The sequence below is a fragment of the Ruminococcus gauvreauii genome (assembly GCF_025151995.1).
Classification (GTDB): domain Bacteria; phylum Bacillota; class Clostridia; order Lachnospirales; family Lachnospiraceae; genus Ruminococcus_G; species Ruminococcus_G gauvreauii.
This window is the reverse complement of the sequence record NZ_CP102290.1, coordinates 2536944-2594614: the sequence shown is the minus strand read 5'-3', so window position 1 is coordinate 2594614 and position 57671 is coordinate 2536944. Positions and strand designations below refer to the sequence as shown.

The 57671-nt window shown below is 48.0% G+C and carries 50 protein-coding genes, 7 tRNA genes and 3 rRNA genes (2 of these 60 cut by a window edge); 14 read left to right on the top strand and 46 right to left on the bottom strand.

From position 1 onward, the window contains the following. The 4 genes from NQ502_RS12485 to NQ502_RS12470 form a co-directional block, all read right to left on the bottom strand. Positions 1-1387, bottom strand: partial view of an ABC transporter permease gene (locus tag NQ502_RS12485; RefSeq protein ID WP_028529253.1) — the 5' portion only. Its footprint begins 1124 nt before the window's first position; only the first 1387 of its 2511 coding nucleotides appear in the window; it begins with the start codon at positions 1385-1387; the stop codon falls past the left edge of the window. After that, a complete protein-coding gene (locus NQ502_RS12480) occupies positions 1384-2064 on the bottom strand; it encodes an ABC transporter ATP-binding protein (RefSeq protein ID WP_028529252.1) in 681 nt (226 codons plus the stop codon). Before NQ502_RS12480 ends, NQ502_RS12485 begins: the two co-directional genes overlap by 4 nt. 167 nt (positions 2065-2231) lie before the next feature. Further along, entirely contained in the window at positions 2232-3152 is a 921-nt protein-coding gene (locus tag NQ502_RS12475) for a sensor histidine kinase (protein ID WP_028529251.1), read from the bottom strand. Then, positions 3149-3835, bottom strand: coding sequence for a response regulator transcription factor (locus NQ502_RS12470; protein ID WP_407691142.1), 687 nt, complete (start codon positions 3833-3835; stop codon positions 3149-3151). Before NQ502_RS12470 ends, NQ502_RS12475 begins: the two co-directional genes overlap by 4 nt. Positions 3836-4034: 199 nt before the next feature. Here NQ502_RS12470 and NQ502_RS12465 point away from each other — a divergent pair, with 199 nt between their 5' ends. Next, positions 4035-5054 carry an ArsR family transcriptional regulator gene (locus NQ502_RS12465; protein ID WP_028529249.1) on the top strand — a complete coding sequence of 340 codons (1020 nt, stop codon included), beginning with the start codon at positions 4035-4037 and terminating at the stop codon, positions 5052-5054. A 40-nt stretch (positions 5055-5094) separates the two neighbouring features. On the opposite strand, the gene NQ502_RS12460 is transcribed toward NQ502_RS12465, so the two are convergent. Genes NQ502_RS12460 through NQ502_RS12450 form a run of 3 tightly spaced genes read right to left on the bottom strand, consistent with a single transcriptional unit; the run spans position 5095 to position 6141 of the window. Further along, positions 5095-5358: a hypothetical protein gene (locus NQ502_RS12460; protein ID WP_028529248.1), complete on the bottom strand. Its 264-nt coding sequence runs from the start codon at positions 5356-5358 to the stop codon at positions 5095-5097. 11 nt (positions 5359-5369) lie between these two features. Continuing rightward, on the bottom strand, positions 5370-5756 hold the full coding sequence (locus NQ502_RS12455) for an SHOCT-like domain-containing protein (protein WP_028529247.1): 387 nt from the start codon (positions 5754-5756) through the stop codon (positions 5370-5372). Positions 5757-5781: 25 nt separating this feature from the next. Then, positions 5782-6141, bottom strand: a complete 360-nt coding sequence (locus NQ502_RS12450; RefSeq protein ID WP_028529246.1) for a DUF2089 domain-containing protein — start codon at positions 6139-6141, stop codon at positions 5782-5784. A gap of 298 nt (positions 6142-6439) precedes the next feature. Between NQ502_RS12450 and NQ502_RS12445 the strand changes: the two genes are divergently transcribed. Continuing rightward, positions 6440-7687 (top strand): MFS transporter, encoded by a 1248-nt coding sequence (locus NQ502_RS12445; protein WP_028529245.1) that lies wholly within the window; start codon positions 6440-6442, stop codon positions 7685-7687. Between the two features lie 27 nt (positions 7688-7714). Here the strand turns inward: NQ502_RS12445 and NQ502_RS12440 are convergent, their stop codons facing one another. From NQ502_RS12440 to NQ502_RS12425, 4 genes are all read right to left on the bottom strand, one after another. Further along, a complete protein-coding gene (locus NQ502_RS12440; protein WP_028529244.1) occupies positions 7715-7966 on the bottom strand; it encodes a hypothetical protein in 252 nt (83 codons plus the stop codon). A 101-nt stretch (positions 7967-8067) separates the two neighbouring features. Next, positions 8068-8508 (bottom strand): hypothetical protein, encoded by a 441-nt coding sequence (locus tag NQ502_RS12435; protein WP_028529243.1) that lies wholly within the window; start codon positions 8506-8508, stop codon positions 8068-8070. A 9-nt stretch (positions 8509-8517) separates the two neighbouring features. After that, positions 8518-10638 carry an FtsX-like permease family protein gene (locus NQ502_RS12430; protein WP_028529242.1) on the bottom strand — a complete coding sequence of 707 codons (2121 nt, stop codon included), beginning with the start codon at positions 10636-10638 and terminating at the stop codon, positions 8518-8520. Further along, positions 10625-11368: an ABC transporter ATP-binding protein gene (locus NQ502_RS12425; RefSeq protein ID WP_028529241.1), complete on the bottom strand. Its 744-nt coding sequence runs from the start codon at positions 11366-11368 to the stop codon at positions 10625-10627. Before NQ502_RS12425 ends, NQ502_RS12430 begins: the two co-directional genes overlap by 14 nt. A gap of 158 nt (positions 11369-11526) precedes the next feature. Between NQ502_RS12425 and NQ502_RS12420 the strand changes: the two genes are divergently transcribed. Together NQ502_RS12420 and NQ502_RS12415 are read left to right on the top strand one after the other, a co-directional pair. Further along, complete coding sequence (locus NQ502_RS12420; RefSeq protein ID WP_028529240.1) at positions 11527-12255, top strand: LytR/AlgR family response regulator transcription factor; 729 nt, start codon at positions 11527-11529, stop codon at positions 12253-12255. Beyond that, entirely contained in the window at positions 12240-13580 is a 1341-nt protein-coding gene (locus tag NQ502_RS12415) for a sensor histidine kinase (RefSeq protein ID WP_049898246.1), read from the top strand. The genes NQ502_RS12420 and NQ502_RS12415 overlap by 16 nt, the downstream gene beginning before the upstream one ends. Here NQ502_RS12415 and NQ502_RS12410 read toward each other — a convergent pair. Continuing rightward, entirely contained in the window at positions 13514-14026 is a 513-nt protein-coding gene (locus NQ502_RS12410) for a flavodoxin domain-containing protein (RefSeq protein ID WP_028529239.1), read from the bottom strand. The genes NQ502_RS12415 and NQ502_RS12410 overlap by 67 nt on opposite strands. Positions 14027-14044: 18 nt before the next feature. After that, on the bottom strand, positions 14045-14524 hold the full coding sequence (locus NQ502_RS12405) for a MarR family winged helix-turn-helix transcriptional regulator (protein WP_028529238.1): 480 nt from the start codon (positions 14522-14524) through the stop codon (positions 14045-14047). 366 nt (positions 14525-14890) lie between these two features. On the opposite strand from NQ502_RS12405, the gene NQ502_RS12400 reads away from it, so the two are divergent. Beyond that, positions 14891-16333 carry a GntR family transcriptional regulator gene (locus tag NQ502_RS12400; RefSeq protein WP_028529237.1) on the top strand — a complete coding sequence of 481 codons (1443 nt, stop codon included), beginning with the start codon at positions 14891-14893 and terminating at the stop codon, positions 16331-16333. A 4-nt stretch (positions 16334-16337) separates the two neighbouring features. Here the strand turns inward: NQ502_RS12400 and NQ502_RS12395 are convergent, their stop codons facing one another. The 4 genes from NQ502_RS12395 to NQ502_RS12380 form a co-directional block, all read right to left on the bottom strand. Then, positions 16338-18434: an EAL domain-containing protein gene (locus NQ502_RS12395; protein WP_028529236.1), complete on the bottom strand. Its 2097-nt coding sequence runs from the start codon at positions 18432-18434 to the stop codon at positions 16338-16340. 152 nt (positions 18435-18586) lie between these two features. Further along, positions 18587-19339, bottom strand: a complete 753-nt coding sequence (locus NQ502_RS12390; protein ID WP_028529235.1) for an InlB B-repeat-containing protein — start codon at positions 19337-19339, stop codon at positions 18587-18589. Then, the gene (locus NQ502_RS12385) at positions 19309-20673 is read right to left on the bottom strand and encodes an MATE family efflux transporter (protein ID WP_028529234.1); all 1365 of its coding nucleotides are present in this window, start codon (positions 20671-20673) and stop codon (positions 19309-19311) included. The genes NQ502_RS12390 and NQ502_RS12385 overlap by 31 nt, the downstream gene beginning before the upstream one ends. 109 nt (positions 20674-20782) lie before the next feature. Next, positions 20783-21349, bottom strand: coding sequence for a TetR/AcrR family transcriptional regulator (locus tag NQ502_RS12380; protein WP_028529233.1), 567 nt, complete (start codon positions 21347-21349; stop codon positions 20783-20785). A 132-nt stretch (positions 21350-21481) separates the two neighbouring features. On the opposite strand from NQ502_RS12380, the gene NQ502_RS12375 reads away from it, so the two are divergent. Then, positions 21482-22618, top strand: coding sequence for an SDR family oxidoreductase (locus NQ502_RS12375; RefSeq protein WP_049898244.1), 1137 nt, complete (start codon positions 21482-21484; stop codon positions 22616-22618). Between the two features lie 46 nt (positions 22619-22664). On the opposite strand, the gene NQ502_RS12370 is transcribed toward NQ502_RS12375, so the two are convergent. Beyond that, positions 22665-23378, bottom strand: coding sequence for an alpha/beta fold hydrolase (locus tag NQ502_RS12370; RefSeq protein WP_028529232.1), 714 nt, complete (start codon positions 23376-23378; stop codon positions 22665-22667). A gap of 195 nt (positions 23379-23573) precedes the next feature. Here NQ502_RS12370 and NQ502_RS12365 point away from each other — a divergent pair, with 195 nt between their 5' ends. After that, complete coding sequence (locus NQ502_RS12365; protein WP_028529231.1) at positions 23574-24092, top strand: L-2-amino-thiazoline-4-carboxylic acid hydrolase; 519 nt, start codon at positions 23574-23576, stop codon at positions 24090-24092. A 15-nt stretch (positions 24093-24107) separates the two neighbouring features. Next, on the top strand, positions 24108-25535 hold the full coding sequence (gene glnA / locus NQ502_RS12360; protein WP_028529230.1) for a type I glutamate--ammonia ligase: 1428 nt from the start codon (positions 24108-24110) through the stop codon (positions 25533-25535). A gap of 151 nt (positions 25536-25686) precedes the next feature. Here glnA and NQ502_RS12355 read toward each other — a convergent pair whose 3' ends face one another. Together NQ502_RS12355 and NQ502_RS12350 are read right to left on the bottom strand one after the other, a co-directional pair. Beyond that, a complete protein-coding gene (locus tag NQ502_RS12355) occupies positions 25687-26055 on the bottom strand; it encodes an ACT domain-containing protein (protein ID WP_028529229.1) in 369 nt (122 codons plus the stop codon). Positions 26056-26134: 79 nt separating this feature from the next. Continuing rightward, positions 26135-26458: a winged helix-turn-helix transcriptional regulator gene (locus tag NQ502_RS12350; RefSeq protein WP_028529228.1), complete on the bottom strand. Its 324-nt coding sequence runs from the start codon at positions 26456-26458 to the stop codon at positions 26135-26137. Between the two features lie 132 nt (positions 26459-26590). On the opposite strand from NQ502_RS12350, the gene NQ502_RS12345 reads away from it, so the two are divergent. Next, positions 26591-27109: a nitroreductase family protein gene (locus tag NQ502_RS12345; RefSeq protein WP_028529227.1), complete on the top strand. Its 519-nt coding sequence runs from the start codon at positions 26591-26593 to the stop codon at positions 27107-27109. A 132-nt stretch (positions 27110-27241) separates the two neighbouring features. Here the strand turns inward: NQ502_RS12345 and NQ502_RS12340 are convergent. The 17 genes from NQ502_RS12340 to tsaE all read right to left on the bottom strand — a co-directional run bounded on the left by NQ502_RS12340 (position 27242) and on the right by tsaE (position 38590). After that, positions 27242-27313: transfer RNA gene (locus NQ502_RS12340), tRNA-Cys, on the bottom strand. 52 nt (positions 27314-27365) lie between these two features. After that, positions 27366-27437: transfer RNA gene (locus NQ502_RS12335), tRNA-Glu, on the bottom strand. 8 nt (positions 27438-27445) lie between these two features. Beyond that, positions 27446-27517 (bottom strand) — tRNA-Asn (locus NQ502_RS12330). Between the two features lie 300 nt (positions 27518-27817). Beyond that, positions 27818-30709, bottom strand: a 23S ribosomal RNA gene (locus NQ502_RS12325). A 336-nt stretch (positions 30710-31045) separates the two neighbouring features. Then, positions 31046-31118: transfer RNA gene (locus tag NQ502_RS12320), tRNA-Ala, on the bottom strand. 247 nt (positions 31119-31365) lie between these two features. Next, positions 31366-31439, bottom strand: a tRNA-Ile gene (locus NQ502_RS12315). Between the two features lie 8 nt (positions 31440-31447). Then, positions 31448-31565, bottom strand: a 5S ribosomal RNA gene (gene rrf / locus NQ502_RS12310). A gap of 63 nt (positions 31566-31628) precedes the next feature. Then, positions 31629-33162, bottom strand: a 16S ribosomal RNA gene (locus tag NQ502_RS12305). Together the 16S, 23S and 5S rRNA genes with 7 tRNA genes alongside form the textbook arrangement of a ribosomal RNA operon. A 251-nt stretch (positions 33163-33413) precedes the next feature. Beyond that, positions 33414-33503, bottom strand: a tRNA-Ser gene (locus NQ502_RS12300). Between the two features lie 138 nt (positions 33504-33641). After that, a tRNA-Ser gene (locus NQ502_RS12295) sits at positions 33642-33727 on the bottom strand. A gap of 214 nt (positions 33728-33941) precedes the next feature. Then, on the bottom strand, positions 33942-34643 hold the full coding sequence (ispD, locus tag NQ502_RS12290; protein ID WP_148511993.1) for a 2-C-methyl-D-erythritol 4-phosphate cytidylyltransferase: 702 nt from the start codon (positions 34641-34643) through the stop codon (positions 33942-33944). Beyond that, a complete protein-coding gene (gene tsaD, locus NQ502_RS12285) occupies positions 34643-35674 on the bottom strand; it encodes a tRNA (adenosine(37)-N6)-threonylcarbamoyltransferase complex transferase subunit TsaD (protein WP_028530278.1) in 1032 nt (343 codons plus the stop codon). The genes ispD and tsaD overlap by 1 nt, the downstream gene beginning before the upstream one ends. 5 nt (positions 35675-35679) lie before the next feature. Next, on the bottom strand, positions 35680-36591 hold the full coding sequence (locus NQ502_RS12280; RefSeq protein ID WP_028530279.1) for a ribonuclease Z: 912 nt from the start codon (positions 36589-36591) through the stop codon (positions 35680-35682). Positions 36592-36643: 52 nt separating this feature from the next. Next, positions 36644-36892: a hypothetical protein gene (locus NQ502_RS12275; RefSeq protein ID WP_028530280.1), complete on the bottom strand. Its 249-nt coding sequence runs from the start codon at positions 36890-36892 to the stop codon at positions 36644-36646. A gap of 113 nt (positions 36893-37005) precedes the next feature. Then, positions 37006-37440 carry a ribosomal protein S18-alanine N-acetyltransferase gene (gene rimI, locus NQ502_RS12270; protein ID WP_044983643.1) on the bottom strand — a complete coding sequence of 145 codons (435 nt, stop codon included), beginning with the start codon at positions 37438-37440 and terminating at the stop codon, positions 37006-37008. Continuing rightward, positions 37437-38156, bottom strand: a complete 720-nt coding sequence (gene tsaB / locus NQ502_RS12265; protein ID WP_028530282.1) for a tRNA (adenosine(37)-N6)-threonylcarbamoyltransferase complex dimerization subunit type 1 TsaB — start codon at positions 38154-38156, stop codon at positions 37437-37439. Before tsaB ends, rimI begins: the two co-directional genes overlap by 4 nt. Next, positions 38153-38590 carry a tRNA (adenosine(37)-N6)-threonylcarbamoyltransferase complex ATPase subunit type 1 TsaE gene (tsaE, locus tag NQ502_RS12260; RefSeq protein WP_028530283.1) on the bottom strand — a complete coding sequence of 146 codons (438 nt, stop codon included), beginning with the start codon at positions 38588-38590 and terminating at the stop codon, positions 38153-38155. Before tsaE ends, tsaB begins: the two co-directional genes overlap by 4 nt. Before the next feature lie 193 nt (positions 38591-38783). Here tsaE and NQ502_RS12255 point away from each other — a divergent pair, with 193 nt between their 5' ends. Further along, positions 38784-39302, top strand: a complete 519-nt coding sequence (locus NQ502_RS12255; RefSeq protein WP_028530284.1) for a peptidylprolyl isomerase — start codon at positions 38784-38786, stop codon at positions 39300-39302. Here the strand turns inward: NQ502_RS12255 and NQ502_RS12250 are convergent. Then, a complete protein-coding gene (locus tag NQ502_RS12250; RefSeq protein ID WP_028530285.1) occupies positions 39299-39973 on the bottom strand; it encodes a YigZ family protein in 675 nt (224 codons plus the stop codon). The genes NQ502_RS12255 and NQ502_RS12250 overlap by 4 nt on opposite strands. A 137-nt stretch (positions 39974-40110) precedes the next feature. Here NQ502_RS12250 and NQ502_RS12245 point away from each other — a divergent pair, with 137 nt between their 5' ends. Beyond that, entirely contained in the window at positions 40111-42813 is a 2703-nt protein-coding gene (locus NQ502_RS12245) for a transglycosylase domain-containing protein (protein WP_044983644.1), read from the top strand. 235 nt (positions 42814-43048) lie between these two features. Here NQ502_RS12245 and NQ502_RS12240 read toward each other — a convergent pair whose 3' ends face one another. From NQ502_RS12240 to ftsH, 4 genes are all read right to left on the bottom strand, one after another. After that, entirely contained in the window at positions 43049-43984 is a 936-nt protein-coding gene (locus tag NQ502_RS12240) for an ROK family glucokinase (protein ID WP_028530286.1), read from the bottom strand. Beyond that, a complete protein-coding gene (gene hprK, locus NQ502_RS12235; RefSeq protein ID WP_028530287.1) occupies positions 43984-44919 on the bottom strand; it encodes an HPr(Ser) kinase/phosphatase in 936 nt (311 codons plus the stop codon). Before hprK ends, NQ502_RS12240 begins: the two co-directional genes overlap by 1 nt. Before the next feature lie 277 nt (positions 44920-45196). Then, complete coding sequence (gene uvrC / locus NQ502_RS12230) at positions 45197-47056, bottom strand: excinuclease ABC subunit UvrC (RefSeq protein ID WP_028529528.1); 1860 nt, start codon at positions 47054-47056, stop codon at positions 45197-45199. Between the two features lie 5 nt (positions 47057-47061). Next, positions 47062-49032, bottom strand: a complete 1971-nt coding sequence (gene ftsH, locus NQ502_RS12225; protein ID WP_083963430.1) for an ATP-dependent zinc metalloprotease FtsH — start codon at positions 49030-49032, stop codon at positions 47062-47064. A gap of 196 nt (positions 49033-49228) precedes the next feature. On the opposite strand from ftsH, the gene NQ502_RS12220 reads away from it, so the two are divergent. Together NQ502_RS12220 and NQ502_RS12215 are read left to right on the top strand one after the other, a co-directional pair. Then, entirely contained in the window at positions 49229-50707 is a 1479-nt protein-coding gene (locus NQ502_RS12220) for a DUF1846 domain-containing protein (RefSeq protein ID WP_028529529.1), read from the top strand. A 92-nt stretch (positions 50708-50799) separates the two neighbouring features. After that, on the top strand, positions 50800-52410 hold the full coding sequence (locus tag NQ502_RS12215; protein WP_028529530.1) for a CTP synthase: 1611 nt from the start codon (positions 50800-50802) through the stop codon (positions 52408-52410). Between the two features lie 94 nt (positions 52411-52504). Here the strand turns inward: NQ502_RS12215 and NQ502_RS12210 are convergent, their stop codons facing one another. Then, a complete protein-coding gene (locus NQ502_RS12210) occupies positions 52505-52894 on the bottom strand; it encodes a 4Fe-4S binding protein (protein WP_028529531.1) in 390 nt (129 codons plus the stop codon). Positions 52895-53027: 133 nt separating this feature from the next. After that, positions 53028-54044 (bottom strand): UDP-glucose 4-epimerase GalE, encoded by a 1017-nt coding sequence (galE, locus tag NQ502_RS12205; RefSeq protein ID WP_028529532.1) that lies wholly within the window; start codon positions 54042-54044, stop codon positions 53028-53030. 154 nt (positions 54045-54198) lie between these two features. Between galE and NQ502_RS12200 the strand changes: the two genes are divergently transcribed. Beyond that, positions 54199-55131, top strand: coding sequence for a LysR family transcriptional regulator (locus NQ502_RS12200; RefSeq protein WP_028529533.1), 933 nt, complete (start codon positions 54199-54201; stop codon positions 55129-55131). An 8-nt stretch (positions 55132-55139) separates the two neighbouring features. Here the strand turns inward: NQ502_RS12200 and NQ502_RS12195 are convergent, their stop codons facing one another. Further along, positions 55140-55991 (bottom strand): leucine-rich repeat domain-containing protein, encoded by an 852-nt coding sequence (locus NQ502_RS12195; RefSeq protein ID WP_028529534.1) that lies wholly within the window; start codon positions 55989-55991, stop codon positions 55140-55142. Positions 55992-56010: 19 nt separating this feature from the next. Continuing rightward, a protein-coding gene (locus tag NQ502_RS12190) for a transglutaminase-like domain-containing protein (protein ID WP_028529535.1) crosses the window boundary here: on the bottom strand, positions 56011-57671 show its 3' portion. It continues 763 nt past the right edge of the window; 1661 of the gene's 2424 nt are visible here — the last part of the coding sequence; its start codon lies beyond the right edge, outside the window; its stop codon occupies positions 56011-56013.

The window sequence follows — 57671 nt, the reverse complement described above, 5'->3', positions numbered from 1 at the left end:
AACAGATTTTATCCAGGATGAATCTGGCATCATTTCCCCTGATGTATACATTTACGACCAGAAATACGGATACTGCTATGGTCAGTGACAGAAAGATGACAGCCGCCTGTTTTTTATCCCGGAACATATTCTGATATGCCATGAACGCAAGACCGCCGCCTTCTCTTTCCTTGGCTTTGCTGCTCCTTATATCTCCCGTGTACCGGAGGGCTTCAATCGGAGAACAATTTCCGGTCATCTCTGCCGGTTTTCTGCTGCTCATCAGATTGGTCAAAAACGCAAATACTCCCGCCGCCGCAAATACCCACGGCTGTGCCTGCATGACCTCATCCGTGCTCAATGTCGTATTCAGCAGATGCAGAATCCTGGGAATCACAGCCCTGGAAAGCAGTGCTGCCGACGCAAGCCCGGGCGGTGCCCCGATCAGGAAATTCCAGAATGCCTGACGGTAGATGATCCCTTTTAATTGAGCAGAAGTCATTCCGATCGTCTTCAGCTGCCCGTAATACCGGATATTCTTCGAAATCGAAATGTACATCGTATTATAGATAAACAGATATCCGCTGATAAAAATCATAGCAAGCATCACTGTCAATCCGATCACTGCTTTACAGAAACTATCTATCGTATCATAGTCTGCCTTTATGATCTGATTATATCCCAGGTCAATACTGTTTTGCATCTTTACGATATCATCCTCCGAATACAATGCGTGATCCAGCGAAATTTTCAGGGATCCCTGAGTAAAGTCAGTCTGCTTCACACCAGTCTGTTCAAAAAAGGATCGTGATATAAATCCGCTGTCTTTGCCGGTATAATCTGCAAACCAGCCGGAAAGTATAAAATCTTTCTCCAGGATCTCTTCATCGCCGCCCTCTGCCAGCGTGAAGTAATCCAGCGGCAGAACCATGCCTTTCCGGGGATGCTCGATGCCCATCGCTTTCAGTGCGCTCCCTGAGAGCATGATCTCATTCTCTTTTTCAGGGTAGCTGCCCTCATAGCGCTCCAGCGCAGGAATCGTCTGTTTCTCCCAGCATGTCTCATCCAGCCAGTATAATCTTGTCTTATCCAGCATTCTGTCCAGGTACTGCTCCAGCACGGCACATTTAACAGCCACTCCCGCATATCTGACTTCATCCATGGAACGGATCTTCACGACCTGATCCCCCCTCGGCTCCGTCAGTTCAATATCGTAGTCCATCCCGCTCATCCTCACCTGTCTGAGCGAAACCGTGTTCCAGTAGCTGACGCCGATCGCCAGTACGACCGCTATCAGAAATGTTGTCAGGAAAATGGCAAATGCCGCAAGCAGATTCTGTTTTCTGTTTGCTCTGTAGGTCGTACGCGCCACATCTGCGACAACTTCCTTATTTCGTACTCTGATCATGACAGGTTTTCACCTCCGCAGATTTTTCCGTCCTCAAGGCGGATGATCCGCTCCGCCATCTGGGCAATTTCATCATTATGCGTGATCATCACAATGGTCTGCCCCAGGCGTTCGCTCGTTGTCCTGATAAGTCCCAGAACGTCCTGGCTGGTACGGCTGTCCAGATTTCCGGTTGGCTCATCTGCAAGGATAATTGCCGGCTTGGACGCGAGAGCCCGTGCCAGCGCTACCCTCTGCTGCTGCCCGCCCGACAGCTGACCTGGCATCGCATATTTTTTTTCCGCAAGTCCCAGAAGTTCGATAATCCTGCCGATGTAACCTGGGTCCGGTCTGATTCCGTCCAGTTTGACCGGCAGTACAACATTCTCATATACGTTCATAAGCGGCAGCAGATTGTAGCTCTGGAATACAAATCCTATCTTTCGCCTGCGGAATATGGTCAGCTCATCCTTCGTCATTTCCGAAATATCTTTCCCATCCACAATGACTCTGCCGGACGTGGGTATATCCAGACCTCCAAGCATATGCAAAAGTGTTGATTTTCCACTGCCGGACTTTCCGACGACAGCCAGAAACTCGCCTTTTTCCACGGCAAGGTCAATTCCGTCCAGTGCACGGACGACACTCTCTCCCATCTCATAATATTTCTTCAGCTGCCGCGTTACCAAAATATCCATGATGCACCTCCTGTTTCTTTTATATTGTATCTCTTTGTGACGGCCCATCTTCCCTCCGTCCTGAACAGTTGCATCATAACAAAGAATTCTTTCTCAAACCTTTCTCAAAGGTGACATGTTTGACACAATTGAAAAATGCAGCCACTATACGGTCATGGCTGCATCCTTTACACTTTTGTCCGCGCTAAATACAATTCCACTGTCGTCCCTGACCCCGGCCGGGACTTAATCCTCGCATACCCGCCCTGCTTTGACAGCACAGCGCGCACCAGATAAAGTCCGATTCCAAAACCAGGCTCACCTTTGACGGAATCGGAACGGTAAAAGCGTTCAAATACCCTGCCCTGCTCCTCCTCCCTGATCCCGATACCCTCATCCTGGACCCTAATGCAGACAAAAGACTCGTACAGTACAGTTGTAATCCGGATAACAGAATGCTCCGGAGAATATTTCACTGCATTTTCCAGAACATTCCCAAGTGCTTCCGTGGTCCACTTTTTATCTGCACAGCAGACCGTCTCCTTCTTTTCGACCCGCATATCAATGTTCTTTTTCATGGCAGCCAGTTCTGTCATCTGACATGCCGTATCTATGACCTCCTCAACATCTATCATCTGCGGGCAGACGGAGATCATTGCCTGTTCTGTATAGGACGATTTCACAAGCTCTTTCATGAAAAAGTCCAGCTTCTCTGTCTGCCGGTCGATCTTGTCAGCGAGCGCGGCAGCGTCCTTTCCCAGACTCTGTTCTCTCAAAAGGCCTGTATAGAGCATGATATTCGTAAGCGGCGTCCTCACCTGATGTGAGATATCCGAAATCAGGGCTTTGATGACATCGCGTTCCTCTTTTGCACTGTCCCGCTGCATTACGGAGATCTGAACCACACGGCTCAGCCTTTCCCGGACCGCAGCATCCAGCGATTCATCATAAGATGTGCCAGGCAGCACCCCTCCCACAGCCCCATCCAGCGCCTGAAGCAGATTGTCGAGCGTGCTCTCCGTTTGCCTGCGGTAATGTTTTATGACAGCAGCACACAGCAGCGCGCTCAGTCCGAGCGTGATCAATACCGTCAAAATATAGCCATTCATAGACATTTCTCCCACATATAACCTTTTCCATAGACCGTTTTGATGAAGGCTGGTTTTGACGATATGTCTTCCAGCTTATTCCTCAGCCTCCGAATGCCTACCGACAGAGCATTGTCTTCGACATATTCTGTCCCTTCCGGCCATACCCACTCAAGCAGCTGCTCCCTGGTCAGTATTTTCCCTTCATTGAAAACCAGCAGATATAAAATTCTCTGTTCCGTCTTGCTAAGTTCTATCAGGCGTCCGTTTTTATAGAATTCCATGGTATCAAAGCAGAAGCGGAAAACACCGTCTCTGTACTCCGACTTCTGATCTTCCACATTCCGTCTGAGCAAAGCTCTGATTCTGGCACGAAGTACCATCAGACTGAATGGTTTTGTGATATAGTCGTCCGCCCCGCATTCAAGTCCTGTCACGATATCCAGCTCCATGTCTTTTGCAGTCAGAAGTGCAATCGGCGTCCTGCTGCTTCTTCGGATTTCCCGGCAGAACTCCAGGCCGCTGCCGTCCGGCAGGTTGATGTCCAGGATCAGCAGGTCAAACGTTCTGTTTTTCAGCATTTCCCTGGCATCCGCGATCGTCAGGCAATGGACAAATTCCACTTCCGTGCTGTTCAGGGACAGTATCATTCCCTCCGCCAGGTCCTCATCATCTTCCAGTATCATAACAAACTGTTTCATCATTTCAAACTCCCCGTTCCACAATCGTTTATTCTATTATCTGCAGTTATCCGATCCCCGCCTGCCGTCATTCTGCTCAGATTTTACCACGTTCATAATCTTTACGCAACGCACACCCTGCCAAAAGCCCCCATATCTCTTGCACAAATCCCCCCGATACTCTACAATAGAAACATCTTATCCAAGGAGTGTACAAACGGACATGACGATAAACAGGAGTTTAAATCAATATTTTGAAATCATCGGTTTACTGTACAGCAGTATGCATCCGGAATCCCTGGCAAAGGAGTTCTGGGATAAAGCGGCGGCTGAACATGGGATCAACGGTGACGAGCTTTATCAGAAGGTCGGCACCATATATAAAAAATATCTCACCGCATTTAAGAAAAACATGGTCAGAAAAAATCTGGATGACTTTGATTTTTTCTTTTTGGATGAATTTGATGATTTTATACTGCTTCTTCAGGCTGTCTGTGCAGAGCACACAGAATGGTTTGAGGGTGACCCGGGCGTTCCTGCAGAAAATGCTGTTATCTTAGCCTTTGCAAACAGGCTTACCGCCGACGATGCGGATTCATTTGTGTCACCTCCTGCTGCAAATGAGTGGATCGGGCTGCTTCAGACCACCGGTTTTTGCCCTGGAGTCTGCTGGAAGCTTATGCTGATCATGCAGTCGCCAAAGGAAAAACTTAAAAATCTTGCCGCCATTATTAACAGCAATATACCCGCCTACGAGAAGGCTGTAACTGCGATCCAAAAACCCCTGAACAGGCTTCTGGAGGACTTCCCGACAGGTGAATATTTAGGTTCTGCCCTGAAAGAGGATGCTGTGCTGACACCTGTCATGGTCTTCCCGACAGGGGAACTGATCGATACCAACCAGATCAGCAGCAATGTCTATATCGGCCTGTTTGTCAACGATGTGTTTAAAATGATGAAAAAACCGCAAAATTTTCGCGGAAATCTCCTCCCTGCCCTGAAGGCAATGAGTGACGGCAGCAAATTTGATATCCTGCTCTCTCTGATGTCTTCTCCAAAATACAATCTGGAGCTGGCAGAAGAGCTGAATCTGACCGCGGCGACGGTTTCCCACCATATGAATGTGTTGTTGACCTATCAGCTGGTGAGTGTTGAGAAACGAGACGGAAGGGTGTATTACACACTCTCGAAAGATACCATCAGAAACCTTATATCGGAACTGTACTCCGCCTTTTCGCTGTAGAAAACCTTAATCAGGCAAAAAAGGGAGCCTCTCGCTCCCTTCAAAGTTTTATTGACACAAATGTTCCATCCGACGCCTCCACATGAACAATCTCCAGCCCTTTATTTTCTCTCAGAATGTCCAGGCATTCTCCCATTATCATACCAATATTGTCTTTTGTGATCAGGCAGCAGTACGGATCCGGTGTATGAACCCTGATATCCTCGAACACTCTTTCAGGAATCATCTTCACGACAAATCCGATCATACTGACCGGCACAGGCATTGAGAAGTGAAAATCCTTTGTCCTGATTTTTACTTTCATATACTCACCCTCTATTTGTCAACAAATATCCTTACCGTCGTTCCGTCTGCAGCCTCCACATTGACAAAATCACCTTCAATCTCATCCTCAAGACACTCTGAGATCGCGTCCATCATGCTGGCAAGGTCGAAACCCTCCAGATCTTTTTCCGGTATCGGAAGTTTTCCGGTCACTTTCAGTATTTTCTTGATCGCTCCTACCGGAAACTGTATATTTACTTTATCACCTGATACACTGTCTACGATAACACGAAACATTTTTTTATCGTAGCTGCTCTTTACAATCGCCGTCTGCTGTACCGGCAGCTCTGTGCTCATGGCTGCCATCAGCTCTGACGCCTGTTCTGCTGTAATTGTTCCTTCTTCAACCATTTTTAAAATTCTCATTTTTTCATCCATATTGAACCTCCATCTTTTCTGAACGCTATTTTAACTGTGCAATCGCCTGTTCCGCTGTTATCTCTCCATTTTCGAGTGCCTTTAAAATCTCTTCCTTTTTGGCCGCCTGTTCATCAGGTTCCGTTTCATAGCCAAGCTTTTTGATCACTGCATCCAGTTTGGAACGAACGGTGGGATACGATATCCCCAGTTCCTTCTCCACCTCTTTGATGTTTCCCCTGCATCGGATAAAAGTCTCCGTAAAATACAGTTCCTCATCTGACAGGTAATCAAACTTACCGAGCCGAAAATTATTTTCTATCACTGTGTCGCAGGCGTCACACTTAAGCCTTACGACTGTCAGCTCCTGATCACATACCGGGCAACGGCTAATGACCTTATTCATACTGTCACTTCCTTTCTGTTTGATAATAATATAACCCCATCCTTCATAAAAGTCAATATCAAAATTAATATCTTTAATCGTTATATTCATTTTATTAATTTTAACATTGATTATCTGATTTATCCACTAAAAAATCACTGCATATTGACAAATGCATGCATCATTTAATAAGCTTCAAATACATTTGACTTATATCTAATTCTATGTTATATATTTTATATACATCTAATATAAGCAGCCTTTACGGCTGGCAATATCTGATTTACGTCATACTAATCAGACCAATATGGGAGGTAATATGGAAAAAAAGCTGTTTACCAAAAATTTTACGTTACTGATCGCCGGACAGACAAGCTCTCTGTTCGGCAATTGCATTCTGGATTTTGCAATGTCAATGTATGTTCTGGAAGTGACAGGTTCGGCTGCTGTTTTTGCCGGCTTTCTGGCCGCTGCCATGCTGCCCGCCATTATCCTGTCCCCTCTTGGCGGTGTACTTGCCGACCGTGCAGACAAACGCAGTATCATGGTCGCACTGGATTTTATGTCGGGTGTCGTCACACTGCTCACTGCACTCATGATTGGCCGCAGCAACAACCTTACGACAATATGTGCAGCCCTTATTATCCTGTCCGTCTTAGGCGCCTTCGAAGGACCCACAGTACAGGCATGTATCCCTCAGATGCAGACGGGCGGCAACATCATTCGCGCAAATGCTGTCGTCAACCAGATTTCCGCCGTCTCAGCCCTGGCTGCTCCCTTCATCGGCAGCATGCTTTACACTGCTTTTGGATTAAAACCGGTCATGTATGCAGGAGTTTTCTGTTTCTTTGTAACATCCATATTCGAATGTTTCATCCGGCTGGATTACATACCGCAGCAGACGGGCGGACACGTTTTACAGATTATAAAACATGATCTGAAAACCAGCACTTATTTTATATGCCGAATAAAGCCTTCGATTCTTAAAACGCTGCTTCTGGTAACCGTTACAGCATTTTTTGTTCAGGGAGTTGCTTTGGTCGGACTGCCGTTTATCATTCGGACTGTTCTCGGACTGAATGCAGGTTATTACGGCGCAGCCGAAAGCATCCTGGGGCTTGCAGGTCTTGCCGGCAGTGTGATCGCGGGAATCATTGCAACAAAATTCAGGTCCGAAAACCTGAACCTCCCCATATTATTAATTGGTTTGTTCCTGATTCCGTCAGGATTGATCTTTTATCTCCCTGCGGGCGTCTATCCGAGATACGTAACACTGACCGCCTGTTTTGCTTTGATTCAAATCGCGGCCTGCATCTTCTCAATTTTCTGTCTTTCCGCAATTCAGCAGTTAACACCTGAACATATGGTCGGTAAGGTCATGGCTTATACCGCTACAATCTCAATGTGTGCACAGCCGCTGAGTCAGATCGTCTATGGAATGTTGTTTGACAGATTTTCAGATGCCGTTTACCTTGTGTTGGTGCCTGCTGGTATGATGCTGTGCGTAATCGGCCTGGCGGCAAAACATTTTTTCATGAGAACAGAAGAACAGTTGAAACAAAACTGAACGCAAAAAGGAGGGAATTTCCCTCCTTTACCCGCCCATCAGAGTCCGCAGCGGATCGATGATCTTATTCAGTGTTTGGATCGTCTCGTTTAAACTGTCAACATCAATCCCCTCCACTGTTTCCATCACACCCTCAAGCTGTACCTGCGTTTCCTCCAGCTTTCCGGCAAGCTGCCGTATTTTTATTCCGCCTGCCGCAACCACACACCAAAAGCTGATCAGGGTCGCCACCGCGACAATATATATGCGTCTCAGCAGTGTTCTGTTTTCTTCTATCACCGATACGCCCCCATTCTATACTGTTTTTTAACCATATGTGTAAAGTCCACGGTTTAGACTTGATGCCGCGTTTGGTTCTGCGATTCATGGAGCTTTACGTATCATTGTTCTAAAATCACAAGAGGGATATAGCAGAAGATCCTGTCCGGATCCTGCTTCAGCACCAGAAACTCCGGTGAATATCTCAGGACTACGACATCCGGTTTTTCGCGGAACCGCATATATTTTATTTCTGTAAAACAATCAAACTTATTCACCTTCAGACTCCGAAGCTGTTTTATAAAAATCCGAATCATCCCTCTCTCACTGACAGGATCTTCCCGGATATATCCGTAAGTAAACTGTGGAAGGTGCCGGTTGCTGTTCAGCACTCTTATCAGGTAATCCCCATATCCGTCCGGAAACATATCCTTATAAGCAATCATCATCCGTTCAGCATTTCTGTTTGCTGTCAGAATCTGCCGAACCACTTCCGCAGGGACGATGATAAATTCCTCACCGCATTCAAAATAGACGCTGCATATCTGTTTTTTCCTGTCCATATTGATTCATCAGCTTAACTTAAGCAGTGTACCTGTTTTTTTAACAGAAACTCTGTATATTACGTACTGGTACAGTGCCGCCGTCAGCCCCAGTCCCGCAAGGATAAACATCAGGTTTATGTCCCCGGCAGAAAATTGTTTGTCATTCGTATAGAGCGTCATGGCCTCATAGATCAACAGCAATATGACGCCGACTGCCGTGGGAAGCACAAATACTTTCTGAACCTGATCTTTCATCAGATTTATTCTGTAATCCCTGTCAGCTCCCAGCCGTTTAATATCCTCGAATACCTGCGCATTGGTGATCCCCATGCTCTGGCTTCTCGTATAGCCTATAATTCCCACCGCTGCAAAGCAGATCAGGAATACATAACCAAACAGAAGCATCCTGTTCGCCAGCGCCATGATCGTCTGCTGTTTGATAAGAGGACTCATAAGCGGATCATACTGCCAGTCTGTTTCCTTCAGAGGATTATCGGGATCCACCACGGCATCGCCCATCATGTCTGTATAATCACTTCCGCGTCTCTTTTCCTCCATGGAATTATAGTATGCCATGACATTCATATCGCCGGACATACCGTCCACGAAGGATCTGTAAAATTCCCTGGAGAAATCCGCTGTTTTTTTCACCTCTCCGCTCGTTTTAAACAGCACCTGCGTCTCCAGCTTTTCCCTGGGCAGCCCGCGTTTTAGCCGGGCAAAATCTCCGTCATTTAATACAAAACGGCTTCCCTGATCCATCCCGTTGTTCGAACCGATGATCAGCGCGTGGTACGTAACGTTTCCCATATACTTCATGGGTAAAAACTGTTCCTCATTTTGGACATACAGCTTATCCATATCTCCAAAATGATACCAGATATTTTCATATGCCCCTCTCCCCTCGATCTGATAGTATCCGCCCTCCGGAATATCGAGCTTTATACCCGTCATCTTCTCGTACTCCGATGAACTGGTACAGTCATACTCTGCATATTCGTCATAATAAATTTCCAGCAGCTTTTTGTCGTCACCCATATCTCGGTGGGTACCGCTGCCTGTGACCCGGATAAATTCTCCCTCCCGGTAATTCTCCACGGATACCCCGTAGCCTTCTGCCAGCTGTATTACTTCAGATTCCGTCATCTCATCCGCATCATTTAAATAGCGGTAAGAAAAGTCATCCTCCAGTTCACTCCCTGTTCCCAGATTGGATGGGATATAAGATATCGCATATAGCGCCCCAAAAATGAGCAGTGTAATGACCAGCATATTTTTTACGACAGATGCCCCCTGAAATTTTATCATTCCGTAGCTGATCAGATTATCATAATACTTCTGTGGTTTTTTTCCTTTCTGGTGACTGGATACTGCATATACCAGCATCCGGTAAATTCCAAGTACAATGAGCAGATAAAACGCATTGGTCCATCCCCCCAGCCATGTTCCGAAAACATATACTGCAATCTGTTCCAAAAACACCGCCCCAAAGAGTCCGGCTGCAGTCAGGATGACTCCGCTCGTAAAGTATTTTTTGGATACGGACTTTTTCATTGGCTCCTGTTTCCGCTGCTCGTTGATAACCTCAATGACATTCGTTCGCCTCATCGCCCGCCGTGCCAGAAACTGGATCAGCAGAAACAAAAGAACCGTATACAGAGCAGAGAGCGCCAGGCCGGACAGCGTAAATCCAAATTCGGCATCTCGAACCTGTGCGGTCAGAAGTTCCATCCCTTTACCGACGATGAAGGCGATCACAGCACCCAGGGCAATACCCGCAGCTGCACACATTCCGATCATCTTTCCCAGCTCCAGCGATAACGCTTCTGCCAGCACCTTTCGCCGTGCTCCCAGTGCGATAAAGATTCCGATCTCCCGGCTCTTATAGCGAAGAAACAGTCTGGCGGCATACGCCGAAAAGATGAAGCATCCCACAACAGCGATACCACAGATAAGATATGCCTGCTTGCCGCTGTCTCCCCCTGCAGGCAGAGAATTCTGGATCAGCGGAGAACATATCATCATCATAAGCGACGAAATCAGCAGTATGGAAAAAGTCATACAGAACTGAAACTGCCGGTAATCCCCTTTATTTTTCTTTCTGAGCCTGCTCCATAATGTCCCAAGCGTCATCTCACTCACCTCCATTCAGGTCTCTTAATACGCCAAGCAGCTCCTCCATAAACGACCGCCTGTCACCTTTATTCAGCATTTCCCTGTAGATGCTTCCGTCCTTCATCACGATCACGCGGTCACAGTAGCTGGCAGAAAAACTGTCATGCGTCACCATGAATGTGGTTGCGTTCAGCTTTTTCTGTGCATCCAGAAACGCCCGGATGACCGCCTCACTGGAACGGCTGTCCAGATTGCCGGTAGGTTCATCTGCCAGTATCAGAAGTGGGTCATTCATCAATGCCCTGGCAACTGCTGTTCTCTGCTTTTGTCCGCCCGATATTTCAGCCGGGTATTTTCCTGCTATATCTCGGATTCCAAACATCCCGAGGAGTTTATCCGCCTTTTTCTCCATTTTTTCATACGGTTCTTTTCTGATGGATTTTGGTACGCATACATTTTCAAAGACCGTCAGGCCGTCCAGCAGCATAAAGTCCTGGAATACAAACCCCAGTTTGTCATTTCTGACCTTTGCGATTTCGTTTTCATTCAGTTTTGACAGCTCGGCATCCCCAAGCCTGATCGTCCCCCCGTCAAAAGGAATAAAACACGAGATACAGTTTAAAAGCGTGGTCTTCCCCGAACCGGAAGGCCCCATCACTGCAACAAATTCTCCTTCCTCTACTTCAAATGATACGTCCTTCAATACTTCATACTTTTCTTTCCCCGTCTGATAGCTCTTATACAGGTGTTCTACTTTTAACATCTTGGTCTCCTCCCGGTTTGTCTCTTTCTGACCTTTATTTTAAGAAAAAATACAACTTTTATCGAGGGCGCTGCATGTTAAATTTGACACCTTTTATGTAAAGTTCCGCAACTTATGGTATACTGTTTGTAATTCTAAGTAATACCGGAGGTCACGATATGTTGAAATTAGCAATCTGTGATGATGAAAAAGTATTTCGAAATGATCTGAAAAGAATTGTTAGTACAGAACTGGATCTGTGTGGTATTGATTATCGCATCACAGAATTCAGCTGCGGCGAAGAACTGCTCGCCGCTTCTGCGCATGCGGACTTTCAGGTTTTATTTCTGGACGTGGAAATGAAAGAACTGGATGGCGTAGAAACTGCCAGAAGAATTCGGAAACATGATAAGCAGTCAGAAATCATATTCGTAACCTCTCACCCGGATTTCGTGTTTCAGGGCTATGAGGTACGCGCCCTGAATTACATCATAAAGCCTTATGAACAAAGTAAAATCGTTTCCGTACTGCATACTGCGCTGGAATCTCTGGAGCTGTCGCCTGAAAAATATTATATCATAGAACAGCGCGGCAAAAGCATCCGTCTTCTGCTTTCTTCTGTAAAGTATTTTGTCAGTGACAGACGTGTAATCCATGCCGTCACACCGGGAAAGAGCTATGACTTTTATCAGAAACTAAACGATCTGGAACTGCAGCTCGGCGTAAGTTTCGTCCGTATACATAATCGTTACCTGATCAATATGAAGTTTCTCCAGGAAATCCATGGAAACACTGCGGTTGTAGCTGGAGAAAGCCTTCCTGTCAGCCGTACGTACAGACAGAATCTTTCCATTGCTTTTGCAAAATATATGCTTTATCAGGAGAATATGACATGCCAAACACTATAGAATTCGCCGTGAACTGGATATTGTCCCTGGCGTACGGAACACTGCTTTTTTTCATTGTCAGGCAGTTCATTCCTCTTCGCAGGGATAACAGATTTCTGATGCTTTTAGAAATTTTTATGATTACGTATCTTTCCAATGCCATCATATACCCCGGGGAGACCACCGGAACTTTTGGCGCATTTGCCGCACTGATCATTATTCTGCTTGTTTTTCACAAAGGCCGCCTGTATCTGAAATGTTCCGTCGCCGTTTTGCTGTTTCCCATCATCGTCTCCATCTCCTATATCCTGCAGGACGTAGGTTCTCTGGTCTGGATGTACGTTTTTCACAGGCAGATGTCCACCGCAGGTCAGACCATTCTCCATTCATTTACCATGATGCTGAGAATTCCGGTCTGGTTCGCTATCTGGCATTACATGAAAAAGTGGATTCCCTGTGCTGTTTGCGACCTGACCAGAAAGTTATGGTTCCTGATCGATCTGGTCTCGCTGGCTTCTTTTATCGGAATCATTACCGTAATTTACAATTCCACGTCAGAGACGTCCTACATCGCGTATCCCGCATGCATTGCCAGTCTGATCACGAATCTGGGCTGCTGCTGTCTGTGCACGCATATGGCAAAAACAGTGCGGACCGAGATGCAGCTGGAGACCTATCAGTATCAGCAGGCCTACTATCTGGAAATGGAAGCCAGCCAGTGTGCCATAAGGGGACTGCGCCATGACATGAAAAATCATCTGAACGTCGTCGGTACCTTACTTCAAAATGAAAACTATGATAAAGCCTGCCAATACCTGACTAATCTGGATCAGAAGTTTGTCACAACCGCTAAAAATTTCTGCCCGAACAGCATCGTCAATGCTGTGCTGAGCACAAAGGAACAGTATGCCAGGGATCACGGAATCCGCTGTGATCTGCAGGTTGAACTGCCAAAGACCCTGCCCCTCGATGACATCGATCTGTGTTCCCTGTTTGGCAACACACTCGATAATGCAATCGAGGCATGTCTGAAGATTCAGGAAGTCTCCAAACGTTTTATTACCGTGAAAGCACGCTGCAGTAACAGCTGCTTCAGTTATGAGATTGTGAACGCTAAGGAGAATGAAATCCTGGAAACGAAAGCCGGGCTTCGGACGGATAAGAAAAATCCCGAATCACATGGAATCGGCACCGGCAATGTCAGACGGATTGTCGAAAAATATCATGGTGCGATTGATGTTCATTATACTCAGGACAGATTCTCTATCGTAATTCTGATTCAGACAGGAGCGTTCCCCGCCAGACAGCGTGCCAGCAGAGGTTCCACATATTTCTTATCCGAGTGATCAAACGATGTTCCAAGCGTCTTCGCCATATACTGTTCCTGAGCGTTTTTATTTTCCTTTCTGGCAGCTGATTTTTTCAGCATTTTCAGCATTTTTCTCGTCATAAAATTCAGCTGCTCAAAACGGAATCCCCCCGGCATATAGAAAAAGGGGAGGTCCTCAAGATGATTCAGCTCCTGTATCACACCCTTATCCGCAATGTTATCGGGAGTTGAGCCCACTGCAAACACATACAGATGTGCGGGATTCATCTTACGCATTTTATCCAGACCGCGAATCATATTGCCCATGATCCAGCCGCCGAAGATCACCTGGTCCTGCTCACTCACCGTCTTTTCTGTCGTCTGCTTTAAATCCACGGCATCACAGTGTAAGGCATCAGCGATCCACTCGGCATACTGTCTGGTAAACCCGGTACCGCTTTGATACACGACTAGTCTTTTCATATTTCGTTTCCTCCTTTATCATACCTCTATGCGTTTCAGCCGCTCATCGAGCGCCATGATCGTTTTTACTGTGACCGCAAGGTTTTCCTCATCGATATCCATAAACAGCTGTTCCATAAAATTCGAGCTTGGTGCATCATATTCTTCGGTAAACAGCTGTGTTTTCTGAGTGGGCACTATCCTTTGCTTCCTTCTGTCTGATTCATCCGGAATGAACTCCACATAGCCTGCCTTCTCCAGCTTAAGCAGCATCTGCTTGACATTCTGGTGTGAGCTTCCTATCAGCTCCGACAGCTCTTTCAGCGTCGGCGGCCTTTCAAAGAGACGGATACAGATCAGAACAAAGCTCTGTTTCCAGCTGATATCCTTAAAGAAACGGTCTCCGGCAGCTTGAAATCTGTTGACAAACTGATTTAAAAGTCCAATCAGGAAAAAAGTATGCTCCATATCCCCAAAATTAACAGAGTTCTTCTGTGCGTTTTCATCTGTATATTTCATAAGCGGCTCCTCTCCTTTCATCCCCGGAAGAAAAATCGTGTCAAGACACAATCTGCGCGCCCAGGCGGGTTGGACATCTTTGCATGTGTATTTTATGATATAAGTGATATCAGTATAATTTTCCGCGCAAAGAAGGTAATACATTACCTTTATAAGTAATATATTACCTTTCTCTCTGTTTGTCAATTAATTATTACATAGCCGGTAAAAATACCTTATGTTCTTTCTGTCATGCTGCTGTCAAGATAATATCAAATGTTATGTTAGATTATTGTTAGTTTATCTATAACGGAAAAAAAATATGTGATATGATATCTATGTCAGCCCCCTGGCCGGCACAAACTGATTTTAGAAAGGATATACGAAATGACAAATATCAAAAGCCAGGAGCAGACAATTTACCGGGCTCTTGCTGCTCAGATACAAATGGGGTTTTTTGATGACGAAACTCCATTTCCGTCTGTCATGGAAATCGCACAACAGTATGGCGCCTCGTATTGTCCTGCCCAGCGTGCCCTTAAAATGCTTGAAAGGGATGGAATCATCAAAATTAACCGTAAAAAATCGTCTGTTATAATCAGTAAACCGTATCCCGATTATCTTACCTCCGGCGTATTTATGGAGCGGGCAGCTTCGCTGGAAGACCTTAACAAAACGCTGGAACTTATTTCACCTGCCGTCTGTTTTTACATCCTCTCGCGTCTCGATGACCGCCTCACAGAGACAGCCGGGTCCGAATGTGAAAACACTCACTGCGCCAGACAGTTGTATGGCTCTTTTTTTCAGATGCTCAAGTCATGCGGAAACCAGACCTTACTGGGCCTCTTTTACGACATTCACTCGTTTGCCGACAGCGCTTTCCTGGACATCCTTCAGCAAACTGACGGTGAGGAGCCGGCTGATCACCTGCTGCAGCATCTGCTGGCTGAGTTTCAGAAATGCATGCAGTCATATCAAAGCAAAGACAGCTGCGCTTCAAAACAACACTTTATCAAACTCAGCCGGACTTTTCACGGCAGGATCGCTTCGTATTTTGAACATATGACATTCTCAACCGCCGACAACACTTTAACCCCCTTTGTATGGGAACCATGCAAGGGACGAACCCGCTATTTCGATATGATTGCAATGGAAATCATCTGTAAAATCAGTCAGGGGCGTTACCCTTTGGGAACATTCCTGCCCTCCTATAAACTTTTATCATCCACCTACCATGTATCCATCAGCACGATGCGGCGCACCGTCGGTATCCTGAACGAGCTTGGCATTTTGCGGACGATTAACGGAAAAGGCAGTCAGGTCATCTCTGAATGCGGCACAGAAGCACTTCAAAAATTTGAAGATTACATGTCTGACAGCTACTTCATTAATTTTATAGAAATTCTTCAGACACTCGCTGCCTTCAGCGAACCGGTTATCATGTACACGTTTCCATATTTTGACGCCGGGACTTTAGAATCGATCCACAACGCCGCCTCTCTGGGTGATGATAAGAAAGCTCTGGAGGAAGTACTCTGCATTACCTTACAGGCAATTGTGAGTCATTGCCCTTTAAATGCAGTGAAAGAAATCTACAGCAAGATTATTCTCCAGATGTTAAGCGGCAGCATTCTGCGCTTTGAAGATGCCGGTTCCAGGCAGCTTCCCGGCTGGTCCAAAATAGCATGTGACATAGCAGAAAGCTGCGAAAAGCGGGATGCCTCACAGTTTGCCTCATCCTTCTGCCATTTGACGGAGAATGCGTTTATGATCACAAGGCGGCTGTTATCAAAAGCCGGCATCGAATGCTCGGGCAATATCAAATTGTAAGGGCCTACAGATGCTCTGTGCCTTTTAAATACCGGATAAAATCATAAAGCGGAAGCGGTCTGCTGTAATAATATCCCTGGTAGATCCCGCAACCCAGCTGATCAAGCATACTGACCTGCTCCTCCGTCTCCACACATTCCGCTACCGTATCCACCCGCAGAATCTGAGACATATTCATAATGTTTCCCACCAGTTCACAGGTCTGCGCGTGGCCGGGCAGGCGTCTGATCAGGGCTCCGTCTATTTTAACTTCATCAAAGTGCGTTGAATTCAGATAATTCAGCGAGCCATGACCCATGCCAAAATCATCCATACTGATGCGGATGCCTGCATCTTTTAACTCTCCCAGTTCTTTTTCCAGAACAGGCCCCGGATTCAAGGCAACCTGTTCTGTCAGTTCGATCGTCATATTTTTACTGTTGACACCTGTTTCCTTTATGATCTCCCCTACACTCAGGGCAAAACCGCGGTTCTCCAGCTGCAGCGGCAGTATATTGACTGAAAATGTGATGGGAAATCCACACTCCCTCTCCGCCTGTTTCATATCGGCACATGCCATGCGGATGATCGCAAGCCCAAGAGAGTCAATGAAACCCGACTGCACAGCCAGCGCAATGATCAGCGGCGGATAGATGTATGTATGCCCCATATAGTTCCAGCGCAGCAGCGCCTCACATCCATACAGCCTGCCGTCACGATACATCTGAGGCTGGTAATGCAGCTGCAGTTCCCCTTTCGTCAGCGCATACTGAAGGTCTGCGGTGAGCAGCTTTGCCGTCTGCCGGTTCTCGTATGTTTTCCAGTGGAAATTCTGCACCCACACAGAATGCTGTTCCTCATCCATGGCAGTTTCCAGTTTCCTGATCTTACACATGAATTCTTTTTCCTGTATGTCCTCACTTTTTTTAATAAACGGAATATAGATAAGCGTACCTGCCGCCAGGTTCACGAGCTGCAGCAGGCTTCCCCTGAATGACCCTGTCGCCATATAACCGCTGAACAGCACCGGAACAGTCCACTCCACACTCTGCGATGCAACCGGAACAAGATTCAGATACATGGCCAGACTGCTGATCCCCGTGAGCACAACCGGCGTCAGGATAAACGGAAGGATCATGTCCGCGCTGAATATGATGGGAAACCCAAACAATACGAGTTCATTGATGTTAAAAACAACTGCCGGAAGTGAAAGCTTAGCCAGACGCCGGTTGTTTTTCTTGCGGGCCACCAGAAAAAGTGCAAGTACCATGCAAAGGGCACTGCCGCACCCTCCTATGAATACAAATGTATCCAGAAAGGTCTTGCTGAAAATATGTGTGGGAAGCAGTCCCTGTGCCAGCAGATCCTGATTGATCAGTATCTCAGACTCAAACAGTTTTCTTGAAACCGCCTCCAGCGTATTCGTCCCATGTATCCCGAAAAACCATAGCACATGAGAAATGACGATATAGAGCAGCATGGATGCCAGGCCGTTCCCCATACTTCCAAACAGGCGCATGAACAGATAAGAACCAAAGTTCATGATATTCGTATCATCAAAAACAAGAAACAGTATGATGCCGCATATGCCGCAGGCGGCTACTGTGAGTACTGCAGGAACCAGACTTTGCATGGACGCATTGAAATTGTACGCCACTCCCACAGTGTACAGCCGCTGATGCAGAGAGACCAGACGATAAAAGGCCGTGAGCAGCCAGCAACTGAAAATGGTTATGCAGATAGCCGTAAAGCTCCACTCCGGTCCCCAGATTGACAGCCCTCCGCTTGGATAGCAAAATGCAATGAACGAGCAGAGAGTAACCGCCGGGAAAAACACCCGTGTGTTCTCATAGACCCTCTGTTCCTCCCCGTATGCATAGGATATCATCAGTGCAAAAATAAAGGACAGGGAACCGAATGTCGCCTGATATACGCCCATCAAAAACATATGGATCGTACCGCCCGCCACTGATGAGAGATATTCTTGCCATGCATTGACGGGAAAATTCATAATAACCAGTGAAAAGGAGCCAATCATCAAAAAAGGTATGGTCAGTAAAAGACCCTGCCTTACAGAAAAGATAAATATATTATTGTTAAGAATCCTGCGTAACCGTTCCATAACCTTTGCCCCCAATGACGCTGAAGTTTTAGATTATTATACAGGTTTCGAGAAGATTTGTTAACCCACAATCTGCTTTAAATTGTTTCTTCCAGAATATTCCACCCGCCATAAAGCCTCCCGGAAAAACCGGGAGGTTCATGAGTATTTACTTATTTATTTTTTCTTCTGCGCCGGTCGTACACCAAAGCCGCCAGAGTGCCTGATCCCAGCAACGACGCTATGAGCATCCATACGGACAGGGAAGCGTCTCCTGTGCCTCCCGTACCTGAATTTTTATTCTTATAGGTCGCGGTTACTGTGGCATTCCCTTCGCCCATGGTGAACGTTGTCTGCCGCTTTGTTGTGCTCGTAATCTTACCTGAACTGTCTTTTCCCAGAACCCACTTGTCAAATACTTTTCCTGTCGGCGCTGTGTCCGCCTTAATGGTCACTTTTTCACCTACAGGGTATACGCCTGATCCGGTTCCGTTTTCTACCGTAAGGGTATATTCTAAAGTTTTCTCCTCCGGTTTCACCGTAAATGCAACAGAAATCACAAAACCGCCCTCCGGTCCCTCACCCGTATCACTCCATCCGAAGCTGCCCGTTTCAGAACTCAGTTCTCCGAACATCTGCTGACTGAACGTGACCGAAAGCGTATGATCCCCGGCACTCAGTTTTGACATATCGATCGCTGAAGTATAAGGACTCTGTCCCCACGAACCCGCAAGTATTTTGCCGCTGTCAACCTGCCATGCTGCCGGGATATATCTCACATCACCCATTACCGGATCCTGATTATCCATGCCTGCTCCAACCGCCGTAATTACAGGCTCTTCATCCTGTCTGTAAGCCCCGTTTTCAAGGCCCTTTACCGATGATTCTTCAAAATTTACTTCTTTACTGCATGGTCCCTTCCCCATCCCAGACGCCTGTCTGTCTGAACGGCAAAAAGAACCGTAACTGCCGCAGCGATCAGATCAGCTGCCGGCTGTGCCCAGATCAGACCATCTATGCCGGATACCCGCGGAAGAATCAGGATCAGCGGAATGAAAAACAGGCCCTGCCGTCCCAGGCTCAGGATACTTCCGATCATGCTTTTTCCGACCGCCAGGTACAGAGAAGCATATACCATCTGAAATCCAAATGTGACAAAGGTTACCGCATTCACGAGCAGAACTTTGCTGCCAAATAAGATCATCCCCTTATCCGTCCCGAAAAGAGAGATCACCTGTTTAGAAAATACAGCACAGGTACAGCCTCCCAGGGCACAAAATACCGCAGACCACAGGCAACACAGCCGAATCGCATCTTTGAGCCGCTGATACTGTCCTGCCCCGTAATTGTAACCCGCAAACGGCTGAAATCCTTTCATAAAACCAAATACAACGTAAGTACCTATGGTAATGATCTTGCTGACTGCCCCCATCGCTGCAACCGCATAATCTCCGTATCGTTTTGCCGCTATATTGGTCAGCCCCAGCGAAACGCTGGCAAAGAGCTGAAACGCCAGAACAGGGATTCCTATTTTCAGAATCTCGCCATATATTTTCTTACTCCAGGTGAAACTTCTTACAGATAACCTCAGCACGCCCTTTCTGCGCAGGATGTATGTCACATAAAATGCCGCATTAATACAGAGTGAAAGCACTGTCGCTGCCGCTGCGCCCTCAATTCCCAGGTTCAGCCCATAGATCAGAACCGGATCCAGGATTACATTGGCAATACTGCCGCTCAGCATGGCAAGCATCGTAACCCTGGTCGCTCCCTGGGCAGTCAGCAGATTATTCATGCAGACGGTAAATACATTGAGAATCGATCCCGCGATATAGATCCTGGCATATGCCCTCGCATACGGTAAAATGGTTTCTGTCGCGCCCAGCCCTGTTAATACCAGATCCAGATTACACAGAATGCCAATGATAATGACAGCACCTGTCATCATACCTGATATCAGCGCAGTCGACGCCACTTTATCAGCCTCCCGGTATTCCTCCTTTCCCAAAAGCCGTGAGATATAAGAGGAGGCTCCTGCGCCGAACATCATCCCAAGTCCGATCACCAGCTGTACGATGGGAAACGCGACAGAGACAGCCCCCATCTGTCTGATCCCAAGCCCGCCGACAAAGTATGCATCGATCGCATTATACAGTGCGGATACCAGCATTCCTGCCATGGTAGGAATCCCCAGCTTCATCAGAGCACGGGGGACCCTTTCCTCACCCAACAGTTCCATTTTTGTCTTTTTTTCATTCATGTTTTCTTACCTCCAGTTTTTTAATTTATCTGAACAGATTGCAGAATCCGCACAAATCCATAATATTGAACAATTGTTCATTATTGTTCAATAAAAAAGGAACCGCCTCTTACAGGGCGATTCCATACAGATACATCTGTATTAACTTTTCCATTGTCTTTAACGCATGCTCATCATTTTTACAATGGTACATAACCTGCAGCAGTCCTTCCACAAAATTGTCTACAATAATATGAATATATACGTCATCATACTCTTTGGCCTCTTTCATCAAGCGGCTCAAATGCTCCTCGATCTCCAAAATAAATGTTTCCTTTTCACCTGTAAATCTTGTATTGCCGCTCTTATCCATCATGATAATGAATTCCCGCCTGTGAAGCAGCAGATTTTTGATGCAGTCCATCTCCCGTTTGCTTAACCGGTCAGACTGGCCGCCATTGCCGTGCCGGCCCATACCCTCCACAAGAACGGATTTCCAGTTGTAGCGCACCGGCTGGAGTACCGCCTCAAGGAGAGCCTCCTTGTTTGCATAATACGAATAGATTAATCCTGTCGGTATCGAAGCCTGTTCTGCAATATTGCGCATGGCAGCGCCGGAAAATCCGTGTTGATAGAATTCCTGCAATGCTGCCTGCAGGATTTTTTCTCTGATCTCTTCTTTTAACACCTGTGCCATAATTGTCAGCCCCTAAATTGAATCATAGTTCAATATTATACCTGTCACCAAAATTTGTCAAGAAAAGAACCCCCTTTGCTTTTTCTATGATATAATTTAGAAAACTAAATTTTGTTTTGCAGAGGTAAACTAATGAATATCAACATGTACGAAAAAGTATTACTGAATCAGATAGTTTTAATTACCGGGGCCGGAGGAGGAATCGGTTTCGAAACTGCCAAATGCTTTGCAGCAATGGGAGCACAAGTCATTATTCTGGAAATAGATTCCCAAAAAGGGAAACGTGCAGAAAAGCAGATCAATTCCCTGTCCGGCAATCGAGCGGAATTCTATCAGATAGATCTGGCGGATGAAAGCAGTATCCTCAAAATGAAGGAGTATGTATTAAATAAATATGGCTGTCCTGATATTGTTTTTAATAACGCTGCCGTCCTGCATCTGGGGGATGTCGGAACAGTCAGCAGCCGCGACTGGGATAACGGATATTTTGTAAATCTAAAGGCCCCTGTTCTATTGGTAAACAGTTTCCTGGGCGCGATGAAACAAAGAAATTCAGGGGCGTTTGTATTTGTCTCCAGCGCCGGAGCGGCTGCTCATATGGGCGCATACGAAATATTTAAAACTGCACAGGCTGAATTGAGCAATACATTGTCTATGGAGTTGGAAAATACAAATATATACTCCTACACGATCAGCCCGGGATTAGTAAAGACAGAGACCGCTGTGAAGTCCATAGAAATCGTATCTAACAGCATGAATATTTCCATGGATGAATTTTATGAGATGAATAAAGACCATATGATAACCGCAGAAGACGCCGCACTTGGTTTCGCTTTATCAGTGCTGCATGCATCAACATACAACGGACAGGAAATCGGGGCCATTCAAGTACTCCACGGAATAGAAAATGAAAGCGCTTCCTATGGAACCTGTGATCCTCAAACACTGAAAAGAGTAATTAAAACGTATGAGGAACAATATTTCGGCTGGAAGGAACGAAACATATTTGAAAGGCAGTGGGTATTAAGGGATTTCAAAAAAAGTGTGGGTATCACAGCAGATGAAGCCTACGCGAGATTAAAAGCACTGGAAACAGGAAGCGGTGTTTTATCAGCCGGTGATCACGGGCTGTTAGAATCGTTAATTATATATTGGAAACATCAATATCAACTTTTACAGGGCTTTGAGAAAAACAAAGAAAAGTTACAGGAGAATGGTGATGCTATTAAAAGCTGGATTTCTGATATTGAAACCTGTGTGAAAGAATAAACGCGACCGCGGAGCCTGCGCACGCAGCCCCCGCAGTATTTCGAATTTAAATTCCTCCTCTTGGAAGGTCAGGCTTTTTGTTCCTCAGCAGGAAATCACCCACAAGGCGGTTGAAAATCTCCGGATTTTTATTTGCGATGAAATGATCGCCTGGTATCACTGCAATCTTCGCATTCGGCAGACTTTCATAAATTAGCCTGGTATGTTCATACTTAATCATATCTCTCTGCCCCGCTATGACCAGCACCGGAACATCGAGCGCTTTCAACCTGGCGGGATCAATATTGGGGTCATTGACCATCAGACCCAGCATCTCTGCATTCCTTCTCGCCTGAACGCTCCTGCCTGCAAACAGGGACGCCATCTTATAGCCAGCCACAATGGGAATCTGTACAGAAGCTTTCACGCCTGCTGCATCCAGGTTGGCCCCGTTCAGTATGAGGCGTATTACTTTATCCGGATGCTTCAGCGCAAATACAAGCGCAATATTTCCCCCGTCCGAGAATCCCAGCACATTTGCTTTCTCTATCAGATGTTCATCCATGAATCCCTTTAAATCTTCGGCAAATTGCCGGATCGTAAATGGCTTCTCTCCCCTCGGCGACTTGCCATGTCCCCGTGTATCGATGGCGATTACCCGAAACATATTTGAAAAATAGTTGATCTGATGAACGAAATACCCGCTGTCTTCTCCGTTTCCATGCAGAAGGATCAGCGGTTCTCCCTCACCCCGTTCTGTATAGTGAAGCTTTATATCCATTTTCTGTCACCCCCTTGTTCTTATACACTAACCCCCAAAGTAACATCTGTCAATTTGAGGTCTCATAACTTTTTAAAATATATTCCGTTTATTGTTTTAAAACGGTCGCTTTTATTGTAAAATTGACATAGGGAGAAACAGATGCAAAGCTTGAGGCACACCGCTTCATGATTCCAAAAAAAGATTGGGGGAAATATGAGCAGGATAACAAACGAACCAAAAATCAGGAACAAATTGATCGCAGCGATCAGGGAACAGCTCGAGCACAGGGCTTTCTGGCTGTATCTGCTGTGTGACGAGGCAGGTAAGCGGGGACTGGACTGGCAGGACTTTGGCTCGGCAGCCGTCAGAAGATGCGGATTATCCCAGGGAAAAGGACTGGTCCGCAAAGGCCGGACAAAAAGTCTGAAAGGTCTGAAAAGAACGTTGTTTACAAAACCTGCACAATGGGTGTTTGAGATGAAAGTACGAAAAAGCACGGACGAAGAACTCTTCCTTGACTTTCATTACTGCCCCCTTGTCAAGGCGTGGCAGAAAGCAGGCTGCACAGATGAAGAAATTGCCGTCTTATGTGACATCGCCATGTGCGGCGACCACGGCATCGGTGCATGTTATGACAGTGTACTGGAGCTGCCCAAATGCATAGCGAAAGGCGACGATATCTGCGCACTTCGTTATAAAAAGAAGAAACAAAAAACTAAAAATAACAATTAATTGGGAGGAAGCATTATGTTAAACAGTACTGACATCCGAAAGTTATGTGACGACAACGGAATCAGGATGATTGATTTCAAGATGACGGACCTTGACGGAAGATGGAGACATATCACGATTCCTGTAGAGAGGTTCAATGATGATATCTTCGTATACGGCATCGGCTTCGATGGTTCAAACTACGGCTACGCGCCGGTCGAAAAGAGTGATATGGTTTTTATACCCGATCCTGACACTGCGGTCATTGATCCATTTACAGAGATTCCCACCCTGACCATGTGCGGAAATGTGTGCGTGATCGGCAAAGAGAATCTTCCGTTTGATCAATATCCCCGTAATGTCAGCCTTCGGGCAATGGAATATATGAGATCCGAAGGCATCGCCGATGAAATGCTTATCGGGCCGGAATTTGAATTTCATTTGTTTGACAACGTAAGTTACATGACTGAGCCGCAGAAGACTTCATTTACCGTGGATACAAAACAGGCGGCCTGGAACAGTGGCACAGAATCTTCTGAAAATGCGGGCTATCAGGTACCGAAAAGCGGCGGCTACCACATCTCGGCACCTCACGATATTGCATACAGCCTGAGGAGTAAGATGTGCATGTACATGCAGGACTGGGGCATCGATGTCAAATATCATCACCATGAAGTGGGCGGTTCCGGTCAGATGGAGATTGAGGTAGAGCTGGGGAATATGGTTGATATGGCAGATAAAACCATGATCACCAAGTATATCATAAAGAATGCGGCCGTACAGGCAGGCAAAACTGCAACCTTCATGCCAAAACCAATTTATAAAGAGGCCGGCAATGGAATGCATGTACATATGCTTCTGATAAAAGAAGGCGAACCCGTCTTCTACGACGAAAATGGATATTCCGGTCTGAGTAAAACGGCACACTATTTTATCGGGGGACTTCTGAAACATATCGCTTCCCTCTGTGCCTTTACCAATCCTTCCACGAACTCCTTTAAACGCCTGGTTCCCGGATATGAGGCGCCTGTTACGATCGGATACGCAACTTCAAACCGAAGCGCTGTCATCCGTATTCCTGCTTACGCAAAGTCACCAATGGCAAAGCGCTTTGAACTCAGGAATCCTGATGCGACAGCGAACCCATATTATGCGTACGCTGCTATCTTGATGGCGGGTCTGGATGGAATCAAGAACCAGATCAATCCATCCGAGAATGGCTGGGGCCCTTATGACTGCAACCTCTATGATCTGACGGCGGAAGAAAAAGCCAAAATACAGGCTCTTCCCAAGACTCTCGATGAGGCACTGGATGCCCTGGAATCCGACCATGACTATCTGACGGCAGGCGGTGTATTCCCCGAACGCCTGATTGAAATCTGGCTGAAGAGAAAACGCGGGGAATGTCTGGAAATTTCACAGATTCCCCACCCTGTGGAGTTTGAAAAGTATTATGATCTGTAGTATCGTGCAAAATCCGCCTCTGGTATAGAGGGAATATTCAATAATCAAGCGTCAGTGTACAGTTGGTAAAACTCATCCGTACACTGACGCTGCCTCTTATGATAAATTCTATAAACGTACTTTGTTCGGAACCACCTGAGTATAAGGTTGTTTATACCACTTGATACCCCGCATCACTTAATATCTCTAACGCCCTCCGGTAATTCTCCTTTTTAGTCATGATGTAATCCGTATTGTATGTTGAAATGGCAAAAATCCCGATTCGGTTGTCAGCCAGTAACGCCGATATTTCAGAAAGTATTCCTATAAGTGAAAAGTCTAAAACTCCCTCTATTCTAAAAGCCTTCCAGCCATGTTCACACTCAATCGTATTGTCCGGCACATAGTCAGACATACAAACCAATGACTTTTCTTCATCTGTCTTTCCGATAAAACAATATTCCCTGTCGAAGTCTATCCGTGAATAGTCCTTCACTTTGCATACGGAAAAATCATAATCAATCTTTTTAATCTTCGTCATGCATCCCTCCCTGCTTAAATTCTAATTAATGTGTTTATTCTCGCCATCCCCTTCATTTCATACAGACAATTGTCCAAATTCAGAGCTTTTCCAGATACGACTCCCCCCAGCTGCACATCTCATCCAGAATCGGAGCCAGGCTTTTCCCAAAAGCCGTAAGAGAATACTCGGTCTTTGGCGGCACCACGGGATAAACTTTCCGATCAATCAGCCCGTCTCCCTCCAGCTCACGGAGCTGCTGAGCCAGCATTTTGTCCGTAGCCCTAGGCATCAGCCTGTGCAGCTCACTGTACCGCAGCGTTTGATTCATCAGATGCCACAGGATTACCGCCTTGTACTTTCCGCCGATGAGCTGGATAGTTGCCTCCACTGGGCAGGTAAAACCGGCGCATTTTTTCGTCATAAAATCACCTTACTTTCTTTTCAGGTAGTATCTACCTAAAATGTGCGTTCTTGCCCAATCATTTGTTTTAGATATAATTATAGTATAACGTCAGTCAACCCCAATCACAATAAGAACATGGAGGAAAAAAATATGAGCTTTTTAGACATTGCGAAATCACGCTGTTCTGTAAGAACCTATACCACACAACCAGTAGAGGAGGAAAAGCTGCAGAAGATTCTCACTGCCGCCCATGTTGCTCCAACGGCAGCCAACTTTCAGCCGGTTCATATCATAGTTGTCCGGAAAAAGGAGGGACTGGAACGCATTGCAAAGGCGGCCAATATCTATCACGCACCCCTGGCGCTTATCATCTGTGCTGACAAGACGAAGGCCTGGAGTCGCCCCTTTGACGGAATGAAAACCACCGAAATTGACGCATCTATACTGACCGATCATATGATGCTGGAAGCAACTGAGCTGGGTCTTGGTTCCGTCTGGATCGGTTGTTTCAAACCAGATGTACTAAAAGAAGAATTCCAACTCCCCAAACAGCTTGAACCTGTCAGCATTCTGGCAATCGGATACACAAATGCTCCCCCAGCGGACCCGGAACGCCACGCCTCCACGAGGATTCCACTGGAGGAACTGGTATCCTACGAGGCCCTGTAGCCGCCTGTTAATTAATGTCCATGAATCAAATATGTTTTTAAAAAACAACAGGATATATTCCCTCGTGGAACATATCCTGTTTCTTTCCCTATTGGCACATAAAAAAGCACCGTAAATACGGTACTTTTTAAGAGGCGCAGACCGGATTTGAACCGGTGAATCGAGGTGTTGCAGACCTATGCCTTACCACTTGGCTACTGCGCCTTACTCTATTATTATATTAACACTTTTTGAAAATGATGCAAGTGTTTTTTAATGACTCCAAGGGGATTTGAACCCCTGTTACCGCCGTGAAAGGGCGGTGTCTTAACCGCTTGACCATGGAGCCGAAAAAAGCTCCCCGAGTTGGGCTCGAACCAACAACCCTTCGGTTAACAGCCGAATGCTCTACCATTGAGCTATCGAGGAACATCTTTTTTTATCCTGCCTTTCAGCAGGTCTTTTTTATGTTAGAAGGATATACCTTCAAAACCGCATACACTATTACATCCATCCACGCTTCTACCGTCTTCTTTCGGATCATTCGATTTCGCTTTGCTTCTCTCGCTTCCATTCTTTCCTGTCTCATCCTGTTGTCTTTGGAAGTTCGATCTCCGCTTCGCATGCGTATCGCTACACCTGCATTGGAAGTTCGATTTCCGCTTCGCTCCTATCGAACGACCTTCACACTAAGTTTTTGTGGCGCTTGCGCTTACAAAAACAAGTGTTCAGGTCAAACCCTCGACCGATTAGTAGCAGTCAGCTCCATACATTACTGCACTTCCACCTCTGCCCTATCTACCTCGTCGTCTTCAAGGGGTCTTACTACTTACGTATGGGATATCTCATCTTGAGGGGGGCTTCACGCTTAGATGCCTTCAGCGTTTATCCCTTCCCGACTTGGCTACCCGGCCATGCTCCTGGCGGAACAACCGGTACACCAGTGGTCAGTCCAACCCGGTCCTCTCGTACTAAGGTCAGCTCCTCTCAAATATCCTACGCCCACGCCGGATAGGGACCGAACTGTCTCACGACGTTCTGAACCCAGCTCGCGTACCGCTTTAATGGGCGAACAGCCCAACCCTTGGGACCTACTACAGCCCCAGGATGCGATGAGCCGACATCGAGGTGCCAAACCACTCCGTCGATGTGAACTCTTGGGAGTGATAAGCCTGTTATCCCCAGGGTAGCTTTTATCCGTTGAGCGATGGCATTCCCACTTAAAACCACCGGATCACTAAGTCCTACTTTCGTACCTGCTCCACCCGTCGGTGTCGCAGTCAAGCTCCCTTCTGCCTTTGCACTCTGCGAATGGTTTCCAACCATTCTGAGGGAACCTTTGAGCGCCTCCGATACCCTTTCGGAGGCGACCGCCCCAGTCAAACTCCCCACCTGACATTGTCCCACAGCCGGGTCACGGCTGCTGGTTAGAAATCCAATACTGCAAGGGTGGTATCCCAACAGCGACTCCACACCAACTGGCGTTAGTGTTTCCTCGTCTCCCACCTATCCTGTACATGCAATACCGAATCCCAGTATCAAGCTGGAGTAAAGCTCCATGGGGTCTTTCCGTCCTGGCGCAGGTAACCAGCATCTTCACTGGTACTTCAATTTCACCGGATGCATTGTCGAGACAGTGCTCAAATCATTACGCCTTTCGTGCGGGTCGGAACTTACCCGACAAGGAATTTCGCTACCTTAGGACCGTTATAGTTACGGCCGCCGTTTACTGGGGCTTAAATTCAAAGCTTCGCCTTGCGGCTAACCTCTCCTCTTAACCTTCCAGCACCGGGCAGGCGTCAGCCCATATACCTCACCTTTCGGTTTTGCATAGACCTGTGTTTTTGCTAAACAGTTGCTTGAGCCTATTCTCTGCGGCCTCCTTACAGAGGCACCCCTTCTCCCGAAGTTACGGGGTCATTTTGCCGAGTTCCTTAACAATGCTTCTTCCGTCGGCCTTAGGATTCTCTCCTCATCCACCTGTGTCGGTTTACGGTACGGGTACAAGATAAACAATAGCGGCTTTTCTTGATACATGGCTCATGCACTTCCCTACTATACTTCGGTCCGCATCACGCCTTCGGATTGTAAAGCGGATTTGCCTGCCTTACTCCTACCTCGCTTGCCCCTGGATTCCATTCCAGGGATGCACTTTCCACATATGTCCCCACAGTTCTGTTACCTTGCAGTACAGGAATCTCAACCTGTTGTCCATCGACTACGGCTTTCGCCCTCGCCTTAGGCCCCGACTTACCCAGAGCAGATCAGCTTTACTCTGGAAACCTTGGATATTCGGCCGAGAGGATTCTCACCTCTCTCTCGCTACTCATTCCGGCATTCTCTCTTCAAGACGCTCCACGGCTCCTTACGGTACCGCTTCTTCGTGTCTTCAATGCTCCTCTACCGATGGTATTGCTACCATCCCACGGCTTCGGTGTTGTGTTTCAGCCCCGGACATTTTCGGCGCAGGACCTCTCGACTAGTGAGCTATTACGCACTCTTTGAATGTATGGCTGCTTCTGAGCCAACATCCTAGTTGTCTTCGAAATCCCACATCCTTTTCCACTTAACACACACTTTGGGACCTTAGCCGGTGGTCTGGGCTCTTTCCCTTTTGACTATCCAACTTATCTCGTATAGTCTGACTCCCATGAATCATCTTACTGGCATTCGGAGTTTGATATTCTTCGGTAAGCTTTGACGCCCCCTAGGAAATTCAGTGCTCTACCTCCAAAAGACTCTCATGAGGCTAGCCCTAAAGCTATTTCGAGGAGAACCAGCTATCTCCGGGTTCGATTGGAATTTCTCCCCTATCCACACCTCATCGCCACCCTTTTCAACGGATGTGCGTTCGGTCCTCCATTGCCTTTTACGGCAACTTCAACCTGGACATGGATAGATCACCCGGTTTCGGGTCTACTCTGACTGACTACGGCGCCCTATTAAGACTTGGTTTCCCTTCGGCTCCGCACCTTGAGTGCTTAACCTTGCCAGCCAGCGTAACTCGCCGGACCGTTCTACAAAAAGTACGCGGTTCCACATATAAAGTGGTTCCACAGTTTGTAAACACAGGGTTTCAGGTTCTCTTTCACTCCCCTCCCGGGGTCCTTTTCACCTTTCCTTCACAGTACTATGCGCTATCGGTCACTAAGGAGTATTTAGCCTTGGGGGGTGGTCCCCCCGACTTCCCGCAAGGTTTCTCGTGTCTCGCGGTACTTTGGATCCTGCTCGCTCTCGCCTGCTTTCGTATACGGGGCTTTCACCCTCTTTGGCTGGCTTTCCCAAAACCATTCTACTAGCATTGAAGTCACTTTTTGCAGTCCGTAACCCCAGCATGCACGCATGCTGGTTTAGGCTCCTTCCATTTCGCTCGCCGCTACTTTGGAAATCGATGTTTCTTTCTTTTCCTCCGGGTACTTAGATGTTTCAGTTCCCCGGGTTCCCCTCCATACGTTATGAATTGGCGTATGGATACATACCGTTTGGGTATGCAGGTTTCCCCATTCAGAGATCTCCGGATCTAAGGATATTTGCTCCTCCCCGAAGCTTTTCGCAGCTTATCACGTCTTTCATCGGCTCTTAGTGCCAAGGCATCCACCCTGCGCTCTTTCTTGTTTGACCTTCCTGCTCCAATAGCGTTTGGAACAGTCGGTATTACGATGCATTCGCATCGAGCGTTTCGTTTCATTGCGTTTACAATGTTTGATTCACCACAAGCATCTCTGCCCATGGTTCCTCGGATGTCTTTTCCTATCTCTAACGTTAATCGTTATCAATATAGATATTTTCGTATATGCGGTTTTCAAGGTACGTCTGCACAATCAGATGCCAAGAGGCGTTGGAAACTTCTTTCCTCAAGCTTCTTCGTATTTGATTGTATTGCGTGCCTGCATGCGGCTGAGCGGACTCATTCGCGAATGCAGATATATGCACATCCCGGTATGTTTCCATACCGAATGGAGATGGAGGGATTCGAACCCTTGACCCCCTGCTTGCAAGGCAGGTGCTCTCCCAACTGAGCTACACCCCCATGGGTATTATTTATTTTAGCGGCCTGTCTTCCTCTGCCGAGAAGTTTTCACTATTTTCCACTTCATGGGCTTAAGTGACCTTTCCTCCTCTTTCGAGAAGCTTCCACTTAATGGGCTTAAGTGACCTTTCCTCTATTAGCGAAAGACTTGCCTGATGGGCTTAAGTGACCTTTCCTCTTTTAGCGAAAGTCTTGCCTGATGGGCTTAAGTGGACCTTTCCTCCTCTTCCGAGAAGCTTCCACTTAATGGGCTTAAGTGGACTCGAACCACCGACCTCACGCTTATCAGGCGTGCGCTCTAACCAGCTGAGCTATAAGCCCTTTTGGGAATCTGGCAGCCACCTACTCTCCCACACCGTCACCAGTGCAGTACCATCGGCCGCTTAAGTCTTAACCATCGTGTTCGGGATGGGTACGGGTGTTTCCCCTAAGCGCATCGCCACCAGAAGCGTTTGTTATCTCTTCGATAACTCAACAGTAAAACACATCTCCCTACTTCTTCTTCCTTAGAAAGGAGGTGATCCAGCCGCACCTTCCGATACGGCTACCTTGTTACGACTTCACCCCAGTTATCGGCTCCACCTTCGACTGCTCCCTCCTTTCGGTTGGGTCACAGGCTTCGGGCATATCCGACTCCCATGGTGTGACGGGCGGTGTGTACAAGACCCGGGAACGTATTCACCGCGACATTCTGATTCGCGATTACTAGCGATTCCAGCTTCATGTAGTCGAGTTGCAGACTACAATCCGAACTGAGACGTTATTTTTGGGATTTGCTTCACCTCACGGCTTCGCCTCCCTTTGTTTACGCCATTGTAGCACGTGTGTAGCCCAAATCATAAGGGGCATGATGATTTGACGTCATCCCCACCTTCCTCCAGGTTATCCCTGGCAGTCTCCCTAGAGTGCCCAACTTCACTTGCTGGCTACTAAGGATAAGGGTTGCGCTCGTTGCGGGACTTAACCCAACATCTCACGACACGAGCTGACGACAACCATGCACCACCTGTCTCTCCTGCCCCGAAGGGAAGGCCCCGTTACGGACCGGTCAGAAGGATGTCAAGACTTGGTAAGGTTCTTCGCGTTGCTTCGAATTAAACCACATGCTCCACCGCTTGTGCGGGTCCCCGTCAATTCCTTTGAGTTTCATTCTTGCGAACGTACTCCCCAGGTGGTATACTTATTGCGTTTGCTGCGGCACCGAAGGGCTTTGCCCCCCGACACCTAGTATACATCGTTTACGGCGTGGACTACCAGGGTATCTAATCCTGTTTGCTCCCCACGCTTTCGAGCCTCAACGTCAGTGATCGTCCAGTAAGCCGCCTTCGCCACTGGTGTTCCTCCTAATATCTACGCATTTCACCGCTACACTAGGAATTCCACTTACCTCTCCGACACTCCAGCTTAATAGTTTCCAATGCAGTCCAGGGGTTGAGCCCCCGCCTTTCACATCAGACTTACTATGCCGTCTACGCTCCCTTTACACCCAGTAAATCCGGATAACGCTTGCCCCCTACGTATTACCGCGGCTGCTGGCACGTAGTTAGCCGGGGCTTCTTAGTCAGGTACCGTCATTTTCTTCCCTGCTGATAGAGCTTTACATACCGAAATACTTCTTCGCTCACGCGGCGTCGCTGCATCAGGGTTTCCCCCATTGTGCAATATTCCCCACTGCTGCCTCCCGTAGGAGTTTGGGCCGTGTCTCAGTCCCAATGTGGCCGGTCACCCTCTCAGGTCGGCTACTGATCGCGGGCTTGGTGGGCCGTTACCCCGCCAACTACCTAATCAGACGCGGGTCCATCGTATACCACCGGAGTTTTTCACACCGAGTCATGCGACTCTGTGCGCTTATGCGGTATTAGCAGTCATTTCTAACTGTTATCCCCCTGTATACGGCAGGTTACCCACGCGTTACTCACCCGTCCGCCACTCAGTCACCATAGTCTTCCATCCGAAGATTTCTGTCTATGGTGCTTCGTTCGACTTGCATGTGTTAAGCACGCCGCCAGCGTTCATCCTGAGCCAGGATCAAACTCTCAAATTAAGTGTTCGTTCCAGTTCAAGATAACTCTTGGCTATCTTATCCCTTTTACTGTTGGTTTTGACTTTTCGTCAATGAAATGAAAATCTTTTTTAGAATTTTCAAGGATGTGTTTTACTGTTCAGTTATCAAAGTTCGTTGTTTGCTGTGTTCGAATTTCTCGGCGACAGCTATAATAGAATATCATGTTTCTTTTTCTCTGTCAACACTTTTTTAAACTTTTTTGTCGTTTTTTACAAAGTGTTTCCAGCGAACGGAGAAGGAGGGATTTGAACCCTCGCGCCGCTATTAACGACCTACTCCCTTTCCAGGGGAGCCCCTTCGGCCAGCTTGGGTACTTCTCCAAATTGCCCACCAAATTGCCCAATTTGTATGTTCACTCAACTTATCTCGTGCTTCGCACTCACTAAAGTTCGTGAACCGCCTCGCACTAAGTTCATGCTTCGCTTTCAGCTCACATTCACTCGCTTGCTTTCGACGAGCGGAGAGGGTGGGATTCGAACCCACGCGCCCTTGCGGACAAACGGTTTTCAAGACCGCCTCGTTATGACCACTTCGATACCTCTCCATATATGTTGTAAATGCCCGGTTTTCTGCACTTTTTATTGTGCATATATTACCGTGACGCAAATGATATTCTACCATTATTATCCGGCAGTGTCAATATGCTTTTTTACATTTTTTTAATTTTTTCAACAGCTGCTGGCAGCACACGTCAACGAATGTTATTTCCCGGTAGTGCAGGACTATCTATCTGCGTTCTAAGGCTCTGCTATTTTTACTCATACCTTCTCATTTACAAACAATTCGGCCAGTTTCAAATCTTCCGGCGTGGTGATCTTGATATTATAGTAAGAACCTTCCACAAGCTTTATGGGCTGATGCCCGATCTGCTCCACCACCATGGCATCATCCGTAATGCTGTCAATCGGATGTTCCATCAGTGCGTCATATGCTCCTCGGACCAATGGATAGGAAAATACCTGGGGGGTCTGTATCATCCATACAGTACTCCTGTCCGGCGTGCATTTCACAAACCCATGCCCATCAGCAATTTTCACTGTGTCTTTAGAGGGAATGGCCGCGACACAGGCATGGTATTTCTGCGCAGCTGCGTATGTCCGCTCAATGACTGCTTCATCGACAAACGGCCGTGCGCCGTCGTGAATAAACACATACGCGCAGTCTTCACAGTGCAGAAGCCCCTGGTAAACGGAATCAAAACGCTCTTTCCCTCCGGTGATCACATGACGTACTTTATCAAGCTGATAGCGCCGTACGATCTCCTCTTTGCAGTATCCGATTTCTTTTTCACCTGTCACCAGAATGATTTCATCGATAATATCGCTCTTCTGAAAACTTTCCAGGGCATAGTATACCACAGGTCTGTCCTGAATATGCAGATATTGTTTCTGAATTTTGGTTCCCATTCGTCTGCCCTGGCCGGCAGCCAGCACAATTGCGGTACATTTTCCTTTTTTCATCACCGTTCTCCAAGCTTCAGGTTCGGTACAGCATTCAGATCCCAGCCATGGCGGGTCCCCCTGAGGTATTCATAATAGGCAGCCACCCCTATCATAGCCGCATTATCGGTACAGAAAATCGGAGACGGATGATAAAATACAAGTCCCTGCTCTTCACATGCCTTCTGCATCGCTATCCGCAGCGCCTGATTCGATGCCACTCCGCCTGCGATTGCAAACTTCTTCATATGGTGTGCCTCTGCGGCTTTCATTGATTTTTCCACCAGCGTATCCACGACTGCCTTCTGGAAAGAAGCCGCGATATCCGCCTCTTTGATCTGAATATTCTGCATGCGGCAGTGATTCAGGTGATTCAGCACCGCTGACTTCACACCGCTGAAACTGAAATCGTATGGTCCGTCCTCGAGCTTTGCCTTTGGAAATACAACCGACTCGGCATCTCCTTCTTTCGAGAGTTTGTCAATCTTCGGACCTCCCGGATATCCGAGTCCGATCGCACGGGCGACTTTATCAAACGCCTCGCCCGCCGCATCGTCGCGAGTCCTGCCCAGTATTTCAAATTCCCCATAATCCTTTACGATCACAAGATGTGTATGGCCGCCCGATACGATCAGGCACATAAACGGCGGTTCCAGATCCAGATGCTCGATATAATTTGCCGATACATGTCCTTCAATATGGTGCACACCGACCAGCGGCAGCCTGCGGGCATAACAGATCGCCTTTGCCTCTGCCACGCCGACGAGAAGTGCCCCAACCAGTCCGGGACCATAAGTAACCCCGATCGCATCGATGTCATCCAGCGTAACATTGGCCTCTGCAAGAGCCGCTTCGATGACCTGATTGATTTTCTCTATATGTTTTCTGGAAGCAATCTCCGGCACTACCCCTCCATACAGCTTATGGAGTTCAATCTGAGAAGATATAATATTAGAAAGAATTTCTCTTCCATTACGAACGACAGCCGCTGCCGTCTCGTCGCAGGAGCTTTCAATTGCCAAAATTAAAATATCGTCTTTCAGTTTTTCCATATCCGTTAATCCTCTTCAAACTGCAGTTCGCATGACTTACCGTCATGCCCCGGCTTCGCATTCGGGAAAATCTCATACACTTCTTCCATATAGTCTTCCGGCCGTACAAGGGACGGGCTGTAGTGTGTCAGCCACATTTCGCCTGCCTCCGCCGCTTTTGCCAGGCCGGCCGCTTCCTTAAACGTCATATGCTTATATTCTTTCGCCTTGGCCGCTTTTTCAGACTCTCCATACATGCCCTCGCAGATAAATAAATCTGCCCCTGACGCCTGTTCTGCGATCACCGGTACCGGACGGGTATCTGTACAGTATGTCAGTTTGATTCCTTTTCTCGGCGGACCCATCACCAGATCGGGCGTATACGTGACCCCGGCATATTCAACCGTCTCACCGTTCTGGAGACGTCTCCAGAGCTGTACCGGAAGCCCCTGTTCCTTCGCGCGCTCCACCTGAAATTTCCCCTTACGGCGGATTTCCAGTGTATATCCATAACATGTCACATTATGATTCACCCGAAATGCCGTGATATGGTAGCCGCAGATATCGATCTTCTCCACCGCCTGCCTAAGCTCGATGAATCTCAGCTCAAACGGAAGTTCCGGCGCAATGACACGAAGGGCGGAAACAACACGTTCCAGCCCTTTCGGTCCGATCAGCACCAGCGGTTCGGTTCGGTCTGCATTGCCCATTGTGAGCAAAAGCCCCGGAAGTCCGCTGATATGATCTCCATGATAATGGGTAAAACAGATCACATCGATCGGTTTAAATACCCAGCCTTTTTCTTTTATTGCAATCTGTGTGCCCTCGCCGCAGTCAATCAAAAGACTGCTCCCGTTGTAGCGTGTCATCAGCGAGGTCAGCCATCTGCGCGGCAGCGGCATCATGCCGCCACAGCCCAGCAAACATACATCTAACATGATAAAACCTCATTCCCAATTTCAATTTTATTATTCTACCACAGGAATGAGATTACAACAACTCTTTTCTTTCTCTGACCGTCACAGGTATCGCAAACTCTTTTATCAATTTGCGGTAACATTCCTCGCACAGGTCGAAGCTGTGAACTTCTCCGTCCATTTCTGAAAAGTATCCCCACGGCACTTCAACATGGCATACCCCTTCTGCCTCCATACCGTTTACAAGCTTAATGGATTTACCGCAGCGATTGCAGGAAAGCAGTTCGAGTTTTTCTACGGTTTCGTTTCTGTATTTTCTCATATCGTTCCTCCTTTGGAGTCGCTGTCTTTCGTTCCACAATTGCATTATATATCATTTCAAATGCAAATCCCAGTGGGAATGGTTTGCAGATTTAGAAAAAGATAGCACCTCTGCTATCTCCTGACCATCATGATACCGTCTTCCGCCGGTTCTTCATAATAGTTTCTGCGGACTCCAAGCTGCACAAATCCGAGCTTTTCATACAGCCTGATCGCCGGAGTATTGCTCTCGCGCACTTCCAGATGGATGGTGGTAACCCCTGCATCGGAAGCTTTTCTGATCAGCTCCTGCACAAGCAGCTTCCCGATACCCTCGCCCTGTCTGTCTTTTCTCACTGCAACATTTGTGATATCTCCCTCGTCAAGGACCGTCAGTACTCCGCAGTACCCAAGAATCTCCTGATCGTCTTCAGCCACAAGAAAGATAGCATCCTCTCTTATTAAGAAGGTAAAAAAACCGGTCTTTGTCCAGGGAACCGAAAAATTTTCAGTTTCAATGGGCATCACCTGCTCCAGATCATCAATCTGCATGTCTCGTATCGTCATCATACTGTCTTCTCTTCCTGTTTCAGTTTTTCCTCGCGTTCCCGCTCCGCCTGGGAAAGCCTGAGATACTCGGGCTGATATTCCGCCGCTCCCAGCACTTTTCCCTGCACAAAATAAATCTCTCCCAGCGCGGCCACAGCGCCTGCCCTCTGCTTATTGACGTGCGCCGGTGCAAACGAATACGGCACACACATTTCCTGCTGCAGTAAATCCCGGTATACCGGCACGCCGTCTCCCAGAAAGATGACTTCTCTCCCCATCTCATTCAGCCACGCTGCCACATCCGTCACAGCTGCCGCAGTCTGCTCCCGGATCACTTTCAGCCGATGTTCTTCAAACGTATAGAATCCCGTATAAACCTGATTTCTCCGTGCGTCCATCATGGGACATATGATTTTTTCACAATCATACAGATTATACGCCAGAGCATCCACTGTAGGTACCCCTATGATCGGCTTATCAAGCGCAAGCCCCAGTCCCTTCGCTGTCGCGGAACCGATCCGCAGCCCTGTAAAGGAACCCGGTCCGGCCGCGATGGCTATCCCATCGATCGTATTCAAATCCAGGTCGATCATCGTTCCGATCGTATCAAGCATCGGAAGCAGGGTCTGCGAGTGTGTCTTTTTATAATTCACTGTATATTCCGCAAGCAGCACTTCATTTTCTACAACCGCAACTGACGCCACAAGTCCGGAGCTGTCCAGCGCCAATATTTTCATAATTTTTCTTCCATCCCTTCTATTATAATCCGCCGGTAGTCAAACCCCTTTTCCGGCTCTTTCAAAATGGTAACCCGGATGCATCCTTCAGGGAGAAGTTCTTCGATCAGCTCCGCCCACTCGATCAGGCAGACACCTTCTCCAAAAAAGTAATCATCGTAACCAATCTCTTCCATTTCTTCAATATCGCTGATCCTGTATACGTCAAAATGATACAGCGGCAGCCGCCCTGCATCATACTCCTGAACGATCGTAAAGGTTGGACTGCAGACGGGTTCTGTGATGCCCAGTCCTTTTGCCATCCCCTGTGTAAACACTGTCTTGCCGACACCGAGGTCCCCTGTCAGTGTATAAATCTGCCCTGATTTCGCCTGTCTGCCGATACGCATGCCAAGCGCAAGCGTCTCATCGGGCTGATACGTTTCAAATATCATCTGCTCCTCCAATCACCCGCTCACCGGATTTCTAAAGTTACACTGGATTATAGCACACCCATTCTGAGCTTACAACTGCCTGCCCTTGCAACTTTTTCCAAAAACCCTTATAATGTTCATATTCTATGATACCAGGGGCAGAAAATCTTCTGACTCCAACATCATTCTACAAAACAAAAAGGAGAACGATACTATGGCAAATCCAATCGTTACCATCACGATGGAAAACGGCGATGTCATGAAAGCAGAATTATATCCGGATATCGCACCGAACACAGTCAACAACTTTATTTCACTCATCCAGAAGGGCTATTACGATGGCCTGATCTTTCACAGAGTCATTCCGGGATTTATGATCCAGGGCGGCTGCCCGGACGGAACGGGCATGGGAGGTCCCGGTTATTCCATCAAAGGTGAGTTCGCTCAGAACAATTTCAAAAACGACCTCTCACATACGCCGGGCGTTTTGTCGATGGCACGCGCCATGCATCCCGACTCTGCAGGTTCTCAGTTCTTTATCATGCATAAAACATCACCGCATCTCGACGGTGCCTATGCAGCTTTTGGAAAAGTAACCGATGGACTCGACGTTGTAGACAAAATCGCCAATGTTTCCCGCGACTATAACGACAAACCGCTCACTCCCCAGCGCATTGCATCCATCACGGTGGATACACTCGGCGAGTCATATTCTGAGCCGGAAACATGTTAATTTTCTTCGGCTAACAAGGCATCACCTGTGAGGATCATCTTATCCTTCACCGCAAAATATAAATCCTCCTCCCTGTGAATCATGGCTTTACCGCTGGTGGCTTCCGTGATATCGGACTGAAGTTTCCCTGCCAGACTCACAGGCAGGAGGATTTTCATATCCACATCTTCCCCATAGATCACATCCATAATCGGAATATCCTGCTGTCCGAGCAGATACTGTATTTTCCCCAGACCATTGTAGTCGGTCTGCACTGAGAACAGAGCGCCATATTTCCGCTCTATGATCTCACATGCCTGCAGCCCCTCCTGCACAGACCGGGAATATGCACGCACCAGCCCGCCGGTGCCCAGCAGTGTTCCCCCGAAATATCGCGTCACCACAGCTGCCGCATAACATACCCCTGAGCCGAGCAGCACGTCCAGCATCGGTTTCCCGGCCGTTCCCGACGGCTCGCCGTCGTCGCTGCACCGCACCTTTTCCTGGCGCTGTCCGATCGCATAAGCCCAGCAGTGATGTCTGGCATTCCAGTGCTGTTTTTTTACCTGTTCGACAAATTCCAGCGCTGATTCTTCATTTTCCACATACCTCAGGGATGCAATAAACCGTGACTTTTTCTCCACGATCTCGGCTTGTCCGCCCCTGTAAATTGTCTTATATTGTTCTATCATGTCGCCTTCCCGTTCTTTTTCTTTTTTCCTGTCAAAACCATTGTACACGCTTCTAAAGAAATTGTGAAGTTTTTATTTGGGGGCTTTCCTTAATATTTCTATTTTGCTATAATGTACGCAGAATAGGAGGTTCTTTCATGAATTTTGGAAAAAACAAAACCTTAAAAAAGCAGAAAGCCCTGAACTCTTCCGCTCCGATGCTTGGCAATAAAGCGGGAGTTTCTTTTTTAAAGGTACTGTTTATTGCTTTGATTTCCTTCGGTGTCATCTGTATCAGCCTTGTGTTCGGCATTATTAACGGTATGATTGACAGCGCCCCCAATATCAGTGATGTCAATATTATGCCCAGCGGTTACGCAACGTTCGTATATGATACCAACGGCAATCAGCTGCAGAAACTGACGTCCTCTTCCTCAAACCGTATGTCCGTATCCATCGACAAAATAGCACCCGATATGCAGCATGCGATCGTGGCAATTGAGGATGAGCGTTTTTATGAACACGAAGGCATTGATGTGCGTGGTATTCTGCGTGCTTTTGTAAATGGTGTCTCCAATGGTTTTAATTTTAATGAAGGCGCCAGTACACTGACACAGCAGCTGCTGAAAAACAATGTCTTTACCAACTGGACCGATGAAGGTAAAATTGAACGTTTTAAACGAAAATTTCAGGAACAGTATCTTGCGCTTCAATTAGAGAAATCTCTGAACAGACAGGGAAAAGATACAAAAAACATCATTTTGGAGAACTACCTTAATACTATCAATTTTGGAGCCGGCACCTACGGTATACAGGCCGCCTCCCAGAGGTACTTCAATAAAGATGCTTCTGAGCTCACACTGTCAGAATCTGCTGTTCTGGCTGCGATTCCTCAGAACCCGACAAAATTTAACCCGATCAACCACCCGGAAGAAAATATCGAACGCCGCAACAAGGTTTTATCCAACATGCTCAGCCAGGGATATATCTCTCAGAGTGAGTATGAAACGGCACTTGCGGACAATGTATATGACAGGATTCAGGAGACGGATTCTTCGCAGGAGCAGGCTGCACCGTATTCTTATTTCATCGATGAGCTGATCGATCAGGTCATTAACGACCTCCAGGTCCAGAAGGGATATACCGAAGTCCAGGCACAGAACGCTCTTTACAGCGGAGGCCTTCGTATTTATACAACCCAGGACCCTGTCATCCAGGGAATCTGCGATGATGAATATGCAAATCCGGACAACTTTCCGGAGGAGAGCCAGGTTGGCATCGACTGGGCGCTCTCAGTCAAAAAAACGGATGGAACCGTACAAAACTACAGTGTAGAAATGATGCGTCTTCATTTCAAAGATATCGATCCTGATTTTGAACTTCTGTTCGACTCGCAGGAGGAGGCACAGAGCTATATTGATGCTTACAAGCAGAGCGTCGTGCTTCCGGGAGAAACCGTCATCGGCGAACGAACAAGCTTTTCACCGCAGCCACAGTCTTCTCTCACGGTTATCGATCAGCATACGGGATATGTAAAAGCCATCGTCGGCGGACGCGGTGAAAAAACTGCCAGCCTGACACTCAACAGGGCGACAAACACTTACCGTCAGCCCGGTTCCACGTTTAAGATTCTGTCCACGTATGCACCGGCGCTCGATCAGGGACTGACACTGGCAACCACATATGAAGATGAGCCGTATGAATATGAAGACGGAACCAAAGTACGAAACTGGCTGTCCGACAGTTACAACGGTACGACAACCATCCGTTATGCGATCGAACAGTCCATCAACGTGGTGGCTGTCAAATGTCTCACAGAGATCACACCTCAGCTTGGTTTTGATTACCTTCAGAATTTTGGATTTTCAAATCTGATCACATCCAAAACCATCAACGGAAAGGTATTTTCGGATATTTATCAGCCGCTTGCACTCGGAGGTATCACATACGGTGTGACCAACCTGGAGCTGGCTTCAGCCTATGCTGCTCTCGCAAATGGGGGCACGTATATCAAACCGATGTTTTATACAAAGATTCTGGACCAGGACGGCAATGTCATACTGGAAAATACCGCCCAGGAGACCACCGTCACCAAGGAGAGCACCGCATATCTGCTGACGAACGCCATGGAAGATGTCGTGACCAAAGGAACCGGAAAGAACCTCCGCCTGGATGATATGACGGCCGCAGGTAAAACCGGTACAACATCCGCATACAATGACGTATGGTTCGCGGGGTACACACCTTACTACACATGTGCTGTATGGGCGGGATATGACAACAACGAAAAATTATCTCCGAATGGAATCGGCAGGACCTATCACCAGATTCTCTGGAGAAAGATCATGAACCGTATTCATGAAAACCTTCCGGACAAGAATTTTCAGATGCCAACCAGTGTGACGGAGGCTACCGTCTGTCAGATTTCCGGAAAGCTGGCGTCATCCGGATGCCCGACCATCAAGGAGTATTTTGAAAAATCGACGCTCCCAACGGAGCGCTGTTCTTCCCATCAGAAGACGAATACAGATTCCACTTCGCATAATACCTATGGAAGCGGCAGTTCCAGAAGCAGCAGTTCTTCCGACAGTTATGACCGCAGCGATTACGGCAGCAATTCCTCCGGCGGAAACAGCTACACCCCATCCAATGACTCTCAGCCATCGGATGATAATCGTGATGACCGTTACGACGGGCCTGGTGATGCTTCGGATGATGATACCGGCGATGATTCCAGCGGCAGCAGTGATTCTGACGACAGGGAAGATTCCGGCAACGGGGAGGATTCCCCCGGAAACAGTGATTCCGGAGGCAATCGGTATGATGACTGGCGGGATTATTTAGAAAACAATGAAGATTAGAGAAAGCCGCCTGACGTTAGCGGCCTTCTCATCAATAGGGAGAAATTGGGGTGTTATCCCCGATTGGGTATGAAAAAGGGCGTTGTTCTCCAAGAGAACAACGCCTTTGTTGCAAGCTGTTTTCCAGCTCACATATATTGTATCCGACAGATAGCTTTCTGTCAAGCATTCTCATCACCAAATTGCATACTGCATTCTGCATGTCTTTCGTCAAACTGTACAAAGCAGCTGTATGTTACGGCAGTACCAGCTTGGCGGATCCGTAAATGCCCGCGTCATTTCCCAGCTCTGCCAACACAATCGGAGTACCCTTACATGCTGGAAAAGCATCCCGCTCATAATACTTCCGTATCGGCTCAATCAGTACATCGCCGGCTTTGGACACGCCCCCGCCTATCACGATCCTTCCTGGATCCACCACACACGCATAGATAGAGAGCGCATTCCCCAGATACTGTGCAAACTTCTCCACCACGCGTCCTGCAAGTGCATCCTGCTGTTTATACGCATCAAAGACATGTTTCGCCGTCACTTCCTGCGCACGAAGCAGGGATTTCTCCTCGCATCCGGAAAGCTCCATCCTCGCAAGCCTTACAATCCCGGTCGCAGAAGCCATCTGTTCCAGGCAGCCGTGATTTCCGCAGTTGCAGACGGCTGTTTCCGAGGGTTCCACACAGGCATGTCCGATTTCTCCTGCCGCTCCGTGCTCCCCGGCTACGATCTTTCCGTTTACGATAATGCCCCCGCCTACACCGGTGCCAAGAGTTACCATGATCATATTGCGGCATCCTTTGCCTGCCCCCTGCCACAGTTCGCCCAGAGCTGCTGCATTTGCATCGTTGGCAGCACACACCGGAAGGTTCAGCATATCCCCCAGCTCCCTGACCAGGTGTTTGTATCCCCAGTGCAGATTTACCGCCTGCGAAGCCTCTCCTTCATCATTGACAGGACCCGGAACGGCAAGGCCGACACCGCAGACCTGTTCATTTGTTAATCCTCTCTCACGGATTACCCGTTTTACTTCCCCTGCTGCATCAGAGAGTATATATTTTCCCTGTTCCTCCAGCCTCGTAGGAATTTCCCATTTTTCCAAAAGGGTGCCGTCCGTCATAAAACAGCCCAGTTTAATGGTTGTTCCTCCTACATCGATACCAAAACAATATTCGCTCATCAGCGGTCCTCTCTTTTTCGGGTCATATTTGCCTGCACTCGGTTGTAAAGCTCCTGTGCTGCGTTATAACCCATCTTTTTCTGACGATGGTTGACTGCTGCAGACTCTACAATGATGGCCAGGTTACGTCCCGGGCGGATCGGAATTCCATGACATGCAACCTTATTGCCTAAAAACTCCGTATATTTTTGTTCCAGACCAAGTCTGTCGTATTCTTTATCCCTGTCCCATTCCTCCAGTTTGATCACCAGATCGATGGACTGTGTATTCTTAACGCTTCCGACACCGAACAGCGTCTTTACATCAATAATTCCGATTCCCCGAAGCTCTATAAAATGACGTGTGATATCCGGAGCCGAACCTACCAGTGTCTCATCACTCACCTTTCTGAGTTCGACGACGTCATCACTTACGAGACGATGTCCACGCTTGATCAGTTCAAGGGCTGTCTCGCTCTTTCCGATGCCGCTCTCACCCATGATCAGTACGCCTTCGCCGTATACATCCACAAGAACCCCATGGATGGAAATACAAGGAGCCAGCTGAACGTTCAGCCACCGGATGATTTCCGCCATAAAATTAGAAGTCGTACGATCCGACTGAAGTGTCGGTACCTTATATTTCTCAGCGAGTTCCAGCATGTCCTCATCCGCTGTCGTCTGTGTGGTAAATACAACACACGGGATTCCCTTTGAGATAAATCCCTCGTAGGATTTTATTTTCTCTTCCCTTGTCAGATGCATCAGGTATGTATACTCTACATAACCGATGATCTGCACACGCTCGGTTGCAAAATGCTCCAGATATCCCGCCAGCTGCAGTGCCGGACGGTTGATGTCAGGCATCTCAATTTTAATCTGGTCGTGGTCAATATCCGGAGTCAGGTTTTTCAGATTCAGTGTTTCTATAATTTTACTGAGTTCAACTGCCTTCATATCCTGCTCCTTATCCTTTTACTTTTTCTTTTAATACGCATTTCCTGTTATACCCATGATGCCCCGTGTGCAGCAGCGGCACAGCAACGCAGTTGCTGTGGACTGCACTCTGTGCAGTCATTATACCGCGTGTACTGAAAAACAAGCAGCCCGCAGGGATATTTGTTTTTCAAACCGCGGCTTGCCTGGTATCATCCGCTGTGCAGCAGCGGCACAGCAACGCAGTTGCTGTGGACTGCACTCTGTGCAGTCATTATACCATAGCCACTCTGCAGCTTCAAGAATTCTCTGAGTCTTCCGGATGGAAAAATGCGTAGACTTTCCGTGCGCTGTCCGCGTTCATAGACGGCAGTTTCGCCAGCTCTTCCTCACTGGCTGCTCTGATATTATCCAGCGACTGATAATGCTTCATCAAAGCCTTTCTGCGCGCCGGTCCCACACCCGGGATATCATCCAGAATCGAATGGACCTGCCCCTTGCTGCGCAGCAGCCGATGGTATTCGATCGCAAAACGGTGTGCTTCATCCTGAATCCTCGTGATCAGCTGAAACCCCTGTGATGAATGGTCGATCGGTATTTCTTCGTTTTGAAAATAAAGACCTCTCGTTCTGTGTTTGTCATCCTTGACCATACCACAGACCGGTATATCAAGGTTGAGTTTTCGCAGTACCTCACAGGCAATATTGACTTGCCCGCGACCTCCGTCCATCATTACCAGATCCGGAAAACGCAGAAATCCTCCCTGATTTTGTTCCGCTTCCTGCTCCTTCAGCCCCCTCGTAAACCGGCGCGTCAGTACTTCTTCCATGCTGGCATAATCATTCGCCCCTTTCACGGAACGGATCTTAAATTTCCTGTAGTCATTTCGCTTCGGCTTTCCCTTTTCATAGACGATCATCGAACCGACGGATTCAAACCCGCTGATATTGGAGATATCAAACGCCTCAATGCGGTTAAGCGAATCCATATTCAGCCAGCCGGCGATCTCTTTCAGCGCACCAATCGTACGCCCTTCCTCACGCTTCAGCCGTTCCTTGTCCTGGTTCAGGACCAGCCGGGCATTCTGTCTGGCAAGCTCCACGAGTTTCTCCTTGGTACCTTTTTTAGGGACCCGAACGTATACCCGCTGCCCTCTCACCTTAGTCAGCCATTCTTCAATCACTTCCCGGTCATCGATGTCATACTGGATCATCAATTCTCTGGGGACAAACGGCGTCCCTGAGTAAAACTGTTTCAGAAAGCTGGAAAGGACCTGCTCTTCGCTGTCCTCCCGTGCAACACTCAGATAGAAATGGTCTCTCCCGATCAGACGTCCCTCCCTGACAAAGAACACCTGCGCAACCGCATCATTCTCATCAGCGGCGATGGCGATTACGTCCTTGTCCTCCCCGTCACTTCCCGTGATCTTCTGCCGTTCGCCGATCCGCTTTACGCTTTTCATGAGATCCCGGTATTCCATGGCCTCCTCAAAGCGCAGCTCCTCTGATGCCTCCTGCATTTTTTCTTCCAGTTCTTTTAATACGGTCTTAAAATTACCGTTCAGGAAATCCAGTACACTCTCAATGTTCTTCTGATACTCTTCCTTTGAAATGTTTCCCTGGCAAGGCGCCATGCACTGGCCGATATGATAATACAGACACGGGCGTTCTTTCCCCTGGTCCTTCGGAAGGTTCCTGCTGCAGGAACGTATCTTATACAGCTTGCGCATCAGTTCGATCGTATCCTTTATAGCGCCCGCACTCGTATACGGCCCGTAATATTTACTCTTATCTTTCTGCATGCGGTGCGAAAAGAGCACCCTCGGGTACTCTTCCTGAATCGTTACTTTTATAAAAGGATAGCTTTTATCATCTTTCAGCATCGTATTGTATTTCGGCCGGTGCTCTTTGATCAGATTGCATTCCAGCACAAGCGCTTCCAGCTCCGAATCTGTGATAATATACTCAAAGCGGGCAATCTTCGTCACCATCTGCTCAATCTTCACGCCCTTGTTTCTGCTGCTTTGAAAATATTGACGCACACGGTTTTTCAGACTGACCGCTTTTCCTACATAGATGATCTCATCCTTTTGATCATGCATAATATAGACTCCCGGCTTAGCCGGGAGTTTTTTTAATTCTTCTTCCAGATTAAACATAATTATCATTCCGTCAGTGTTGTATTGTCCGCAGTTTCTGAACTGTCTTCAGACGCCGCAGTTTCCCCGGTAATCGCCGGCTGTTCCTCAGACACTGCGTCAGACTCCTCAATGCCGTTTACCCTGTGAAAGATTTCCATGAATTCTTTTCCGGTAATGGTCTCTTTCTCAATCAGAAAATCTGCAATCTTATCCAGTGCCTCTCTGTTGCCCGCCAGCAGCTCCTTTGCCTTTTCATAGGACACACGCAGCAGCTCCATCACCTCATGGTCAATCTCCGTAGCGGTATCATCCCCGCAGTTCATCACAGTCCTTCCATCCAGATACTGGTTCTCTGCACTCGCAAGACCCATCAGGCCGAATTTTTCAGACATTCCGTACTGTGTAATCATCGCCTTGGCAATGCTGGTCGCCTTCTCTATGTCGTTGGCAGCCCCGGTCGTAATATTACCGAATACGATCTCCTCTGCTGCACGCCCCGCAAGAAGTCCCACAAGCATCGCTTCCAGCTCGCTTTTCGTGTTCAGATATTTCTCCTCTTCCGGAACATGCATCACATAGCCGAGCGCCCCCATTGTTCTTGGGACAATAGTGATCTTCTGGACCGGCTCCGAATCTTTCTGAAGCGCGCTTACGAGTGCGTGGCCCACCTCGTGGTAGGAGACAATCCTTCGCTCTTCCTGGCTCAGGATACGGTCTTTCTTTTCTTTTCCGACCAGCACAACCTCTACCGCTTCCAGCAGGTCTTTCTGTGATACGGCTTTTCTCCTGTTCTTCACCGCAAGAATCGCAGCTTCATTGATCATATTCGCCAGATCCGAGCCGACAGCTCCTGAAGTCGCAAGTGCGATGCCGTCAAGATCTACCGTCTCATCCAGCAGTACATTCTTTGCATGTACTTTTAAGATATTGACACGTCCCTTTAAATCCGGACGGTCTACGATAACACGGCGGTCAAAACGTCCGGGACGCAGCAGTGCCGGGTCAAGAACCTCCGGACGGTTGGTCGCCGCAAGGATCAGCAGGCCTTTTGATGTGTCAAACCCATCCATCTCTGCCAGCAGCTGGTTCAATGTCTGCTCGCGCTCATCATTACCGCCTCCATAACGGCTGTCACGGCTTTTGCCGATGGCGTCAATCTCGTCGATAAAGATGATGCAGGGAGCATTCTTTTTCGCTTCTTCGAACAGGTCACGGACTCGCGATGCGCCGACGCCTACGAACATTTCCACAAAATCCGAACCGGACAGCGAGAAGAAAGGTACGTGCGCCTCACCGGCGACTGCCTTCGCAAGCAATGTTTTACCGGTTCCGGGAGGGCCTACCAGCAACGCTCCTTTCGGAAGCTTTGCTCCGATCGCAGTATATTTCGTCGGGTTGTGCAGGAAATCAACCACTTCCTGAAGAGATTCCTTGGCTTCATCCTGTCCTGCCACATCCTTAAACGTGACGCCTGTTTCTTTCTGCACATAAGCCTTGGCTTTGCTTTTGCCGACTCCTCCCATCATGCCTCCGCCTTTGTTCACGTGCTTCATCAGGAACGAAAGTCCTACAAACATCAGCACGATCGGCAGCACAAGGCTTAAGATCGTCGACATGACAGAGGCTGCCATGTTCGGCTCTTTCTTCTCAAATGTGATATCTTTTCCTTCCAGACGCTTCGTCAGGGCGCTGCCGTCCTCTGTCATGACAACCGTATAATTAAACTGAATCCCCTCGATCTTCTGTTCTTTCGGGGTGATAATCAATTTATCGGATTCCTGCACGACTTTGGATACTTCACCTTTGTCTACCATCTCGATAAACTTGTCATACGTGATTTCCTGATTTGCCGATCCACTTAAAAACACGCTGAAAACATTCCATAAAACCAGGATAACCAGCGTGCTGATCAGCAGAATAAGCAGGGACTGCCTGTTTCTCGGTCCATTGCCGCCAGGCCCTTCCGGCTTTGTATTTTTGGGGTTTTGTTCCATTCTTTATCCTCCTTGTATAACACCTTCTAATTATAAAGATTAAACCCGGATAAATCAATACGCAGTTTGTGAAAAGCCGGACACAATTCTAAAGTTTTCCTAAAAAAATAAGAAATGTCACTGGCACTGTCATTCTCTCTTGTAGTATACTGTTTTCATAGATAAATCATACAACATGGAAGCGAGAAGGAAACTTATGAAAAAAGGATTTGACAATGAAAAATATTTGGAGATGCAGTCCCGGCATATCAGGGAGCGTATTTCTCAATTCGATGATAAGCTTTACCTGGAATTCGGCGGCAAACTTTTTGACGATTATCATGCGGCCCGTGTTCTCCCGGGTTTTGAACCTGACAGCAAGCTTCGCATGCTGCTGCAGCTTGCCGACCAGGCTGAAATCGTAATCACCATCAATGCATCGGATATTGAAAAAAACAAAGTACGCGGTGACCTCGGCATCACATACGATACTGACGTGCTCCGCCTGATCGATGAGTTCCGGGATATGGGCCTCTTTGTCGGAAGCGTCGTGATCACGCAGTATTCCGGTCAGGACAGCGCACTGCATTTTAAATCGCGTCTTGAAAAAATGGGGATTCCGGTCTACATCCATTATATTATCGACGGTTATCCGTCGAATATTCCTCTGATCGTCAGCGAACAGGGATACGGTAAAAATGATTATATTCAGACCTCACGTCCGCTTGTCGTCGTAACGGCTCCGGGGCCGGGAAGCGGCAAGATGGCAACCTGCCTGTCTCAGCTGTACCACGAACATAAGCGCGGGATCTGTGCCGGATATGCAAAGTTCGAGACTTTTCCGATCTGGAATATACCGCTGAAACACCCGGTCAATCTCGCTTATGAAGCGGCAACTGCTGATCTGAACGACGTCAATATGATCGACCCGTTCCATCTTGATGCCTATCATGTAACAACCGTCAACTATAACCGGGATGTTGAGATTTTTCCGGTCTTAAATGCCATTTTTGAGCGTATTTTCGGTAAGAGTCCTTACAAGTCGCCGACTGATATGGGCGTCAATATGGCCGGCAACTGCATCTTTGATGACGAAGCCTGCCGCATGGCATCCTGCCAGGAGATTCTGCGCCGTTACTATCACGCGCTTGCGGATATCGCCGCCGGTGCAGACAAGGAAGAAGAAGCCTTTAAGATCGAGCTGATCATGAAGCAGGCACAGATTTCCACCGGTGACCGCCGTGTCATTGCTCCTGCCCTGGAGCGCGCAAAGGCGACCGGTGCACCTGCCGCTGCGATCGAGCTTGCGGACGGAACCATCATTACCGGCAAGACCTCCCGCCTTCTCGGCGCCTGTTCCGCGCTTCTGCTGAATGCCCTGAAGCATCTGGCGGGGATCGAACACAACCAGCACGTGATATCGCCGGAAGCGATTGCCCCGATTTCACGACTTAAGACCAAGTATCTGGGAAGCGTCAATCCGCGGCTTCATATGGATGAAGTTCTGATCGCACTCTCGACCTCCGCGGCGACCGATCTCTGCGCACAGCAGGCTCTTGAGCAGCTTCCGAAGCTTGCCGGCTGCCAGGTGCACAGCTCTGTTATCCTGTCGTCCGTAGACATGAAACTTTTTAACAGACTGTCTGTTCAGGTGACAACGGAGCCGCAATACGAAAACAAACAGTTGTTTTTCTGACAAATTCCATTTTTTTATTGTATTATCCTCCTGATCTGTTGTATACTATTTCAGTATTTTTTTAACATATAGATATGAGAAGGAGGAGAATTATGCCAGTAAAATATGTATTTGTGACGGGCGGTGTTGTATCCGGTCTCGGAAAAGGTATCACGGCAGCTTCCCTGGGACGCCTGTTGAAAGCCCGGGGCTACAAAGTGACCATGCAGAAATTTGACCCATATATCAACATCGACCCCGGAACCATGAACCCCATCCAGCACGGCGAGGTATTTGTGACAGACGACGGTGCTGAGACTGATCTTGATCTCGGTCATTATGAACGTTTCATCGACGAGAGCCTGGACAAGAATTCCAACGTCACAACGGGAAAAATTTACTGGTCCGTACTGCAGAAAGAACGCCGCGGCGATTTCGGCGGAGGTACTGTCCAGGTGATACCGCATATCACAAACGAAATCAAAAGCCGTTTCTACCGCAATTTCACCTCTGAAGATACACGGATTGCCATTATCGAAGTCGGCGGAACGGTTGGCGACATCGAAAGCCAGCCATTCCTCGAGGCAATCCGCCAATTCCAGCACGATGTGGGACATGAAAATGCCATTCTTATCCACGTCACCCTGATTCCTTATCTGAAAGCATCCGGCGAGATGAAGACAAAACCAACCCAGGCCAGCGTCAAGGAGCTGCAGGGAATGGGAATTCAGCCTGATATCATCGTATGCCGTTCCGAACTTCCACTTGATCAGAAAATCAAAGACAAGATCGCCCTGTTCTGTAACGTTCCAAGCAATCACGTACTGCAGAACCTGGATGTGGAATATCTCTATGAAGCCCCCCTTGCAATGGAGCAGGAACACCTGGCACAGGTTGCCTGTGAATCACTGCATCTGAAATGCCCCAAACCAGATCTGAGCGACTGGATCTCCATGGTCAAGGCACTCCGCAATCCCACGCAGGAGGTGACCGTCGCACTGGTCGGCAAATATATCGCCCTGCACGATGCCTATATCAGTGTCGTTGAGGCTTTGAAGCACGGAGGCATTGCAAGCCATGCAACCGTCAATATCAACTGGGTGGATTCTGAACTGCTGAACAGTGAGAACGTTTCCGAAATCCTGAAGGATGCCGATGGTATCCTCGTACCCGGAGGCTTCGGCGACCGGGGAATCGAAGGAAAAATACAGGCCATCCGCTATGCGCGGGAGCACCAGGTGCCTTTTCTGGGTCTCTGCCTCGGCATGCAGCTTTCTATCGTGGAGTATGCGCGCAATGCCGCAGGATGTACGGACGCCCACAGCATAGAACTCGATCCGGCAACCGCACATCCTGTGATCGCGCTGATGCCGGATCAGAACGGCGTGGAGGACATCGGCGGAACCCTCCGCCTCGGTGCATATCCCTGCATTCTGGATAAGACTTCCAGAGCTTACCGGCTGTACGGTCAGGAGACGATCTATGAGCGCCACAGACATCGCTATGAGGTAAACAATGACTACCGGGATCTGCTCACCAGGAGCGGGATGACACTTTCCGGCCTCTCCCCTGACGGGCGCATCGTAGAAATGGTAGAGCTGAAGGATCATCCGTTCTTCATTGCAACCCAGGCGCACCCGGAGCTCAAGTCAAGGCCGAACCGCCCCCATCCCCTGTTTAAGGGTCTGATTGCGGCAGCGCTTGAAAACAGGAAGGAAGAATGACATATGACCGCCTCCCTCTGATCCGCCAAAGAACGGGAGCGCCGTAAATAACCAAAACACGGTTATTTACGGCGCTCCCTATGTATTCCTGTTATTAATCTTCTTTAATCGCGAGTACATCCATCGGACAGGCTTTTACGCAGATACCGCAGGCGCTGCATTTTCCTGCAACTTCGCTGTCTGCAGCTTTTACCATAACGCCAAACGGACAGGCTTCGACACACTTTCCGCATCCGGTACATTTTTTCTTATCTACCATGTAAACGCCCTTTGCATTCTGGGTGATCGCTCCGGCCTCACACGCCTCTGCACATTTCCCGCACTGCGGACATGCAAGAACCTGAGGAGAACCGTCTTTCTTGGCTCCGATCTGCAGATATGCAACAGAAACATCCGGTCTTTTGTAAAAAGCCTGTGAACATGCATTTGCACATTCAAGGCATGCCATACATGCGCTTTTATTCACCGCTACTAATTTTTTCATTGTAACCCTCCTGTGGTATATATTTTTATTGATATTATTTCTCCATAAACCCTATTATATAGGATTATTCGTCGGTATTCAACAAAAAATATAGCGATTTATAAAATTATGTTGTGCAAAGTTTTATACATTCTCAGGAATCGTATCCGTCGGGATTCATCGACTGCCATCTCCAGGAATCGGCGCACATCTCCTCGATTCCGAAACGCGCCTTCCATCCAAGTTCCCGCTCTGCCTTTGACGGATCCGCATAGCAGGCTGCTATGTCCCCTGCCCTTCTCGGTTTGATTTCATACGGGATCTCTTTTCCGCACGCCTTCTCATACGCCTTTACCACGTCCAGCACACTGTAGCCGATGCCTGTTCCCAGATTATAGATGGAGACTCCCTTCGATGCGGTCAGTTTCTCCAGCGCTTTCACATGCCCGCCAGCAAGGTCGACTACATGAATGTAATCCCTGACGCCTGTTCCATCCGGTGTGTCATAATCATCGCCGAACACTCCGAGACATTTAAGTTTGCCGACGGCCACCTGTGCGATGTAGGGCACGAGATTATTCGGTATGCCCTTCGGATCCTCCCCGATCAATCCGGACTCATGTGCCCCGATTGGGTTGAAATAGCGCAGCAGCATGACATTCCATCTGGGATCGCCCACATTAAAATCCGTCAGGATCTGTTCCAGCATGCCCTTCGTCTGTCCGTAAGGATTCGTAATCTCTCCTTTTGGGCATTCTTCCGTGATCGGCACGAACGCCGGGTCCCCGTATACGGTCGCAGAAGAACTGAACACTATATTAAAACAGTTATGGCTGCGCATCACATCACACAGGATCAGCGTGCCCGTGATATTGTTATAATAATACTCAAGAGGTTTTTCAACAGATTCACCCACAGCCTTCAGACCTGCAAAATGAATCACCGCATCGATACTCTCTGAGTCAAATACCTGCTCCACAAACGGCCGGTCCAGCAGATCACCCTGATAAAATACGGGTCTTTTTCCTGCGATCTGAGCGATTCTCTCCACCGCTTTCGGACTGGAATTGCACAGATTATCCAGAATCACAACGTCATATCCATGGTTCAACAGTTCCACGCAGGTATGGCTCCCGATATACCCTGCACCGCCGGTCACTAAAATTTTCATAACGCTCCTCCTTGTGTAATGGCTTACTGGTATCATTATACCACAGCTACGCCCGTCCTCACAGTTTTTTTTGCCGTACTATTGTTATCAGACCCATTGTTCTGATACAATACCCTTATAATGAGCCTATTGTTTCTGAAGGAGAGGAGCCACCATGACGTTACGCCATCTTCGTATTTTCATAGCAGTCGCCGAAACAAAGAGTATGAGTGAAGCGGCGCGCCAGTGTTTCATCACCCAGCCCACCGTCAGCCAGACGATCCACGAGCTGGAAGAACACTATGGCACGCAGCTGTTTGAACGCCTGTCCAGGAAACTGTACATCACAGATTCCGGCACACGGCTTCTGTCCTACGCCCGCCAGGTCGTCGATCAGTTTGAGATCCTTGAGCACAGTATGCTGGACAATCCTGCAAGAGAAACGCTTCACATCGGCGCGACCATCACCGTCGGCACCTGCCTGCTTCCGCAGATCCTGAATGATTTTGAACAAAAAATGCCCGGCATAGACACGTACGCCTGCATCAGCAATACGGCAGAGATCGAGCAGAAATTACTGGATTCCAGCCTGGATATCGGCATCGTAGAGGGTAATGTGCAGTCTCCCGAACTGATTTCCATTCCGATGATCGAGGATTACCTTGTTCTCGCCTGTGACCGCTCCCATCCCTTTGCCACGCGCAGGATCATCCGGGCAGAAGAACTGGAATACGAGAAGTTTGTAATGCGGGAATCCGGCAGCGGAACCCGCGCATTGTTCGAGCATTATCTGCACCGCCACAATCTGCAGGTCACGATCGGATGGGAGGCCAACAGCCCCCTCGCAATCCGAAATGCCATTCTGTACAACCGGGGCCTGTCGGTCATCTCCGTCCGGCTGTTTGAACAGGAAATACTGACCGGCGACATCCATGTGATATGCCTTGCCTCAAGGGAATGGGAACGTACCTTTAAACTTGTCTATCACAAGAATAAATATCTGACTCCGTCCATAGAAGCCATGCGCAGTATCCTGCCCAATTACCGCAGGCCTGATTTTCTGGGGGGCATCGAAGTCGGACTGCTTCAGGATAACATGTACGAGTGAACCCGTACTTATACGTACTCCGTCTTAAAACCGTACTCCCGGCAGTATTCGTCGACTGCCGACCCTTTCCGGCACCGGATCGTGGCACTTCTGTTGATGATCCACTCCCCGATCATATCAGGATCATGCAGGATTTCAAGAGTCTTAAGCCGGTTGCACCCGTGGAAAACCCACCGCCCGATCCTCCGGACGCTCGGAGGTACGGATACCTCCGTCAGCATACCGCATTTAAAAAACGCACTGTCTCCGATCTCCACCAGACCCTTTGGAAGATTCAGATGATCCATCATGGTAAAATAGAACGCCTCCTCCCCGATGTAGCGCACTGTAGGTGGAAGTTCTGCGTCCGTCAGCTGCTTGCAGCGGTACAGCGCCCTTCTCTCAATCCTCTGCAGATGGTCCGGAAACTGCATGGACACCATACCGGTACAGCTATCGAAGACACCCTCTCTCAGAATCTGGAGCTGGGAATCTCCCTCAAATACCACTTTTTTAAGCTTCTTGCATTCTCTGAATGCTCCCTCGCCAATACGTTTTACGCTTTTGGGTATGAACATTTTTCGAAGATTCGGCGTATGGGCAAACGCCTTCCTGCCGATGACCTTCATGGTCTGCGGCAGGATGATCTCCCGTTCGATCTGCGAACCCTCGAAAGCACTGTTGCCGATGATGGCACACGCCTCCGGAAGTTTCAGGGAACGCACCTTCATATTATTGCATAATGCCTTATCCCCGATAAACTGATAATATTTCGGGATCTGGAGCACATGACTTCTGTGTTTGACTGCCATATCCCTGCGGTATGTGCCATTCATCTTCTGAAGCTGCTGCCAGTTTTGTTCATTGAATATTACTTTCAACCTGTCTCCCCCGCTTCCGTCAGTACATAAAATCCCAGAATTTCATGCGTATTTTCTTCCTGAATCTCGTCTCTTTTAAAATATTTTCCCTCATTTTTCCGGTAACTTTCAATACCTCACGGCGCTCCTCCCCGCTGATCATCCGGTCGCTGTAAGCGCCCCGCTGCACAATATCGATCATATTCCGGTATTCCCCGGCAGCCGACTCATCAAAATGTTCTTCAATTACACCGCATACGTCGTAACGGGAACCACTCCCGTTCCAGAGTCCGGCATAACACAGCCACTTATCCAGATACCTGCAGAGAAGGCAGACCGCAGTCCTGTCATCAGCCTCTTTGATCGCGCGCAGTTCTCTGTGCATCGCATGACGTTTTACAATGATATAGACGATGAACAGCAGCAGCCACAGCGCCAGCATGACAAGCGCGCCCAATAAGATCCAAACTCCTATGTCGGATGCTTCCTTCTTCTTCTGTTTTTCCTCATCAGGAGGCGTATCCGGTGTGTCATCCTCTATCTGCTCGGATTCACCATCGTCAGCTCCACCCTCATCTCCCTCTTCTCCAAACATGGAGGACTGGGAAATTTCATACTCCGGACGTTCCATCTTGTCGAGATACGGAGGCGTCACCTCCATCGGCACCCAGCCGATCCCGTCCTGATAGATCTCCACCCAGGCGTGGGCTTCTTTGCCGGTCACACTGATCTCGCTGTAACTCTCCGCGTCTTTTACCAGTTCCGGCGTGATCAGATACCCTTCCACATAGCGTGCCGGTATGCCAAAGTAGCGATACATCATCACAGCAGCGGTAGCGTAGTGGACAGAATATCCTTTTGCGGATACTTCCATGAAATTCTTAAGGAAATCACCGCCCGTAAATTCCGTAATTTCCTCCGAATAGGTGATTTTTTTGTTCAGATATCCCATCACCGCCGCATTTGCATCTTCGTAAGCCAGATGGGTCCCCTCCCCGGCAGGTTCCATCTTCAGATGTGCCTGCAGCAGCGTCATGATATCCCGGGGGACCTCCGTATACTGTCTGTAAACAAATGCATTATAGTAGCTCTCTGCTTCCGTATAGTTCCTGAATTCCTCCTGACCTTTCCGATTATAGAATTCAGCGGCGATCTGGGGATACTGCCTGACCATATTAAAAGAGGTCTCATACTGATACAGACGGCTTCCGAACAGTCCTTTGGAGCCGATGCGCTCGTCTCCGATCACTGCGGCCTGTTCCATCTCTTCCGGATTACTCTCGAGCTCGTACGGTGTATAGATGTATTTACTGTTTGCATTTACATTCTGTACCGTCACTTTGACCATCTCATCCTCTGTATCCGGATGTTCCAGCCGGTAAATACCGGGCAGCTGTGTCAGCGCGTTAAATCCCTTTTCATGAAGCCCCGCAAGCAGCTCTTTGTTCTCGTAGAAGACCGGTTTCTCGGTCTCTTCCCATCCTTCTGAGGTATAAACGCTCCCTACATACCCTCTCAGATACATGGAGGTCGGTTTATCCATCACAACCTTCAGCGCCGTCTTGTCTGTCAGCACCAAATCCTTCAGCCCGGTGAACTGCCCCTGAGTAAACGAATTTGTCTCATCTTTTTCATAGCGGATTTCATCTGATATGCTGTGGATCTTTCCCCTGAGAGCGGTGACAAAGCCTGCTGTCTGAT

What these genes read in the sequence shown, in the direction of transcription:
- NQ502_RS12420 (WP_028529240.1), top strand. Translation starts at nt 11,527, where the DNA reads ATGTTGAAATTAGCAATCTGTGATGATGAAAAAGTATTTCGAAATGAT.
- NQ502_RS12480 (WP_028529252.1), bottom strand. Translation starts at nt 2,064, where the DNA reads ATGGATATTTTGGTAACGCGGCAGCTGAAGAAATATTATGAGATGGGA.
- NQ502_RS12435 (WP_028529243.1), bottom strand. Translation starts at nt 8,508, where the DNA reads ATGGACAGGAAAAAACAGATATGCAGCGTCTATTTTGAATGCGGTGAG.
- NQ502_RS12350 (WP_028529228.1), bottom strand. Translation starts at nt 26,458, where the DNA reads ATGACGAAAAAATGCGCCGGTTTTACCTGCCCAGTGGAGGCAACTATC.
- NQ502_RS12240 (WP_028530286.1), bottom strand. Translation starts at nt 43,984, where the DNA reads ATGAGCGAATATTGTTTTGGTATCGATGTAGGAGGAACAACCATTAAA.
- NQ502_RS12410 (WP_028529239.1), bottom strand. Translation starts at nt 14,026, where the DNA reads ATGAAAAGACTAGTCGTGTATCAAAGCGGTACCGGGTTTACCAGACAG.
- NQ502_RS12220 (WP_028529529.1), top strand. Translation starts at nt 49,229, where the DNA reads ATGAAAAAAGGATTTGACAATGAAAAATATTTGGAGATGCAGTCCCGG.
- ftsH (WP_083963430.1), bottom strand. Translation starts at nt 49,032, where the DNA reads ATGGAACAAAACCCCAAAAATACAAAGCCGGAAGGGCCTGGCGGCAAT.
- NQ502_RS12280 (WP_028530279.1), bottom strand. Translation starts at nt 36,591, where the DNA reads ATGTTAGATGTATGTTTGCTGGGCTGTGGCGGCATGATGCCGCTGCCG.
- NQ502_RS12390 (WP_028529235.1), bottom strand. Translation starts at nt 19,339, where the DNA reads ATGGGGAAGGGACCATGCAGTAAAGAAGTAAATTTTGAAGAATCATCG.
- NQ502_RS12275 (WP_028530280.1), bottom strand. Translation starts at nt 36,892, where the DNA reads ATGAGAAAATACAGAAACGAAACCGTAGAAAAACTCGAACTGCTTTCC.
- rimI (WP_044983643.1), bottom strand. Translation starts at nt 37,440, where the DNA reads ATGATGACGATACGAGACATGCAGATTGATGATCTGGAGCAGGTGATG.
- NQ502_RS12470 (WP_407691142.1), bottom strand. Translation starts at nt 3,835, where the DNA reads ATGATGAAACAGTTTGTTATGATACTGGAAGATGATGAGGACCTGGCG.
- NQ502_RS12460 (WP_028529248.1), bottom strand. Translation starts at nt 5,358, where the DNA reads ATGAAAGTAAAAATCAGGACAAAGGATTTTCACTTCTCAATGCCTGTG.
- NQ502_RS12385 (WP_028529234.1), bottom strand. Translation starts at nt 20,673, where the DNA reads ATGAATGAAAAAAAGACAAAAATGGAACTGTTGGGTGAGGAAAGGGTC.
- NQ502_RS12200 (WP_028529533.1), top strand. Translation starts at nt 54,199, where the DNA reads ATGACGTTACGCCATCTTCGTATTTTCATAGCAGTCGCCGAAACAAAG.
- NQ502_RS12375 (WP_049898244.1), top strand. Translation starts at nt 21,482, where the DNA reads ATGAATATCAACATGTACGAAAAAGTATTACTGAATCAGATAGTTTTA.
- NQ502_RS12430 (WP_028529242.1), bottom strand. Translation starts at nt 10,638, where the DNA reads ATGGAGGTGAGTGAGATGACGCTTGGGACATTATGGAGCAGGCTCAGA.
- NQ502_RS12450 (WP_028529246.1), bottom strand. Translation starts at nt 6,141, where the DNA reads ATGAATAAGGTCATTAGCCGTTGCCCGGTATGTGATCAGGAGCTGACA.
- NQ502_RS12405 (WP_028529238.1), bottom strand. Translation starts at nt 14,524, where the DNA reads ATGAAATATACAGATGAAAACGCACAGAAGAACTCTGTTAATTTTGGG.
- NQ502_RS12215 (WP_028529530.1), top strand. Translation starts at nt 50,800, where the DNA reads ATGCCAGTAAAATATGTATTTGTGACGGGCGGTGTTGTATCCGGTCTC.
- tsaE (WP_028530283.1), bottom strand. Translation starts at nt 38,590, where the DNA reads ATGATATTTGAAACGTATCAGCCCGATGAGACGCTTGCGCTTGGCATG.
- glnA (WP_028529230.1), top strand. Translation starts at nt 24,108, where the DNA reads ATGTTAAACAGTACTGACATCCGAAAGTTATGTGACGACAACGGAATC.
- NQ502_RS12425 (WP_028529241.1), bottom strand. Translation starts at nt 11,368, where the DNA reads ATGTTAAAAGTAGAACACCTGTATAAGAGCTATCAGACGGGGAAAGAA.
- hprK (WP_028530287.1), bottom strand. Translation starts at nt 44,919, where the DNA reads ATGAAGGCAGTTGAACTCAGTAAAATTATAGAAACACTGAATCTGAAA.
- NQ502_RS12465 (WP_028529249.1), top strand. Translation starts at nt 4,035, where the DNA reads ATGACGATAAACAGGAGTTTAAATCAATATTTTGAAATCATCGGTTTA.
- NQ502_RS12455 (WP_028529247.1), bottom strand. Translation starts at nt 5,756, where the DNA reads ATGGATGAAAAAATGAGAATTTTAAAAATGGTTGAAGAAGGAACAATT.
- NQ502_RS12395 (WP_028529236.1), bottom strand. Translation starts at nt 18,434, where the DNA reads ATGGAACGGTTACGCAGGATTCTTAACAATAATATATTTATCTTTTCT.
- tsaB (WP_028530282.1), bottom strand. Translation starts at nt 38,156, where the DNA reads ATGAAAATATTGGCGCTGGACAGCTCCGGACTTGTGGCGTCAGTTGCG.
- NQ502_RS12380 (WP_028529233.1), bottom strand. Translation starts at nt 21,349, where the DNA reads ATGGCACAGGTGTTAAAAGAAGAGATCAGAGAAAAAATCCTGCAGGCA.
- uvrC (WP_028529528.1), bottom strand. Translation starts at nt 47,056, where the DNA reads ATGTTTAATCTGGAAGAAGAATTAAAAAAACTCCCGGCTAAGCCGGGA.
- NQ502_RS12355 (WP_028529229.1), bottom strand. Translation starts at nt 26,055, where the DNA reads ATGACGAAGATTAAAAAGATTGATTATGATTTTTCCGTATGCAAAGTG.
- NQ502_RS12210 (WP_028529531.1), bottom strand. Translation starts at nt 52,894, where the DNA reads ATGAAAAAATTAGTAGCGGTGAATAAAAGCGCATGTATGGCATGCCTT.
- NQ502_RS12345 (WP_028529227.1), top strand. Translation starts at nt 26,591, where the DNA reads ATGAGCTTTTTAGACATTGCGAAATCACGCTGTTCTGTAAGAACCTAT.
- ispD (WP_148511993.1), bottom strand. Translation starts at nt 34,643, where the DNA reads ATGAAAAAAGGAAAATGTACCGCAATTGTGCTGGCTGCCGGCCAGGGC.
- NQ502_RS12415 (WP_049898246.1), top strand. Translation starts at nt 12,240, where the DNA reads ATGCCAAACACTATAGAATTCGCCGTGAACTGGATATTGTCCCTGGCG.
- NQ502_RS12245 (WP_044983644.1), top strand. Translation starts at nt 40,111, where the DNA reads ATGAATTTTGGAAAAAACAAAACCTTAAAAAAGCAGAAAGCCCTGAAC.
- NQ502_RS12475 (WP_028529251.1), bottom strand. Translation starts at nt 3,152, where the DNA reads ATGAATGGCTATATTTTGACGGTATTGATCACGCTCGGACTGAGCGCG.
- NQ502_RS12250 (WP_028530285.1), bottom strand. Translation starts at nt 39,973, where the DNA reads ATGATAGAACAATATAAGACAATTTACAGGGGCGGACAAGCCGAGATC.
- galE (WP_028529532.1), bottom strand. Translation starts at nt 54,044, where the DNA reads ATGAAAATTTTAGTGACCGGCGGTGCAGGGTATATCGGGAGCCATACC.
- tsaD (WP_028530278.1), bottom strand. Translation starts at nt 35,674, where the DNA reads ATGGAAAAACTGAAAGACGATATTTTAATTTTGGCAATTGAAAGCTCC.
- NQ502_RS12255 (WP_028530284.1), top strand. Translation starts at nt 38,784, where the DNA reads ATGGCAAATCCAATCGTTACCATCACGATGGAAAACGGCGATGTCATG.
- NQ502_RS12370 (WP_028529232.1), bottom strand. Translation starts at nt 23,378, where the DNA reads ATGGATATAAAGCTTCACTATACAGAACGGGGTGAGGGAGAACCGCTG.
- NQ502_RS12400 (WP_028529237.1), top strand. Translation starts at nt 14,891, where the DNA reads ATGACAAATATCAAAAGCCAGGAGCAGACAATTTACCGGGCTCTTGCT.
- NQ502_RS12365 (WP_028529231.1), top strand. Translation starts at nt 23,574, where the DNA reads ATGAGCAGGATAACAAACGAACCAAAAATCAGGAACAAATTGATCGCA.
- NQ502_RS12445 (WP_028529245.1), top strand. Translation starts at nt 6,440, where the DNA reads ATGGAAAAAAAGCTGTTTACCAAAAATTTTACGTTACTGATCGCCGGA.